This is a genomic window from Bacillus sp. EB106-04-02-XG92, assembly GCF_058791995.1.
Map to the genome: position 1 here is coordinate 1 of NZ_JBYTEA010000003.1, position 55481 is coordinate 55481.

Consider the following 55481-nt stretch of genomic DNA (forward strand, 5'->3'; position numbering starts at 1 on the left):
CCCGGTACAATACCGGACTCACTTTTATCAAGCTGCCTAATGAAATAACCGTGTCTAACTTTTAGGGGTCACTTCAGATATATGCTCTTCTTTTTATTTATAAATAACATGGATGTGAATCTTAAATGATGACCTCCACCCTGTCAAGGTAAAAGTCTAATTTTATCTATATTGGTATTAATCAATTTCTTCTATACATTCCCCTTGCACCTCACCCAACGTCACCCCCTAACCTAAAGAAGACAAATCAAAAAAGGGGGACCAAACCACTCATGAAAACCACCACAAAAGAAAAAAGAAACAACATCATCATGCTACTACTCTCAGCCGCAATAGGAATTTTTTCACCACTACTCATGTACATCACACTGGCACGTAAAAATGAAGTGTACAAATATCATTGCCGAAAGGCGTTCAACTTTCATTTGTTAATTTTTCTTCTATTTAATATTAGTTCACGTATTAGTGATGTTTTGTTTTGGATTATGTTTGCCTTTGAGGTCGTTCAAGTGATCATTGTTGCGTGGAAAGTAATACGCGACGAGCCCTATCGTTATTTCATTCGAATTCCGTTATTTAAAGAAGATAAGTACGCAGTGGAAGGAGAATAGGTGATGAAACAAGAAGTGGAGATAAGGGGAAAGCGAATTTTTATTATGCTCGCAGTGTTGTTTATTACGATTTATATCGTTTTACGAAAACGAAAGTATGAGTGCTTTTATGATGGTATTAGTGAGTATGAACATCGTTATAGAGGGAATGTTCCTTTTATATTGCTTGTTGTAGGTTTGTTTCAATATTGTAGGCGGAATGAGATGAGTTTTTCTCATATGCTTCAGTATGTGAAAGATAAGCTATCGGAGTAGGTGATGATATGGCGTGGATGATTAGTGAGTTTGCAAGTGTTGGGGATGTTACGGTGCGGACGCTTCGTTATTATGACAAGATTAATTTATTAAAGCCGAGCGATTATACTGAGGGCGGGCATCGGTTATATACGAAAGATGATTTGTATGTGCTGCAGCAAATTCAATCGTTTAAGCATCTTGGTTTTTCGCTTGGGGAAATTCAAAATATTATATTGCAGCGTGATATTGAGACGGAAGAATTTTTAAGACAAATGAATTTTCAAAGAGAGATGCTTTTGGCGGAGCAAGAAAGAATTACGAAGGTACTTTCGCATATGGATGAGATGACGAAGAAGTTTCAAAAGGAAGAACGAGTAGATATCGCTTTATTTTCTTCTTTTCTGCAAACTTTCATATGGGAGAAAGAAAATAAGGAATGGTTAGAGGAACATTTTTCAAAAGAGAGTGTTCAAGGTTTTTATAATAATAAGGAATTAAAAGAAGAGTTTGATCGGCGATTTATGGATGTGATAGGGAAGTTGAAAAAGTATAAAGTAGAAGAGAAGGATCCGAGTCATCAAGATGTTCAAGTTACCTTGAAGGAATTTTTCAATGTAATAGAAGAGATAACGAGTTATCTTGATACACCTCAAAGTGATATAGAGGATATAATCAATCAATCGAAACTTCCACTATCCGAATTCCCAACGCTCTTCACAACCGAAGAAGAAAATTATATAAAAGAAGCAATGCAGCAGTTTAACCACTAGTTAAACTGCTTTTCCATTATAATAGAAGAAAAACCAAACGGAGGGAACCCCACATGCCAACCTACAACAAACTAATCCGAAACAATATCCCACAAATAATAAAATCCAACGGAAAAACACCCACAACAAGAATCCTAAACGAAGATGAATACATAGAGGAACTCTGCAAAAAAACACAAGAAGAACTAACCGAATATCTAGAAGCAGACACAAAAGCACATAAACTAGAAGAACTATCCGACCTACTAGAACTAATAAACGCCCTAGCCGAACACGAAGGCACAACACTAGAAGAAATCAACAACATCCGTAAAAAGAAAGAAAAAGAACGAGGTGGCTTCTCAGATCGAGTCTTCCTAATCCAAGTAACCGATAACTAGCCCCTCCTAAGCCCCTTACAAGCCCCTTACAAGCCCCTACCAAGTAATAAATCACTAAGAAAAAACATAACAAAACAAAAACACCAACAAACACCGTAGTAGGAGTCGAAAAAAATTTTGAAATAACACGCCAAAAACCCGGCCCTCCTTCCTATATATAGTACAAAGAGGAAATTTTCATTTTTGAATTAGGACGGGAGGAATTGGGATGGCGGTGTATCGTACTGTGCAGGTGAATTTTTGGCAGGATGATTTTGTTTTGGATTTGACGCCGGAGGAGCGGTATTTTTATGTGTATTTGTTGACTTGTTCGAAGACGACGCAGTGTGGGATTTTTCCTTTTCCGAAGCGGTTAGCTGAGATGGAGACTGGTTATAATCGGGAGACTGTTGATAAGCTTGTGCAGCGCTTCATTGATTATGGGAAGATTCTTTATGAAGCGGAGACGCGGGAGTTATTCGTTTTAAATTGGCTTCGTTATAATCCTGTGACGAATACGAATGTGGAGAAGTGTGTGCTTCGTGAGCTGAAGGGTGTGAAGAATAAGGAGTTTGTACATATGTTTCTTCAGAGGTGCGTAGAGGAGGAGCTGAATGTTCCGATGCTTTTAGCGCATTTCGGTATGCCGAGTGATTTGGCTTTGGATGATGTTGAGCCAGTTTGTGAGGAGACAGAGGAAGAAGAGGTTATAGAGGAAGAAACGGGGAGTCGCGTGTTTTCTTTTTATGAGCAGCATTTCGGAAGCTTGTCCCCTCATACGGTGGAGGAACTGAGTGCGTGGATGGAAGATTTGTCAGAGGAGCTTGTGCTGAAGGCTCTTCAAATTGCGTTTGAGAATAATAAGCGGACGGTTGCTTATGTGAAGGGGATTTTGAGAGGGTGGCACGGGAAAGGATTTACGAAAGTATGTGAGGTTGAGGCGGATACGACGAGCTTTCGGAAGAAGGAGTCGTCTGTTAGTACGGGGGAGACGGAGGAGTTTTTGGCGAGGTGTGAGGAGTGGGAGAAGAATGCGCCGTCTGAGGAAGAGTTGCAGCGCTTTTTAGCGGAGCGCGGGTGGCGTCCATGAGTATTCAAAATGTGGAGGCGGAAAAGACGGTGTTAGGTTCTCTATTACTTGATGGAGAGCTTATTAAGGAGTGCCGTTTGACGGAGCAGTATTTTTCTCTGTCAGTGCACAAGTCTATATTTCAGTTAATGCGAAAAATGGAAGAAGAGGGGCAACCGATTGATCTTGTGACGTTCATTTCTAGGGTGGATCCGAAGTTTTTAGAGGGGATCGGGGGAATGGAGTATTTTATAGGGTTAATGGATGGGGTCCCTACAACTGCCAACTTCTCTTATTATGAGGGGCTTGTTCGAGGTGCCTGGAAAATGTATCAGGCAGGTGTTCTCGGGCACAAGATGGGAGAGCGTCTTATTGCGGAGAAGAATGAGAAAATTATTGGTGAGACGATTACGGCACTTTGTGAGTTAGAGGAAAAGGACTGTGTATGTGAGTTTGATTTGAAGGATGCGCTAGTTGATTTATATGAAGAGCTTCATCAAGATGCGAAAGAGATTACTGGTATTGAGACTGGTTATACATCGCTAAATAAAATGACGTGTGGATTGCAGGAAGGTGATTTTGTCGTCCTTGGTGCGCGTCCTTCTATGGGGAAGACTGCGTTTGCGTTAAATGTTGGACTGCATGCGGCGAAGTCTGGAGCGGCGGTTGGATTATTTTCGTTAGAGATGAGTAGTAAGCAATTGTTGAAAAGAATGGCGTCTTGCGTAGGTGAAGTGTCAGGAGGTAGGCTGAAAAATCCGAAGCATCGTTTTGCGATAGAGGACTGGGAAAAGGTGAGTAAGGCGTTTGCGGAGATTGGGGAATTACCATTTGAGATTTACGATAACGCAGGCATTTCGGTGCAAGATATTTGGATGCAAACTCGTAAGTTAAAGAGGAAGTATGGGGATAAAAAGCTTTTAGTTATTGTAGATTACTTGCAGCTTATTACGGGCGATCCGAAGCATAAGGGTAATCGATTTCAAGAGATTAGTGAAATTTCGCGTAAACTTAAGGTATTAGCACGTGAGTTAAATGTTTGTGTAGTAGCGTTGTCACAGTTGTCTCGTTCTGTAGAAGCACGTCAAGATAAGCGACCTCTTTTATCTGATTTAAGAGAGACAGGACAAATTGAGCAAGATGCGGATGTCATTATGCTTATGTATCGCGAGGATTATTATGATAAGGAAACGGCGCAGAAAGAGATGACGGAAATTCATGTGGCGAAGCATCGGAATGGACCTGTTGGTAGTTTTAAGCTTAGGTTTTTGAAGGAGTTTGGGCGATTTGTGGAGGTTGGATTATAAAATAGAAGAAGGCATATAAAAAGGTAAAGGAGTGGTTACGGATGACAAAAGTGGGTCGTTTATCCCGCTTTAATGGGCAGTAAGACCCCCACCTCAAAATTCAGCGAAAGCAAAGAAGTAAGGTGGGGGATCAACTGCCCATAAAAGTCCGATTGGTTCAACTAATAATCAGTGGGGGATGAAGAAAACCCCCACTGATTAAAGTTTCACTTTATATGAGCAAGAGAAGCAAGAAGAAATTGATAAAGCACTTTCGGCAGCTGGAATGCTCTTTAAAGGAATGAGTATAGAAGAAATAGCTAAAAAATTAGATGTAACAATTGAAAAGGTGAAAGAGTGGGAGAAGCGTTTATCCGATTAAAAGGGGCGATATTCAGTGTTGCTCTTTTTTTTATTATCTATGACATAATATGACAAATTTTGGGTGGGTTATTTGCTAAGATAGGCTTGGAAATCTTACATTATAGTTAATAGGGGGATTTGAAATGTTAAAAAAACTAGGGGCATTGGTTTTAGGAAGTGCTGTAGCATTAAGTTTAGTGGCATGTGATGATGCTACTAAGGAAGCTTCTAATGAGAAAAAAGAAGAGCCAAAGCAAGAAACGAAGAAAGAAAATACAGAAAGTAAAAAGAAAATTACAGCAGCTGACGTAGAAGCTATTAAAGTAGGTGATTCTTTAACTGGTGCGGGTGGGGAGAAATACGAAGATGTGGTCGCAAAGTTTGGAGAGCCGGATAATAAAGCGGAGTCTCAAGCTGGGGATATTAAAATGATTATTGCTAGCTGGACAAAAAATGTTAATGGTGACCTTGGAGCGAATTTTAATGTTACATTTACTGAAAAAGATGGGCAAAAACTTGCTACGAGTAAAGCACAAATGGGAATGAAATAAAGGAAGGATAGGGGATTCAAAATGAAACGTACAACAGAATTTGTATTAGGACTTATTGGTGGTATTTTCGGTATTTTATGTGCATTTATCGCTTTATTTATAGGTGGAGTCGCTTCTGCTATGGAGGCAGAAGGAGCGAGTAATGTAATTGGTTTAGGTTGGGTAGCGGTCGCATTATCAATTCTAGGTATCGTTGGATCAGTTATGGTAAAAAGCAAAGCAAAAGTGGGCGGAGCTATGATGACAATCGCTGCAATTGGAGGATTTATTTGTATTTCTTTCATTTATATTTTACCTGCAGTTTTACTATTAATCGGTGGGCTAATGGGAATCCTTCGTAAAGAGAAAGTGGCAGTGTCTGCATAAATCAACATGTTAAAAATAGCCGACTATTATATAATAGTCGGCTATTTTTATAAGGAGAAGTTGTTAGGTTTAATACGCAAATTTTTTGATTTGCTCTTGAATATCCTTCTTATTTCCCCATAAAGAAAGATCGTCTCTCTGCAGTAATCCATTGCTCCAAGTCGTCTTGGCTACGTCGGACAAGTCGATTCACTAAAACGTCATGCCATACATAATCCTCAAGTAAGTATATATGAACGGGGTCATCTGTATAAAAAGCAATATTACGCTCTTCAAGTGATGGTCCATAAATCATCTCTTTAGAATCTATGGATAAAATAAACCAATGTTCTGTAGACAGAGTTTCTGTATAAGGTGTGATACGATGAGCTTCTAGATTTTTAATTGGATTTTCAACATGTAAGGTAATACCTTGTACTGAAACTGTATCAGCTACCTCAGATAGTTCCTCTTTTAATGCTTCATACATCTCATCCCACATTGAAATGACAATACGGTGTTCTGCTTTTTTTATTAATGCCTGACAATAGCTAATGATTGTTTTGTTGTCTTTTAAAGTAATCACTCGATTATCCGTCTTTTCCTCGGATGTTTCGAGTTTTTTTAATGAATCACTGATTCCTTCATAAGTAGACTGCCATTCTGATTGAGCTTTCTGTAAAAAGATTTCAACAGGTAGAGGTGAATAGCGAGTGGTGTCATTTATTTCTTCCTTCATGACAATTCCTTTTTCTACAAGGTTACCTAAAATCTCGTAAATTCGCGCCCTTGGGACCCCTGAATCCTTACTCACTTGATAGGCTGTGACAGGCCCCTGTTTCACAAGAGATACATAAGATTTAGCTTCATATTCATTAAAACCAATTTTTTTAAGCTGTTGTACTATGTAGTCCACTTTTTTCGTCCTCCGATGTTTGCTTTTATATTTCAACGTTACAATAACTCTTTACATTTAGCAAATTGATAGTTACTATTACAATAGTGACTAAAGGGGAGGCTACTAGTATGGATTTGTATTTAGACCCATCTATATTAATTATTTTGATTGCTTTTGGATTTTTAGCTGCATTTATTGATTCAGTTGTAGGCGGTGGTGGATTGATTGCCTTACCAGCTTTATTATTTACAGGATTGAATCCAGCAAGTGCAGTAGCCACAAATAAGCTAGCATCAACAATGGGGAGTGCAACTAGTAATATTGTGTTTTATCGTTCTGGTAATCTTGATTTGAAATCGGCGTTTAAATTATTTCCAATCACTTTCATAGGTTCCATAATAGGGGCATGGACCGTTCATTTAATGAATCCAGAAGTATTGAAGCCATTAATGCTGATCATGCTTGGTGTGGTCGCTATTTATACGATATTTAAGAAGGATTGGGGAAGTATTTCCACTCATAAAAAATTGTCTGGTCGACACGTCATTATTTTTACCTTTTTTATTTTTGCTATTGGTTTTTATGATGGATTTCTAGGGCCTGGCACAGGTTCATTTTTAATGTTTTCTCTTTTATTTATTGGGTATGATTTTTTAAAAGCAGCAGGTAATGCGAAGTTTCTTAATTTAGGAAGTAACGTTGGTGCATTGTTAATGTTTATGTATGTAGGGCAAGTAAACTATGCGTATGGTTTTATAATGGGGATTGCTCAAATTGCTGGAGGAGTCGTTGGCTCGAAATTTGCTATAAAAAAAGGAAGTGGGTATGTTCGTGCCCTTTTCATTACAGTGACTTGTTTATTGTTAGCGAAAAATCTGTATGACTATGTGCAGTAAGTAATCAAAGGACGTAGAAAAGGTCAAGATTACATAAAATATAAGAAGACACTAGGGAAAATTCCTTTTACCTTTTTTAGATGCTACCTTATTTGAAGATAGCATCTAAAAAAGTCTCATTAAAAAAGAAAATTTACGTGAAGAGATGTTAGCGCATCTCTTCTTTTTGTTATATGCCATTTATTTGCTGTCACATTTATATCGTATTCTACCGAAAACATATCATGTTCTTATCTGTAGTTCTACTCTTTTCCAAACTGAAAAATATCCCGGTTAATAAGTTGGTGGAGATACTTATCCATTTCAGCAGCAGAAACTTTTCTTTCATTTTTAAACCACCATGCGCTTAATGAGTTGATTGCCCCAGAATAAAATTCAATGATTAAATCATTTGGCATTGTATGGTTTTTGCAAAGTTGATTTAATGCTTCTATTTCTTGTTTTCTCGTTTCGTGACTTAAATACTGTGTTCGGTTAATAAATTGTTCATCAGACATTTGCGTTTCTAATATTTTACCGATCTCTTCATGATGTAGAAATTGTTCCATTACTTGAAATGGTTTACTTAATCGATCTGAAACTGGTATTTCAACAATCATCTTGCTGTATCGTTTAAATCCAAATGCTAATAAAGCATCTTTATCTTCGAAGTGTTTATAAAAGGTTGTTCGGTGTACCATCGCGCGGTCACATATTTGGTTAATCGTGATCGTACTATATTTCTGTTTTGATTGCGTCATTAATTCAAATAAGGAATCCCATAGTAATCTATGTGTACGTCTAATACGTAAATCGAGTTGTTTTTCATTATCATTCATCTACAATTCTCCTTTTTTGTAGATTAAGTATACAGTGGCTGACAATTGATTCTCCCTTTTTAATCTACATATGTATATTATATTACATGTGTTCCGGTGTATTTAAAGTTTTTTAAGTAAGAAATAGGAGGAGAATTTGTAAATGAATATGACAACTAAGAGCCCAGCAAGTGGCAAAGTTGATACTTCTAATTTGAAACATACCCCCATTTTAATTGCATTACTTTTAGGGGCAATGGTTGCATTATTAAACGAAACATTACTTGGTAATGCGTTAACAGTATTAATGAAAGAGTTTGGTGTAACAGCTTCAACGATTCAATGGCTTTCTACAGCTTACATGTTAGTGGTTGGGGTTTTAGTTCCGATTACAGCGTTACTTCAGCAATGGCTCACAACGAGACAAATGTTTTTAATCGCTATGGTAACGTTTTTAGCCGGTACATTAATTGCGGGATTTGCGCCGACATTTTCCGTTTTATTAGTCGGCCGTATCGTCCAAGCTGTAGCGACGGGATTAATTACACCGTTATTAATGAATACAATATTAATCATTTGTCCGCCTGAAAAACGGGGTGCGACAATGGGATTAATCGCACTTGTGATGATGGCAGCTCCAGCAATTGGACCTACATTATCTGGAGTAATTGTGGATTCATTAAATTGGCGCTGGTTATTCTACATTGTTATTCCAATCGTGATCATTTCAATTATGATTGGGATGAAGTACATTCAAAATGTTTCAGAGTTAACAAGACCAAAAGTAGATTATCCATCTATCGTTTTATCGACATTAGGATTTGGCGGACTTGTGTATAGCTTTAGTGCATCGGGTGATTTAGGATGGTCTGATGCGAAAGTGTATGGCACTTTACTTGTTGGGCTTATCTCATTATGTATTTTTGCTGTTCGACAATTGAAAATTGAGAATCCAATTTTAGAATTACGCGCATTTAAAGTTCCGATGTTTACATTATCAGTTGGATTAATCGTCATTGTGATGATGTCATTATTTTCAACGATGACGTTATTACCGATGTTCCTGCAAACAGTTTTACTCGTTACAGCTTTTAAATCAGGAATTATCATGCTTCCAGGAAGTGTTATTAGCGCCATAATGGGACCAATCGCGGGTAAACTATTTGATAAATTTAGTCCGAAAGTTATTATCGTTCCTGGTATTGTGTTAGTGGGGATTGCAATGTTCTTATTTAAAGGCATTACTCCTGACACATCAATGGTACAAATTATTGTCATGCATAGCGTATTAATGGTTGGACTCATGTTTGTCATGACAGCACAAACATACGGTTTAAATCAATTAACACCAGATTTATATCCACACGGAACAGCACTGTTTAGTACACTGCAACAAGTAGCTGGCGCAATTGGTACGGCTATCTTTATTTCGAAAATGTCTTCAGGAACAGCTAGCTATATGGAAAGCTCCGCAAATCCACTGGATCCAGTAGAGAAGTTAAACGGTTTAACATCAGGATTCCAAGGTGCTTTTACACTAGGGTTAGTCTTTATCATTGTTGCTTTTATCGTATCGTTGTTTTTAAAAGAAGAGAAAGAGGGAGTAGCGGCAGCGAGGGTTTTACAGAACGAGAATTAAGGTTCAAATAAAAAAGACATCTTTAAGAGGTAAAGATGTCTTTTTACATTTCTTTCGTAACATCATACCGAAGCAACTCTCCCTGATCATAAAACCTCTCAAAAACAATCCCCATTACATAAAAGAACACTAAACCGAAACCAATATGAATAAGTGTAAAAGTAGCTCCAAATGAAGAAAATTCATACACGAGAATTGGCAATTTCGCAGTTGTCCAAACGCCTAAGAAAAAGACGATGTACCGAATGCTTGCGCCTTTTTGTAAGAGTAGTGCTGCAATTGGAAAGGCAACGTAGAGAGGACCAGCTGCAATGCCGCCTAATAAGAGAGAGAATAGGATTCCGTATATACCGGATTTTTCGCCCATATATTTCATGAGCGTTTCTTTCTTCACCCATTGATCAAGCAATCCTACAAATATGAGGACAGGGGGAAGGAGAAACAACATATCTAAAATGCTATTCCCTGTTAATTGTAATGCGCTCCATCCTAAAGATTGATTTATAAAAGTTAACACAAAGAGCCCCAGTAGTAAGATGAAAAAGAAGCGATATCTTTTTAGTTCTTTCATACCATCACCACCCAAATGATATAGGAGAATAGGAGGGACATAAGCAATGCAGATGCATTACGTGCGTAAGCAAAGCTTCGTCCGAATATCTTTTGTTCCATCGGTAAGGTTGTAAGCCCTACTGACATGAGTGTAGACATAAGTGCCGCAACTTGAGGAAGGCCTGCGCCGTGTTGTACTAATGTATTACCAAGTGGGAACACGACGAAGCTTGGAATAAGTGCAACGGATCCGAGTATCGCTGAATAAACAATGCCGAGAAATCCAGATTGCTCTCCAATAATAGAAGAGATGAAAGACGGTGTTAATATAGAAAGCGATAAGCCAACGAAAAGCATGATGGAAAGCATGGCAGGTAGAAGATTGCGAAACATTTTCCACGACTTCATTAGAGCTCTTTTCGTTTTATTGCGGTCCTTCATAAAAGAAATCCCCGTAAGAATAATGGCTAAAGTGTAAAGAATCACGCCATTAATCATGGTCGGAATCCTTTAAGTCCTTATATTTGTCTATGAAAAAGGATAAGTTCTTCATTTTTTCTTCAATATCCATTTGGAAATCTGCTAATTGTTCCTTTCCAGCAGGTGTAATTTTGTACATCTTTCTCGGTTTGTCTTGATGATCTGTACTTACGTAAGATTCAATTGCACCTTCGTTTTCTAATTTTTTTAGCGTACGATATAAAATGGCGCTATCGATTGGATTAACTGGAAGTTCTTCCTCACACTTTTGCAATAATTGCCCGCCATAGTTATCTCCTTCAGCTAGAAATAACAAAAGAAATGCACCTGTATGTCTTCCTGTATGTTTCATGGATATACCTCCTATAATGAATTAAGATTTATACTGTTAATGACAGTATACTGTTGTTAACAGTATATGGTGCATGAAGTGTTATGTCAATTTTAATGTTACATGTACTGAAGAAGGTGTAAGAAAACTTGTTATGAGGAAAGCGTAAATGAGAACAGAATTGGTATGGGGGGTATTGGATGTGCATCTATGGAGGCATCTCATGTAACTGGGGAAATAGAACTTATAATAAAAATGTTAGGTAAACAAGAAATAGAAATACTTCCTTATCTGGTGAAATTTTATCTAATTTTTTATGCTCAATGACTAGGATTTCCAAGTACATAAGAAGGTTATGGATTAATTCAATTCAAATAAATAAAAAGGCACCTTTGTATGCCTTTTTATTACCACACTATGATATGTAGTTAATAATAAATTAATAAATTTCTTCATTTCTCTCTTTGTTGGCAAACATAGTTTTTCTAACATTGAATGTTATGATTGCAAGTATAGAAATAATAACAATATTAGTAAGCTCACTGAAAAACTTATCATTTAATAACTGCGGTAAATTTCCTATCAAGATAATACAGATTGTAGCATATACTAAAAATGTTCCAATCCAAGCAATAATGTAATTAATTAATGCGGCTAGTCTAGGAAAATTAATAACTAAATAATTTAAAATAATGTAATATAGAACACAGGAAACGATAAAGAATAGAATATCCCAAAAATAAACGGCGTACCCACTTGCTATTTTTACCGATACAGCTTTATGTAATGAATATGCAGCGAATCCTCCTAAAAATAAAAAGTCAACTAAAACCGCTACGGTTCTACTAAGCATTTTAGAAATTTTAACAAGGATTATGAATAACAATAATAACAGTATAGGTAATAATAGTATCATTATTTTTTCACCTCCAATTTATTTATACAAAATAATTATAACAAATATAGGAAAATTAACCATATTAATAGGTCTAATTTTTGTAATTATCAATTATATTGAAGTTCCGTATTTAGGCGGAAAAATACAAAAGATTCATATCTATCTGTTCCACATGCTACAGAAGATATGAGTTGTACATCCAAAAACATACAAAAAAAGACACTCTCAAGAGTGCCTTCCTTTAGCAGCCGAATCCGCCGCCCCAACAGCTAGCTCCAACGATGATTAATAAAATAAAGAGTACAACTAGTAAAGCGAATCCGCCGCCGAAACCGCAGCCACCGCCACAAGTACCGCCATAGCCCATATTAACTCCTCCTTCCCTAAAGACCATTAATTAATGGATTTAATTCACTTTATGTTTTTACGGATAGACTTGAGCAGGTCCTTTTGAAAAATAAAAGGAGCTTAGATTTTAAAAGAGTTGACGACCTTATTTTTGTCACCGGTACTGGGGCGTTTACATATTGTATTTTATTCTGTGTATTGGGGGAAGGAGGATCTGCATGGCTAATTCTGAAATGATTTTACGATTACTTACGGATTTAAAAATTGAGCAGCAAGCTTTAAAAGAGCAGTTGGAAAAAATACAAACAGCTGTGACTACTCTTGAAGAAAAATCAGCGATTGTGGAAGAGAAACCAAAGACTATTGAAGAAAAACCAGCTGTTGCTGCTACAAAGCAAAGAGCTCATTCTGGACACCCAACATCTTTTCGTGCTTGGAGAGCATCTGCTCAAAGGAATTCATAAAAATATAAGAAAAGAAGACATCAATTAAGATGTCTTCTTTTGCTAGTACAATCCAAATGCGATAAGAAGGTATATATCCATATTGCTTTAAAACTAAGAAGAAAATAACGATTGTCGACTCCTTTTTTAGTATAGCATGTAATAGTAAATATTTTTATGTAATGTTGCATATATATAGATTATATAATTAAAATCGTATATATTTTAGTTGTCTGTTATTTGTTTTAATTCATTTACTTATATTATTTTTTGAGTGCCCCAGTAATGGGGCCTTTTTTTATAATTGTGTGAAAGCAGAAACCCCTCAAGCTCAAGGAGGGGTTACATAACTAGGAAAAGATTATTAATGTTTCATGAGAGGAAGGTCAGGATATTGCTTCTGAATTTCTTCTAAATGATTTTCGTTTCTCCCTTTTAAATTTTGATCGAAAAAGCTAGTTACTAGTTTATTAATGAGTGTATAATTTGCGGCTACATCTTCGTCTGGTTCGTTAATAATAGGTGAAAATGCTGCTAAATCTGTAAAACTAGTATGATTTGTTTTTGGAATTACTACTGTGTATACGCCAGGTTTTTCAATCGTTTTATTTCTTAAATAGGATATTTCCAATAATTCATTTTGTATTCCGGTTGTCTTTTGATTCTCCGATTCTTTCATGAAATGAATCGTAGCCTCAGCATTCATCAACATAAATGGTTTCTGAGGACCGTCTGTAGGCATTGGATCCCCATACAATCCACCGTCCATATCAATTGCAGCCTTAATACGCGTATCCTTTACTAACATTTGTGCGGAAGTTGCTCCGCCAAAAGAGTGACCGAACATTCCAATTTTGTCATATTCGATTAAGTCTGCAATCGTTTTAAAACTTTTATCGAAATTCCCCTCTATTACTTTATTTAAAACAAAAGTAGTATCCTGTTCCCATTTTTCAACTATGGTATTTAAGGCAGTAGGAGTATAGTCAATTGGTATAGAGTCTATACGGTTTCCGTTAGGGAAAATCGTTGTTGCTGCGTACCCTGTGAAATTAAGAGCGATTACGACATAGCCTTGACTAGCTAATTCCTCTAACTGGAATGTATTTTGTTGACCATATAATCCCATTCCATGGCCGAATAAGAGGAGGGGGAATTTTTCTTTAGCTTGAAGTGGCTTAGCATCTTGATAAGAATGTGTTTTTGTCAGCCCTAAATGTGTCGTTACGATATATGGAACACCGTTTGTTACTGCCAATTGTTCAGCCAGCTCGTTTATGTTCTTAAAATAGGCAGAAGGGTTCCCAGATCCTTTTTCGGCGGGATAGTATACTTGTATCATTAACTCACGATTTCCATGACTATTTGGTACAGTGGTTTCTTTTCGATTTGTATCAATTAAATGAAAATCTTTCGTTCCTACTGTATATTTTCCAGTAGGCTCAGGAAGTGTTATGATCGGAAAAAGTAAAGGTAATGTAAACATTGCGATAGCAGTTACGATAATTCCTAAACCTTTTAAAACTTTCATCACTAACTTTTTAGAAACGGATGTAGTTTTTGGTTTCAAAAAAACTTGTAATGTTAAAACGAACAATAAGAAATAGGCGGGGATCATACGCCAGTTTGCGCCAATTACAATGATGGTGGCAAATAAGAATGCATAATTGATCAGTAAAATGACTATATTTTTTTTCGTCAAACCTCGTTCGATAAAGATGGGAGTGATGCTAGACAAAAGTAATACAGCAATAAAAATGATTTCTAACATTTTTAGCTTTTAGCTCCTTTCCAAATCATATAAATATAGATTGATAATTTATAATCTTCTCAATTATATAACCAACAGTGATAATTGTATGCATGTAAGTAAGTTTCGAATGTTTTTACATGACATCTTAAGAAAAAGTACTCATACGAGTACTTTTTCTTAAATAAATTACTATTTATTTTTAAACCGTTCCCCATAAATGATAAACCATACCGAAAACAAAAAATGCTAGTCCCACAAACAAAACAATTAAGGCAAGCATTCCGTTTTTATTATGTTCCATACAGTTAGCTCCTTTTTAAGTTATATACAAAAAGCCTTTCGTCATAATTATGGCTAAAGGCTTTGGTCTTCATACTTTGTAGTTTATAAAAAAGTTGCACTTCTGTATGAATTTGGAATATGATTGTTTAAAGAGTAGGTGATGAGTACATGCAGGAAAGAAAACAATTCCCGCTTATATCTGGAAATCTCTCATTAGATTTAGTGAATACAGAGTTAGTTAGGCGTGGACAACGTTATGATTTATTAATAACAGATGAAGATGTATTAGAATGGCTACATGTAATAAAGGTTAATCTTCCTTTTTGGAATGAAAAAACACTTATAGGAATTCAAGAGCGACTCAATCGAGTTACATCTAGCATATTAGATCTAAGAGGAGTACTGAGAAAACAGTTTGAGGCAATTGCCGATCAGCATGAAATTTCTGATGATTTTATTACGTATTTAGAAAAACAAATTGAGAAGGCACCATTTACATATAAAGTAATTGAACAGAGTCTAGTACCTATCCCAGTTGGAGAAATTGAGGATGTACTTGTATCGTTAATTGCATTTGATGCTTTAACGTTAATAGCAGAAAATAAGCTTATTTCTCTTAAAAGGTGCTCAAACCCTGACTGTGTTTTATTATTTATAGATAAAAGCGGAAAACGAAAATGGTGTTCTATGAAAATATGTGGAAACCGAAAAAAGGTAGCAAAATTTCAAGTTCGAAAATCTGAAGAAGTGTAGGGAATCAACTTATAACAGTTGATTCTTTTTTTGCACTTTTAAACTAACCCCTAAAATTAATATTGACCGGTTAGTTATTTCGGAATATAATTATTGGTAAATAAAGGAGGATAATGATGGATAATATAACAACAGCTAAGCAGAAAGAGGCTCAACCAATAAGTGCACGATATTTTGCAAAAATGAAAGGGAAAGGAAGAAGTCCGTTACAAGTAAATATAAAGGACTCTTTAACGGGATTATTAGGGGGATTTTTAACGATTCTTACCTTAACATATTTAACGAGCATAACTTCTACAGAACTACTAATGGCCCCATTTGGAGCGAGTTGTGTATTAGCGTTTGGAGTTTGGAATGCACCGCTATCTCAGCCGCGTAATATTATTGGAGGACACTTGATTTCAACTTTCATTGGTCTATCAATATATCATTTATTTGGGAATGAGTATTGGACAATCGCTTTAGCAGTGGGTATGTCGATTGCTATTATGATGTTAACAAGAACAACGCATCCTCCGGCAGGGGCTGATCCAATTGTCGTTATTTTAGGGGCATACAGTTGGAGTTATTTAGTAACGCCGGTTTTAGTTGGTTCCCTTGTTATTGTAGTTATTGCTTTATTTATTAATAATATGAGTAGTAAAAGGAACTATCCGACTTTTTGGATATAATTTGTAAAGCGAAAAACAATTTGAGTAAGTATCCCGTTTTTACTATATTTTCATTTCACATACTCTTTAGTTTACAAAGAAAAGACACCCATATAAGAGTGTCTTTTCCAATAGTTTTTTAGCAGAAGCAAGAAGCTCCAACGATGATTAATAAAATAAACAATACAACTAATAATGCAAATCCTCCAGCAAAACCGCAGCTTCCGCCGCAACTACCACCAAATCCCATAATAGTTCCTCCTTTAATAAGAGGGGAAAACAAAGGGTCACTCGTGTTTTTTAACGAATTCCATTTACTTTATGTTTTGAAGCATAAACGTGAGCAGGTCCTTTTGAAAATAAAAAAGACACTGTAAAAAGTGTCTTTTTTATCTAATTTATGCGCATTGCTTAATAAGACGCTAGTTCCTCATTATGAATATGAGTAACTATGTAGGGTAGTTCTATTATAACATTTTAACCATTAATGGGTCTATATGGAATTTTATTAATAATTGTGTTTGATTATTCGGAATGATATACGTAGTGAAATGTATATGTTACCTACAGTAATTGTAAAATATAATGATGTATATAACTAGTCTTGTAATGAATTTAAGCAACAGCTCATTAACAGTTAGTATTTTTCTTTGTAAAAAAACATTCAAAATTTTATCATTGCAACCGCTTACTCTTTGTGTATAATAAAGGTAAGTTAATAAGTAAAAGGATTGTTACTGTTCGGCAGGCAAAACCTAAATTGATCTAGAGGCTATGGGTGTAGTGTGGCTTTTGGAATCAGTTTAGGTTTTTTTTATTACCTTTTGTGAATTCAAGAAGAAGAAGGCGGAACAATATGAGGATCCATAAAATCTTAAATAACAATGTTGTTTGTACGATGAAGGATAATGAGACAGAAGTTGTACTGATGGGCAGAGGTTTGGGATTTCAGAAAAAAGTCGGCGATGCGATTGATGAATCTAAGATAGAAAAGACCTTTGTGCTAGAAACAAAAGAATTATCAGAGAAACTTGCTAGGTTGCTAACTGAAATTCCTGTAGAAAATTTAGAGATTACCGAGCGAATTATTCAGTTTGCTAAGACAATTTTGCCAGGGACTTTAAGTGATTATATTTATCTTACATTAACGGATCACTTAAGTTTCGCCTTGACTCGGCATAAAGAAGGAATGGATCTCAAAAATACTTTGCTTTGGGAGATTAAGAGGTTCTATCAGAAAGAGTTTGAAATTGGTCTACAAGCTTTGAACATAATTGAAGAAGAGACTGGGCTTAGACTTTCTGAAGATGAAGCAGGGTCAATAGCACTACATTTCGTTAATGCGCAGCAAGGAGAGCCGGCAATGCAACAAACGGTAGCGATGACGAAAATCGTTCAAGATATTTTAAATGTTGTAAAGTACCACTATAAGATGAACTTAGATGAAAGTTCATTTAATTATAGCCGGTTTGTAACGCATTTACGATATTTTGCGCAGCGTTTAATGCAGAAGGAACTGAATTCGGCTGAGGATGAGTTTTTATACGAGCAAGTGAAAAGTAAGTATGAAGAGGCATATTGTTGTACAGAAAAAATTGAAGCATACTTGCAAAAAGCACATAATAGTCATCTTTCAAAAGATGAAAAAGTGTACTTAACGTTGCACATTCATCGTGTAACGAAACGCAATGAATTATGTAATTGAATAAACGGGATTGTTACTGTTTGGCAGGCAAAACCTAAATTGACTTGTAATGGAGTGATTTGTATGTATCGCGCCGTTACGGTTAGTTTAGGTTTTTTCTTTTATAAAAATAATAAATGGGATGATTGTAGGGAGGGGAAAGTTACGATGAAATATGAAAAATTAGCAAAGGACATACTGAAGAATGTTGGCGGGAGAGAAAATATACATAGCGTTGTACATTGTATCACTCGTTTACGATTTCAGTTAAAAGATGAGGGGAAAGCGAATACGGAAGTACTGAAAAGTATGGAAGATGTTGTGACTGTTATGAAAAGCGGCGGACAATATCAAGTTGTAATTGGTAACCATGTATCCGACGTGTATAAAGCAGTTATTGCGGCTGGAGGGTTTCAAGAAGCTGAGGAAGAAACTACGAGTGAGAAGAAAAAGAGTAGTCTTATAGATATTCTTTCTAGCATTTTCACTCCTATTTTAGGAGTGTTAGCTGCAACAGGGATGATTAAAGGATTTAATGCACTATTTGTAGCGTTGGGCTTGTTAAGTACACAGTCAGGAACGTATCAAATATTAAATGCAGTCGGCGATTCGTTATTTTATTTCTTCCCGATCTTCCTTGGATATACAGCAAGTAAGAAATTCGGGGGATCCCCATTCATCGGTATGGCGATTGGAGGAGCTTTAGTTTATCCGGCTTTATCCGGTTTAAAAGCAAGTGAGCCATTATATACGTTATTTGCAGGAACGATGTTTGAATCACCAATTCATATTACGTTTTTAGGAATACCAGTTATTTTAATGAACTATGCATCATCTGTTATTCCAATTATTCTTGCTGCTTATTTTGGAGCGAAAGTAGAACAGTCTTTAAAGAAAGTGATTCCAGATGTTGTGAAAACATTTTTATTACCATTCTTCACATTATTAATCGTTGTACCAGTTACATTTCTCGTTATTGGCCCCATTGCGACGTGGGCAGGGCAGTTTTTAGGACAGGCGACGCTTTGGGTTTATCATGCAAGCCCATTAGTAGCGGGTGCTTTACTCGGTGCGTTCTGGCAAGTACTTGTCATATTTGGCCTTCATTGGGGCGTCGTTCCGATTGGTTATAACAATTTAGCAGTAAACGGCGTTGATCCGATATTAGCACTTATATTTGCTGCTTCATTTGCTCAAATTGGTGCCGTGCTTGGCGTTTGGATGAAAACGAAAGACAAGAAGTTAAAAACGCTTAGCATTCCAGCTTTTATTTCAGGTATTTTCGGTGTTACAGAGCCGGCGATTTATGGGATTACACTTCCTCTTAAAAAGCCGTTTATTATGAGCTGTATCGCTGGAGGAGTTGGCGGCGCAATACTTGGCGTATTTGGTACACAAGCTTATATGACAGGTGGACTTGGTATATTTACGCTTCCGACATTTATTAGTCCGAAAGATGGGATTACAGCTGGATTTTGGGGATCAATTATTTCGATGGTTGTTTCTTTAATAGTAGGTTTTGTTCTAACTTATTTATTTGGTTTTACGAAAAAGCAAACATCTACAGAAACAGCTGAAACAATTGATAAAATCGCTGCATCAAACGATGATGAAGTAATCTTTAGTCCTTTCCATGGCGCCGTTATGCCGCTTCAAAATATTGATGATGCTGCATTTGCATCAGGTGCGCTAGGTGAAGGAGTTGCGATTGAGCCTTCAGAAGGAAAGTTGTTTTCACCAGTTTCAGGTACGATTTCTGCGCTGTTCCCGACGAATCATGCGGTAGGAATTACGGCAGATTCAGGTGCTGAAATTTTAATCCATATTGGGATGGATACTGTGAAATTAAATGGCGAATTTTTCTCTTCTCATATTGAACAAGGAGCGAGAGTAGAAAAAGGGCAATTACTTATTGAGTTTCATATAGCCGAAATTCAAAAGGCGGGTTATATTGTGACAACACCAGTTGTTGTTACAAATTATGATAAATATAGCATCAAAAAAACAGAAATAGAAAAGATTCAAGCAGGAGATTCCTTACTAACGTTAGGAGTTAAATAGTAGTTACATTTCATACTGGTTCAAACGAAGAAAGGTATTCTTTAAAACTTACAATAGCTTTCCTCGTTCATTCTAATATAAAGGAGTTTTTCTATATGTCTAAAGTTAATTTTCCAAAAGGATTTTTATGGGGTGGAGCAACTGCAGCCAATCAAGTTGAAGGCGCATATGTAGAAGACGGAAAAGGATTAACGACGGTTGATCTATTACCAACTGGTGAAAATCGTTGGGATATTATGAAAGGAAATATTCATTCTTTTACACCGGTAGAAGGGGAGTTTTATCCATCACATGAAGCAATTGATTTTTACCATCGTTATAAAGAAGATATCGCTCTATTTGCAGAAATAGGATTTAAAGCATTACGTGTATCGATTGCGTGGACACGTATTTTCCCAAATGGTGAAGATGAAAAGCCAAATGAGGCAGGATTACAGTTTTATGATAATTTGTTTGATGAACTGTTAAAGCACGGTATTGAACCAGTCGTTACGATGGCTCACTTCGATGTACCTGTTCATTTAGTAGAAAAGTATGGAAGCTGGAGAAGTAGAAAGCTTGTAAACTTCTTCGAGACGTACGCAAAAACGATTTTTAATAGATATAAAGATAAAGTGAAATATTGGATGACGTTTAATGAAATTAATATGCTTTTACATTTACCTTTCATGGGAGCAGGTTTAGCGTTTAAAGAAGGGGATAATAAAAAACAAATTCAGTATCAAGCAGCGCATCACCAACTTGTTGCAAGTGCGTTAGCTGTAAAAGCGTGTCATGAAATCATTCCAGATGCGAAAATCGGTTGTATGCTCGCTGCGGGTGCAACGTATCCGTACACATGTAATCCAGATGACGTACTTCGTGCAATGGAACAAGACCGTGAATCATTCTTCTTCATTGATGTACAAGCAAGAGGAGCATATCCTGGATACGCAAAACGCTTCTTTAAAGATAATAATGTAACAATTGAAATGGAAAAAGAAGATGAGGAAATTTTAAAAGAGCATACAGTTGATTATATTGGCTTTAGCTACTATTCAAGCCGAGCAACAAGTACAGATCCAGAAGTATTAAAAAGCATAACGAGCGGGAATGTATTCGGTTCTGTTGAAAATCCATATCTTGAAAAATCAGAGTGGGGATGGACGATTGACCCGAAAGGCTTCCGTATTACAGCGAACCAACTGTACGATCGTTACCAAAAACCTTTATTTGTTGTTGAAAACGGTCTCGGTGCAGTCGATCAATTCAGTGGTGAAGACGAAGTGAATGATGAATACCGTATTGATTACCTAGAGAAGCATATGATTGAAATGTCCGAAGCGATCCAAGATGGAGTAGATATTATCGGATATACAAGCTGGGGTCCAATTGACCTTGTAAGTGCTTCTACTGGAGAAATGAAGAAACGTTACGGATATATATACGTTGATAAAGATAATGAAGGAAAAGGTTCCTTAAAAAGATCGAAGAAGAAAAGCTTCGATTGGTATAAAGAAGTAATTAAGACGAATGGTAAGAGTTTAGAGTCTTAAGTATGAAAAGGAGACATCTTGATTGATGTCTTCTTTTTTCATTGTGAATAAAGTACGGAGCTATATTTCCCTTTACACGAACATAAAGGTATAATATAGTTTAGTTAAGTTAACTAAACTATATAAAAGCGTGACTGGAGGAAGAACGCTATGACTAGATCGTATAAAGAAGTAATTAATGAAATGAATCGAGCCTACACGGAACTCTACATTTTACTATTTCAAGATTTAAAGGATGAGTTCGGTCTTACTGGGCAGCAAGAGAGCATGCTATTTCATATTCATTTAAATGAAAACACGACAGCAAATAACATTGCGAGTACGTTTAATATAACGAAAAGTGCTGTAAGCCAAGTTTTATCGAAACTGGAAAAGCAACAGATGATTTCAAAACAAGTTAATCCGAATAATAAAAGGGAGTATTTCCTTACGCTTGGTCCAAACGGTAGTAAGTATATGGAGCAATTGTCGAAGTTAGATGATGTATTAATTGAGAAGTATTTCTCGAAAATTGATATTGAAGCGTTGCAGCAAATGACTGATACGTTAACGAAAATAAATAAAGTGATATTGGAAGAAAAACAGAAGGATCTTGAATCTAATGAGTAAGAAGCAATTAGTAGAAAGGAGGAGAAGCGTGTGATGAGTTACATACCCAATATGCTTACGATAGCAAACTTTGTATGTGGACTTTTGGCTATTCACGCTGTTTTCGTTCACGATATGCATGGTGCAGTTATGTTCATTATTACAGGGATGGTATTTGATCTGTTTGATGGCATGGTTGCTCGGAAACTAGATGCTGTTTCGGAAATAGGCGGAGAGTTAGACTCATTTGCGGATTTAGTTACCTTCGGTGTAGCGCCGTCTATTCTTGCCTATAGTGCCTCGTTAAAAGATTTACAGTCTACCGGGATGGTATGTGCGCTCGCGTATAGTATTTGCGGAATGCTACGGCTTGCGAGATTTAATACGAAGCAAAGCAAACTCCCAACATTCATCGGAATGCCCATTCCATTTGCAGCAATGTGTCTCCTCATTTTATGCCTCCTAAATAACCCGGTTTCCGTGGCATTTGGCACATGCGTAATCGCTTATTTAATGGTGAGCAAAATCAAATTCCCCCATTTTAAAAAAGATATATCGGAAAGCTTGAAGTCCGAAAGATGGGATTAATAGGAAAGATAAGGAGCATAACATGATTCGTATGGCATTAAGATCATTTAACATACAAATATATTGTTTGCTAGGCGTGATGTTACTTGGATGGTTGCTGACACCTTTTCGAGCACAGTTTGTAGGGATAAGCATCGGCCTTTTAGTTAGTATGTACTGCGCCTGGATTTTAGGAAGGCGTATTGAAAAGTTTGGAAATAGCATCGTAAAAAAAGAAAAAGCACCGATGCTTGGCATGATGAATCGGTTTGCAGCCGCAATACTAGGCGCGATTATTATGTATGAAATTGAACACCGTGAGTACATGTGGACATTTGCTGCTGGAATTATGGGTGGGTATTTCTTGGTTATTATTAATTTGGGGTATTACAGTATGAGGGATGCGAAGGGACAGATTAATAGGTTTTGAATTAGAAATAAAAAGCCCTTCAAGTATGGAATGATATACTTGAAGGGCTTTATGTATGAAGAAGGGCTTTTTATAATATATTTCTTTATTGTTAATTGTTACCATTTTATGTAGTGTAATTTGTATTAGTGGTAAGGGGTATACAAATGTTAGTTGATAACTTGGGAAAATCGATATTAAAATTTCTCTGGTATGTTCAGAAAAATATAGAAAAGATTTTTAAGAATGTGACATTTTAAAGTGATTTTCAATCGGCATAACAAATCGCTACGCAAATGAGAGCAGCTTTTAATACCATCCAAATTGCAACAATACACTTAGAAAGAGGTTTTATATGTGGAAAAATCTAGTTTTAGAAATTGGAGATATACTGAAAAGTGTTAACTTTAATTTGAATAAACCAGCAAAAGATACTGAAGTTCATAGATTAAGAGAACACGTGAAAGAGAAATTTAATGTTGATTTACCGATTGAATTTGAGGAGTTTCTTAAAAACGTAAACGGTTTAGATTTTGGTGGACTAGTTATTTATGGAGTTGATTTTTTTTACTAGAAACAGAAAAAAATGAACAAATTTGCGGCTTTATAGAAACGAATGAAATTTGGTATGAAAATGAATTTCAAAAAGAGTATCTTTTCTTTGGAGATTCAAGTATTGCTTGGTTTTGTAAAAACTTATCTAACGGTACTTACTTAGAACTTGATAAACCATCTGGCACAGTGATGAAAATATATAATGATTTCAATACAATGCTTGAGGAAGCATTGAAAACAGCCCTTCTTTAATAGGAATATTAAATACAATCTTACACCCAATAGATAGTCTTGAGAGTGCTGTGTATGCTCTTTCTCATATCGATGAAACATTTACTGTTGTAGAACACGCTATTTCTGATTCGTGGAATCACGATGTTGTAAATGGAGATTGGAATAGCAGAGCTAAATGGGTTGGAAATGTAGAGATGCAAGTTAAATTAGCAATTACCGATTTATTTATAGAAACAAAAGGTGTAGGTGAAATTCCAAAAATCGGTAAATTTTCAAGGGTAGGTAAAACTTTAACACTTAGTGAGAGTGTAAACTTTATACAAGGTATTAAAAACGCAATAAATTTCGATAAGTATAAGCAAAGCGTTGACATGTTGAATGATATTCTAATGCCCAAAAATCAATTAGCTCTTGCTGATACCAATGGATTTAATCTAAAGCCCTGGGATTACAATACTTTTAATGAAGCAAAAGATACTTTTTTATTCTTCGATAAATTTAAGTCTCATCCTAATTCTATTTATAAAAACAATGGTTCTGTTGAACATATATTTCATGGAAACGTGAATCAAAGAGGAGCAGCTGGTGGATTTTATCATGAAAGTATGCCATCTAAGGGAAAAATACGCTCGATTACAGAAGAACCAGACGAACATGGTATGGAAATTATGATGTTCATTGATTCAAGGAATCGTAGTATTTCAGCCTTTTCATTATGTTAGCTATTGAGAGGATGATTTTTAATGTATGAAATACACATATGAATTTTTTCAAGGACCTTTTAATCTTTTGATGATTAAACTTCCTGAGAATATATCGTTAGTAGGAGAGTTTTTAGAAAATGATATTCAAAATAGTGATGGTGTTTTTTGGTTATCTCGTATAAATAAAGTATTGAGCGATGAAATTGATTCTCTAAAATTATGTGGAAATAGTTGTGATTTAGAAATACGTAATGACTTCACAAACATTACCCATCGTTATATAGAAGATGAAAACATCTCTTGCAACATCGAAACCGATGAACTAAAAAATTTAATTTTAGTATGGGTTAAAGAAATAGAAAAACATAAAAAATAACCTAGTTCATTACTTGAAATGGAATTAAGATGTGTAATTCCATTTGGATATTTCTGTCTGATAGCGGATTATTAAGAGGGGTAGTAATAATTAAACCCAACATAAGATTTAAGAAAAATTTTATATTTACCCCACTTTTTATTTTAAAAGTTTTTCCTATCCTATAAACAAGTTACATCAAGGAGGAGACTGAAAATGAAGGAGTGGGGATTTTTTATTTTTAATATACTCCCGATATCCGAAGACAAAGTAGAAGATTAAATATATGAACAAAGTACCGGTTCTTAAACTATGTTCTAAAATAATAGATGAAAATGTAAAGTTAGGGGATTCCACATGCATACAGAAGTTTTAATGAGTTATTTGTATACTTATTTTTTTACAATTATGTTTTGTATTGTATTTCAAATTGGATTTTATTTTAAAGCGAAAAACAATATATCTATTCGGCATTTTTTATGGGTGTATGTTTTTCTGTTCTATCTTTCGTTAGTGTATAAAGTGACGCAAATCGCGACTGTATGGGATATAAGTAGATATGAAACGTGGATTCGTGTAAATCAAATTAATTTGACTCTATTTGATACGGCAGGTAGTACGACGTATCTTTTGAATATTGTACTGTTTATGCCATTAGGTTTTTTATTACCGACTATTTGGCCGCAGTTTAGAAAAATGAAAAACACCGTATGCGCCGGATTCTTTTTTTCATTGGCAATTGAGTTAAATCAATTATTAAATAATAGAATTACAGATATTGATGATTTATTTACGAATACCCTCGGGGCGATTATTGGGTATGTCTTATATAAAGTATTATATACAGCGTTATTTAAATTGATATTGAAAAGAGCGGAAAAAAAGCTTGATACCAACTCTTCTTTAGTTATAAAATACGAAGCTGTTTTTTGTTTATTATGTTCATTTGTAGGTGCGATGTTAATTTATTATCCAGCTTTATTGGTTGTAAATCAAAAATCCACTAATTTTATTGAATAAATAGAAAATACTTTCTTTTTTCGTCTGTTTAATTTAATATCAATAAGGGCACCAAAAAAATAGATAGAGGTGCTAGAATGTACGGTATTATTAATTATGAAGTGTTTTTACTAACAGGAATTTTATTGAATTTAATTCCTGGTGCAGACACCATGTATATTGTGGGGAGAAGTATTTCACAAGGTAGAAAAGCAGGTGTGTATTCTGTTTTTGGTATTATTACTGGTTCTTTAGTTCATACGTTATTGGTTGCTTTTGGTTTATCTATTATACTTACAAAATCCATTGTGCTATTTAACACTATTAAGGTTATAGGTGTTATCTATCTTGTATATTTAGGGATTAAAATGATACTTGATAAGACAAATGTAGCTTTCCAGGCCTCATCCAATAAATTGAACATTAGAAAGATATATGTACAAGGCCTTTTAACAAGTCTGACGAATCCAAAAGTCTCTTTATTCTTTATTGCGTTTCTTCCGCAATTTATAGATACAAAGGCTTCAGGTCCTATGCCTTTTATCATTTTAGGACTTACTTTTACAGTAACTGGACTATTATGGTGTTTATTTGTTGCTTATTTCTCTTCATATGTTACAAAAAAATTAAGAGGAAACCAAAAGGTAGGAATGGTTCTAAATAAGATAACAGGACTGATTTTTATTGGTATGGGGTTAAAGTTGCTTCAAACAAAAGCTCCTCAATAAACCTGAATAACATAAAAATGCCCCCTTTCAAGAGATGTAATCTTAGGTTTAGGCTAATTTCTATATACTAAAAAGTCCCTTTAACTTTGAAGGGACTTTTTGCTTGTTATTTTGAGTTATTTAAAAATTTATTTCAAGAAACAACCTATACTTTAATTGTATTACCAACTAGCAGTTTCCGTATTTTCCTTCAACCACTTCACCCAATCCAAATCCTCTACTTTAAGCAAACTAAGCGAAACACCTTTCATATCTAAAGAAGTTAGTAGCGTACCAACTTTTACGAATGTAACTTGTAAGCCTTCCAGCTCACATAAACGGCGAATGTCATTTGCAAAAATGTATTGTTCCATTAATGGTGTCGCACCTAATCCATTAATGAGGATCGCAAAGTTGTCTCCTTTTCTCCAGCGGTAAATGCTTTTTAGTTTGTTCATTAATTCAATCGCTAATATTTCAGAGGAGGATAGTGCTTCTTTACGGTAACCTTTTTCTCCGTGAATGCCAACGCCATAAAAGACTTCATCTTCGTTTAATGTGAATGAAGCTTTTCCTTTCACTGGATCGTTTGCAGGTGAAAGGGCGACTCCTAATGTGTGTAAGTTTTTAATGACAGCTTGCCCAAGTACTGTTAGTTCTTCTAAAGAGTGACCTTCAAGAGCGGCCGCACCAATTATTTTTTGAACGAAAACAGTACCAGCGACGCCGCGTCTTCTTTTATTAAACGAAGCATCATCTTCAATTGAAACGTCGTCATTTACGATGATGTGGTCAATTTTTCTTCCTTCTTCTTTTGCTATTTGTTCTGCCTCTAAGAAGTTTGCTACATCATCTTTAAAGTTTTTAATGATGAATAAAATACTTTTATCCTTTGGCATGAGGCGAGTTACTGCAATAATTTGTTCCACTGTTGGAGGAGTGAAGATGCTTCCGTTTACTGCCGCCGCAAGCATACCTTTTCCTACATAACCGATATCAGCAGGTTCGTGTCCGCTACCACCGCCGCTTATGATGACAACGTTTTGCTTCAGTTTTTCGATATCTTTTACATAAATGATGTTATTTGTTTCGTCGTAATTTATTTTGTCGTTATGTTCAAAATAAAAGCCATGCATCATATCTTGAACGATATGTTGTACATCATTCATAATCTTTTTCATTGCTTTTTCCACCCTTTAATTACTTTGCAGATTGCTCCAGTAATAGTAGTAATTGATTGTTTATCATATTTTTCATGAGAGAAGACATAATGGACGGATCTACTTCGCATTTGCTTTCAATCCAATCTTTTATCGTTCCAACGAAGCCGTGACTATAAAAGGAGGCAATCGTATTTTTTGTCTCATCAGAAAGGCTGAATCCGCAGCTCACAGATAGTTCATCAATAATTTTCATATATAAGTTTTTCGTATGCTCAAATAAATAGTGATTAAACGAGTTTTGCTCAATGACTTTGAAAGCATTTCGGTAAAATTTTTGATTTTCATAAAAGTAATCAAATAATAAATCAAAAATGTTTTCCCACGTTTCATAGTCGAGAAAGTCGATAATATTCTCTTTTGTTTCTTCTCTATAAATCCAGCTTAATAGTTCAAATTTATCTTTAAAATGATAATAAAAAGTTTGCCTACGCATTTGACAGTGTAACATAATATCGCTCACTGATATTTTATGAAACGACTCTGTTTCCATTAAATACTTCAATGAATTCGCGATTATCTTTTTAGAAATTATAGAAGAGGTCATGTGAATCATCCCTAGAATGTTAGTAATATGAAAATCCTACCCATAAATGAGAGCGGTGTCTTTAGACAGATTGTCCATTTTGTCCGTTTACTATAAAACGCTTTCATTTTAACATGGATAGTAAGAAGAAGATTTCAAATATATCACAATATATTAAAGGAATTGAGGGAGAAGCACAATGAAAAAGATTATAAACAAACCAGAAACATTAGTAATGGAAATGTGCAACGGAATGGTGATGGCGCACCCAGAGCTTGAGCTTTTGAAAAAATATAAAGTCATTAAGAAGAAAGAAATGAACGAAAATAAAGTAACATTAATTAGTGGCGGCGGTAGTGGTCATGAGCCAGCGCATGCAGGACTAGTCGGAAAAGGAATGTTAGATGCGGCAGTGTGCGGAGATGTGTTTGCTTCGCCTTCACAAATTCAGGTGTATCAAGCAATTAAAGAGACAGCTAGTAAAAAAGGTACGTTATTAATTATTAAAAATTACAGCGGCGATATTATGAATTTCAAAAACGGTGCTCATTTAGCGACGGAAGATGGAATTGAAGTTGACTACGTAAAAGTGGACGATGATATTGCGGTAGAAGATAGCTTGTATACGGTAGGACGCCGCGGCGTTGCGGGCGTTATTTTAGTTCATAAAATTGCTGGTGCAGCAGCGGAAGCAGGTATGGATTTGGGAGCGGTGAAAGCCGCCTCTGAAAAAGCAGCGGCTAACGTGCGTACAATCGGTTTAGCGTTAACGTCTTGTACAGTTCCAGCGAGCGGATCACCTACTTTCACACTTGCGGAAGATGAAATGGAATACGGCGTAGGTATTCACGGTGAACCAGGAATTAAACGTGAAAAAATGTTGTCAGCAGATGAACTAGCGAACCGTATGACAAACGATCTTGTAAAAGATTTAGGAGTAAAAGACGGCGAAGAAATTGCGCTTCTAGTTAACGGTTTTGGCGGAACACCACTGCAAGAACTTTACTTATTTAACAACGCAGTGACGCGAGAATTAGCTGCTAGAAACATTAAAATTAATAGAGTATTCGTTGGTAACTATATGACGAGTATCGATATGGCTGGTATGTCTTTAACAGTAATGAAATTAGATGATGAGCTAAAAACATTACTATCGAAAGAATGTAACACACCAGCGTTTAAAGTAGATGGACCAGTTGAAAGTGTAGAGTACGTAAATGTTCTTGAAGAGACAGAAGAGAAGGAAGTTTCATTTGAACTAGAAACAGCAGAAGAGCACGCTGTTATTAAAAATAATGTCATCACATTAAACAACATGATCTATCTCGTTGATAAAATGAGCGATATTATTATTAAAAACGAAGTACCGTTCTGTGAGTTAGACACGCACGCTGGTGACGGCGACTTCGGAATGAGTGTGGCAAAAGGATTTAAGCAATTAAAACGTGAGTGGCATTCTATTGTAGATCAAGAGAACGTAACGATCGGATCATTCCTTGACGGTTGCTCGATGATTATTATGGAACATTGCGGCGGTGCATCTGGTCCAATTTGGGGCGGTGCATTCCGCGCAGCTAGTAAAGCAGCAGGCGAGAAGCGTGAGTTAACAGTGAAAGAATTCGCTGAAATGTTGCAAGCGGCTCTGCAAGGTATACAATCTATCGGTGAAAGATCATTCGGTAGAGGAGCAGTAGTTGGTGATAAAACACTTGTTGACGCACTTGCTCCATGTGTAGACTCTTGGTTAGCTAGCGCTTCAAGCGAAGAAGATATGAAAACTGCCTTTGACAAAGGAGCGGAAGCAGCGGTTAAAGGAGCAGAGTATACGAAAGAAATCGTAGCTCGCATGGGCCGCGCCGGTACAGTTGGCGAAAGAAGCTTAGGCTATCCAGATGCAGGTGCATATGCGCTTGGAGTTATCTTTACGGAGATTTCGGGTAGTTTGAAATAGGAATGAGAAAGTCCCTTTGCCTTAAGGTGGAGGGGCTTTTATATAGTTGGTAGAAGACTACTTTCGGGCTCTCTGTAAAATATGAGTTTGTTAATATTTTTGATAAAATTTTATTTCAAAAATACAACTAATATTTCTCAACATTAATATATTGAAAATATTTAGAATATTTAAGATAATCATTTGTGAAGAAATAAATTATAAAAAAAGGGGGAATTTATTTTGTTACGTCGCTTATCTATTTTTACTTTATTAACAGCTTTTATCTTTACTTTGTTTACATTTAACGGCTCTGCTTTCGCGGCTACGAATACTACTGAAAATGAAACAGTAGTAGCAGCTTGTGCAAAGGGAGGTACGGTAGGTACATATGGTGCAAAGATGCGCAGTGGTTACACTGTGGGATCACCTGTCTTGCATACATTTACTAGTGGTCAGAAAATTACTGGCACATGGGTAACAGGTGAGTATGTTCAAGGGCATTATAGTAATTCTAAACAGTGGTTAAAAGTTACTTATAAAGGGATGACAGGTTATGTGTCCCACACAACATTATATAACGTTTGCTCATAAAAATATGTACTATAATAATAACTCTGGATATATTGAACTAATCTCTTTTAGGGATTAGTTTTTTTGTCTCCTAGTTTTTAATGGAGCATTTTTTGAAAAAAACCAACGATTCATTAAATCGATGGTTTTATGTTTATATATTATTCATTTGTATCTATATCAAATTTTTTCATTGCTTTTTGCTTATTTGAGACTTAGTTTTTTTGTGATTGCAGCTTATCGATTTTCCAGTGTGCTCCTAGAGGATCTAAAGAGCTTTCAATATAAAACATATATTCATCTGCGGTACTTGGTACTTCAAAAGCTATTTTTAATTCTACCGTTTCATTTGGTTTAACTTGTATATCAGAAGGGGTTTGGTCAAGCACCTTTCCTTCATAAGTTTTTCCGTCTTTTTCATCTTTTAAGTTATATTTTAATTCTGATAGTCCAATCGTTTGACCTCGTACATTTTTTACAGAGACATTAACAACGACGGAATCGTTGCTATCATTTAAATAGGCACTTTTAACGGCGCTCAAGTAATAGCCTCCCTTAACACTCTCACCAACTAATAAAATACCTTGTTCCAAGCGGCTCATATCTTCTTTTTCTTCAAAATTTATTAATTCTTCATTTTCATTTTTTGCGGTTGGTTCTTCTAATGGAACATTTTCAACGGCACTATCTTTTTTATCTTGTGTGCAAGCAGCCGTAATACTGACTAATACTAGAATGAAAGTAAGTAATATGAATAATTTTCTCATAAAATTGATCTGTCTCCTTAAGTTTCTCAATTTTGTGCAACTATACATATAAGATTAACATAATGTCTCATTATTGGCTCGAAATAGGTGATCTTTTAGACACCTTATTCTTTTTACTTTTCATATACATTCGATTGGTTCTCGCGATATTTGTTAATCTTTTAAAATATTGGCTTAGTAATACCAAGGGTTATTATAGATATATTAATCATGTAATTTGTCCCTATCAAAATGAACGTTTCTTGCATCTAATATATTGTAAATATATGTTATTTTGAAAGGATGTGATTATATGGCTCATAAATCTACTGGGGTGTTTCGAGTTCCAGTTTCTGAAAATGGGATTATTCCAACTGCTCTCAACATTATGTTAAACAATGATTCACGCTGCCATACTAGTAATGTAACGGTAACTGTTAAGAGAAGTCCAAACACTTCTTTCCCAACTCAAAATGAATTAGTTGAAATCTCTCGTACTTTTGTTTCTTTAGAACCAAACAGAACAACTAAGATTGTGTTGTTTACGCCAGAATTCCAAATAGAAGATTTTCTTGATGTCATCATTAGTGGAAATAAAGATGATGTTAAGGATGTGCTTGTATATTCTTTCTTAGCAGATTCAGCAGGTCACAATCTGCCATCTACTGTTTTCAGAAATGCAGAATACACTTTTACTTGCTGACAACGTGATGATGTATTCTTTACTGTCATATATCTGAAGGGGGATGTTAAATAGGAGTTGATTTAACTTTTATTTGGCTTCTCCAAATAAGTCTGCTTTAGCCAAATAAACAAGGAACCGACTAATAGGTTCCTTGTTTATTTGCATGTAACATGAAATTTCGTGTCTATTATTCTGAAAGCAACTTGGTTATAAATGATGTTTTCGAAATGATACAACATCCCCTTTATATATCTGCAAGTAAAACAACATAATCCCCTTATAAATCTCTATAAAAATATGATTTTTCATATATCATTTAATGTATATCGGAAAAATAAGTATTAAAAGATTGATTTTTATTATTCTGATGATTATAATAAATGGAAATCAAACAATTCTTATGTTGAGAAGTGGAGGGACGGGCCCTATGAAACTTCGGCAACCTCGTTTTAGACGAAAGGTGCCAAATCCTGCAGGTGAAAAAACACCTGAAAGATAAGAGCGGTTCACTTAGTCAAGAAAGCTACTCTTATTTCGATAAGAGTAGCTTTTTTTATGGCTAAAAGTTAAAGGGGGAATAGGTAGTGGAGTATGGTTTTTGGTTGCCGATTTTTGGGGGATGGCTTCGAAATGTAGATGATGAATCTATGCAACCTACGTTTGAGTATGCAAAAGAAACAGCGCAAGCGGCAGAAAAACTAGGTTTTTCAACAACTCTTATTGCGGAATTAAATTTAAATGATATAAAAGGCGTTTCAGCACCAAGTTTAGAGGCGTGGACAACTGCAGCAGCACTTGCAGCAGTGACGGATAAATTAGAGATTATGACAGCTGTCAGACCTGGCTTTCATAATCCAGCAGTTACAGCGAAAATGGCGGCTAATATCGATCAATTAAGTAATGGTCGTTTTACATTAAATGTAGTTTCAGCATGGTGGGAAGAAGAAGCGAGACAGTACGGCGGAGTATTTACCGCACATGATGAAAGGTATGATCGCACAGAGGAATTTGTAACAATTTTGAAAGAGCTTTGGAAAAAAGACGAGTTTTCTTATAAAGGGAACTTTTATGAGCTTCAGCATACACATTTAAGTCCGAAACCTGTGCAGAAACAAGGCATTAAGCTTTATGCAGGTGGTGAGAGTGAGCGAGGAAAAGAGGTCATTGTAAATCACGCGGATGCATATGTAATGCACGGGGGAACAGTGGAAGAAGTAGCTGTGAAAATAGAAGATATGAAGAATCGTAGAAAGAAAGTGACAGAGGAGCCATTGCAGTCATTCGGGCTGGCGGCTTACGTCATTTGTCGTGATACAGAAGAAGAGGCGTTAGAAGAATGGAGACGTATAACGGATGTGAAAGATGATGCGTTAGGTTACGCGGGTTACCAAGATTTTGTGAGTAAATCCCAGTTGGAACAGCAAGTGAAGCTCAATGATTATTCCGTATCGAATCGCGGGTTACGTCCTAATTTAATCGGAACACCAGAACAAATTGCAGAAAGGATACTTGCTTTTGAAAAAGTAGGTGTTACGTTATTACTTTTGCAATTTTCGCCACAGCTTGAAGAGATGAAACGATTTTCTGAAAAAGTGATGCCATTAGTTGAAGCAAAAAGAAAGGAATTGATTACAAATGAGTAAAATTTACATATTACATGAGAATAAGGAATGGACGAATCATTTAGTGAAAAGGCTGGAGGAACTGGATTTACCGTGTGAGGAATGGCTTTTAAATGAAGGAACACTTTCATTAGAACAAGAACCTCCAAAAGGTGTTTTTTATAGCCGCATGAGTGCTTCTTCACATACGAGAGGGCATCGATATGCACCTGAATTGACTGAAGGGGTTCTTTCTTGGCTAGAAGGATATGGAAGAACAGTATTTAACGGGTCTCGTGCATTACGCCTGGAAGTAAGTAAATTGAATCAATATGCAGCATTAAGAAAATTTGGGATACAAGTGCCGAAAACAATTGGTGCTGTTGGCCGTGATCATATAGTAAAAGCAGCGAGGGAGTTAGGGGAAGTACCGTTCATTACAAAGCATAACCGTGCAGGGAAAGGCCTTGGTGTTCAACTCTTTCATTCTATTGATGCTTTAGAACATTATTTGGATGGTCCGGCGTTTGAAGAACCCATTGATGGAATTACTTTAATCCAGCAATATATTGAAGCGCCAGAACCATATATTACACGTTGTGAGTTTGTAGGCGGTCAGTTTGTATATGCAGTTAAAGTAGATACATCAGAAGGGTTTGAACTTTGTCCAGCAGATGCATGCTCGATTCAAGACGCTTTCTGCCCAGTAGGAGAAGAGAGTAAGACAGAAGCGCCAACAAAATTTGAAATTATATCAGACTTCCGAGAGCCAATTATTGAACAATACAAAGAGTTTTTGAAAGAAAATGAAATTACCGTTGCGGGTATTGAATTTATTCGCAGTGCGGATGGAACAATTTATACGTATGATATTAATACAAACACAAACTATAATTCTGACGCAGAGTCTGTAGCGAATCAATTTGGTATGCTTGAACTTGCTACATTCCTTGGAAGAGAATTAGAGAAACAAGTAGAGTCAGTTAAATAATAGATAAGGTTCTAGTGAAAACTTTTGTTAAAGTAATCTTTGCGGATATTTTGAGTAGTTTGAAATAGGAGTAAGAAGATCCCCTCTAGCTTAAGCGGAAGGGGATCTTCTTACTTCTATATATTCCGATAATTGCTTCTATTGTATTGAGAATAATGGCATCTACATCAAAAAAATGGCTTGAAAAATATTTACCAAACTTAAGGTATAAATATATCGTAAAAGTGAATAAAGTCTATATTTTGTTTTTAGATAGATATAATTTGAGGGGATTCCGATGATATTTCCTCTAATAGAATTGTGTGATAAGCTATATATAACTGTATATTGTGAGGGTGGGAGATTGCTATCCTTTCCCTGATTTTATATAAGAAAAAATTATTTGAGCTTTAATGGAAGTGGAGAATATATTATATGATTTTAGGAATTTCATATTTTGATATTTTTTGTATTGTAGTGATTGTCTCGTTTTTCTTAATTTTTTGGAGATTGAATGTATGGTATAACAAGAAATATAATGTTCCTAAGGTTTTTCAATGGTTTCCTAGAAAATGGGGGAAAAGAAAAGTCTCAGAGCATTTATCACAATTAAATGAAAAGCTAGCGGCTGAAGGTAAAGGGATTTGGGTTACAATCTATGCTATAGATTTATACATTGTAACTATTCCTTGTACAGTCAAAAAATATAAATCTTAATAAATATATTTAAAGAAAGACCTTTTAATTAAAATAAAAGGTCTTTCTTTGCGGGACAAAATGCTCCCGAATTCTTTTCGTTAAAAGTTTATGTCTTAAATCGATTCATAATTGGGGAATGGCAAATGCGAAAAATATTCGATTGTTATAAAAGTTTGGAACCCAATAATGAATAGGGAACATAAAGAAAAGGTACCTAATATATAGGTACCTTTTCTAATAGTTTTTTAGCAGAAACAACTGCATCCGATAATGATTAATAGAATAAATAGTACAACTAATAGAGCAAATCCTCCAGCGAAACCGCAGCCTTCGCCGCAACTACCACCATATCCCATAACAATAGTGCCTCCTTTAGATAAGAGGGTAAAACTAGGGTTCATTCCATTGATTTTAACGGGTTCACTTTACTTTATGTTTTAAAGAGTAAATAAAGCAGGTCCTTTTGAAAATAAAGAAAAGACGCCATTAGGCGCCTTCCTTTTAGGTAGATAAGACTTTAGTTTTCCAATCTAAAGAAATTTTGTATCAGTTCTTTGTGAGTATAGCATAATATCTGATTGATTTATTATGCATTTTTACATACTTTTTGACTTACCCTTTATTTTCCATTTGATAAAATAAAATTCCAATATTACCAAAAGTTAAATAAATATTTCTACATATTCAAGATATTTACATAAAATACAAAAGTGATACATTTAAGTTGTAAGCTATAAAAACTATTAAAGGGGGATTTATTATGTTCAAGAAATTAGTAGTAGGGCTATTGGCAACTGGTATTGCATTAACAGGAGGAATTGGGGCAGCTTCAGCTGATACGCAAAAAGCTGTGAGCTCTCCGAAGCAAGCAACATGCTCAATTCCTTATGAGTATTCTAATGGTAAATTCAAAAGAACTCTTTATTACTCAAATGGAGTATATGCTAATAGTTTTAATGAAAAGGTTTGTGGCGGGACGATTACATGGTATTTAAAACATGTTCAAAATGGAGTTGCTTTTTATGAAGGCAATTTAAAATAGTAGATTTTTTGAACCTCATTTATTGAGGTTCTTTTATTTTTAGTTTTTAAACTGAACTGATTCTCGATAAAAAAGGGTTCTTACTATTACGTAAGAACCCATAAACAAAGAAAAAATCATATGTGCCTCTATATTATTGTAATGAAATTAAATTAAATAAAATAAAAACGCTATTTTAATATAAGGTGAAATTGAAAGTTAGCAAGCAATACTTAAAAAAGTAAAAGCGGCAAATCCGTAAACTAACAAGCTACTAGTAGCAAGGAATTTTATAATTTCATTTGTAGAAAGAATAGTTAAACATAGTGCTATAGATGCACCTATAAAGAATTGGTACTTCGTATGTATATTTGTAAGATTAATAATTACAAGTACAGTTAAGAAAAGTGAAATGAAGTTAAAATATCTTTTCATTGTCATATTTCCTTTCAATGTTTGATCTGTATTTATTATACCAGTGTGTACCAGTAATAACATACTTTGTAATGAGACTTAATAAAAATCTTATTTTGCCATAAATAAAAAGGCGGTTGTTTCCACAATTACTTTTCAGTGAAACAAAGCAATTTTTTAGAAATAGAATATGGATGATTCCTGAAAATGTTATTGGATATAATCCAAGTGACGAGTTTAATTTATCCCGCTGTTTGCGGGTAGTAAGACCCCCACCTCAACATTCAGCGGAAGCAAAGAAGTTAGGTGGGGGATGAATCCCCCACCACTGATTAAAGTTTCACTTAATAAGAAAGGAATGACTACATTATATGAAAACTTTTCTAACAAGGTTACATGTAAAAGAGCAGCTAGCTATAGCTAGCTGCTCAATACAAGGAGATACAGAGAAAACTAAATGAATGTTGGCATACAGCCTATCAACATTATGGACAAAATGTTGAGTTTTATTCGAAGGAATTCATTTTTTATAAATTAGATTATGATAGTCGGTATTCTTTTATTGAATAGCCAACAGCACTGATTACCATAAGGGGAGTTATAAAGAGTTACTACCTATACATATTTATAAATACAACATAATATTAATACGGAAAAATATAATAATATGAGTTTTTGCATATTTCAAAACTTAATATATCCTTCAAAAAAAATTAATAGTATAATATGTTTTGTCATATTCTTTTAGATTTTTCGACAAAAAATAACATAAATAGAGAACGAATTGGGAGAAGGAATTATGTACACAAAACTATTAAAATCAATTACATCATTATCACTTATTGGTGGTGCTTTACTGTATACAAATGGTAGTGATGTGAAGGCTGCTGAGACGGGTATTTTTTCTGATGTGCCTACATCACATTGGTCGTATCCGGCAATTAAAGATTTAGCGAGTAAAAATATTATTTCAGGTTATGGAAATGGGATATTTGGTTTTGGAGATGTTGCGACGAGGGAGCAAGTTGCAGCTTTAGTGTATCGTGTAATGTTGCCGAATAGACAAGGTGGAGCATTTAGTAATAATAATACCCTTTACATATTAAAAGATGGATCTAAGTTTAATAATCCTTATGGTGATATTAATCAGAACTCTACGATGTTCCCTGAGGAAATTTTAATGTTAACGAATGCAGGGGTATTTACAGGTGATGAGAAAGGGAATTTTAGACCGAAAGCTCCTGTGAGTCGTGCAGAAATGGCGCAAATTTTAACAAACGCTTTCCATCTTTCGGCGAAACAAAAGCATACATTTAACGATGTTCCAAATGGTTTTTGGGGTGAAAATGCAATTAGTGCGGTGCAATCAACTGGAATTGCTTCTGGTACAGGCGAAGGAAAATTTGAGCCATCTAAAACGGTAACACGTGAACAGTATGCACAGTTTTTATATAATACTTTGAAGTATAAAAAGCCAGAAGTTGCGGTGCGGGATACAGGGGATGCGGCATTATTAGCAGCATTTAAAGATGAAGTGCAAAAGCGTATTAATGCGTACGAAACGAATATTACACTTCCGTACAAAACGACAAATAGTAATACAAAAGAAGTGATGGATACTCTTTTTAACGCCTATAAAGAAGTTGCAAGTAAAAATGAGTATACGAATTTTAATAGATCGAATGTTTCATATGGACTTTCTGGATCGCCTGGAAATTATACATTTACGTTAAAGATTACATATCGTGAAACGAAAGAACAAACGGAATATGTAATGAAGCAAGCGAAGGCAATCGTTTCTTCTATTACGCAAGTTGGAATGGATGATCACGAAAAAGTGAAGGCGATTCATGATTATGTCGTAAAACACGTTTCTTATGATACGTCTTATAAAGCTTACACAGCATATGAAGCACTCGTAAATCGTTCTGCAGTTTGCCAAGGTTATGCACTATTAACCTATCAATTATTAAAAGAAGCGGGAGTTGAGAATCATTTTGTAGTAGGAACTGGAGACGGTCAGCCTCACGCTTGGAACTTAGTGAAAATCGAAAACAAATGGTATCACCTTGATACAACATTTGATGATCCGGTGCCAGATGAACAGGGCCGCGTAACGTATTCTTATTTCAACTTATCTGATGAGCAAATCGCAAGAAATCATGAGTGGAACCGCGGGGACTATCCGCAAGCTACAACAAATTATTATAGTACATTAACAAATAAAATTGCGGCAGGTGGTACGAAAACTCCTGCATATCAGCAAATTCTAAAAGATACAAAGTTAAATTATTTAGGAAATGAATACATCGCAAATAACTATAATGAATTCAAAAATAAAATGCAGCAACGTTATAAAGAAAAGTTACCAAAGATTGAAATCCTTTATAAACAATCAATGGATGGTGCATTGCAAGATGTGAAAAAAGTAATTGGAGAAATCGGTTATCCGCAAGGGGCAAACCGTGTTTCTTATAAAGCTGAGCCGTATAATGCGAAAGAAGGATATTCTTTAGTGACGATTACGTTTATGTAAAAAGCAACCTAGATCCCATGTTGGATCTAGGTTGCTTTTTTTTAACTTAATTTGACATATACAGTCTAACTGTATAAAATCAAACTATACAGTTTAACTATATAGTTTAGCTATACAATTATCGTTACATTGGAGGTCTTTATGAATAGAGATAAAAATTTACCATTAACGGAAACAACGTATTACGTTCTTTTAGCGTTATTAGAGCCAGCTCATGGATATTTAATTATGCAAAAGGTGGAGGAACTGAGTAATCATCAAGTGAAAATTGCAGCGGGTACATTGTATGGTGCGGTTGAAAATTTATTAAAACAAGGGTTAATTGAATCGGTAAAAAGTGAAGATAAACGAAGAAAAGTGTATGTCATTACGGAACGCGGGAAAGAAGTATTGCACTTAGACTTTATGAGAATGCAGCACATTATTGAGGTTACAAAGAGTTTATTACACGTATAGTTAGGGGGAAACGATGATGTGGAGATTGAAATTCTTTTTAGACTTTGAGAAAGAGGAAAAATGGTTAGAAGAGATGGCTTGGAAGGGCTATCAACTGGAAAGCACTACATTTGGTTATACATTTAGATATACAGAGCCGGAAGATGCGACGATTAGGATAGACCATAGAGTATTTAGTAGAAAAAGTGAATTTATTAATTACTGCACGTTATTTGAAGATAGTGGTTGGGAGCATATAGCCGGTAATCGTTGGTCAGGTACGTACTATTTTAAAAAGGTAAATGAGGAAAGTGAAGATGACATTTTTTCAGATCCAATGTCACGAGCGGGGAAGTATAAGCGTCTATCTAAAACATTTTTAGAATTAGCAATCTGTTATTTGCCGATATTATTCCTATTTATGTTTAATGACACGATTCATTTAGGGGCACTTGTAAATCCGAAAGAACTATATTTGACGCCAGGACTATGGGATAAGCAAGGTGCAGCATTTCTATGGTCATTCTTATTTGAAACACCATTCGCATTAATGAGAGGATTGTTTTGGACGTTTATCCCCGTTGCGACATGTATGTTTTTCATTTGCTCGTATAAAGCAAATCGGTTGTATGAAGAGAGAAGATGATAGGAGAAATCCCCTTAGAGCGAACGCTTTGAGGGGATTTTTTGAGTTCGTAAATGGTATCTTTTTAAAATGGGTAAAGGAAAAGGATGCGTATGGATTTTAATTTTGTAAACAGTATTAAATGGAATAATATTCTTAAAATATCCAATATTAACCTATTTATATGTTAATATTGGAAATGATGTATGCAATATATTTTAAGGATAAGGGGATTCAATTATGAAGTTTAAACAACTAATCTTGGCAGGGACAGTTATTGCATCAACAACACTAGCTCCGCTAACAAATGTGCAAGCAGAAAACACAATAGAATTTAAAGATGTTCCTGAACATCACTGGTCGTATAAAGCGATTATGGATTTACAAGAGAAAAATATTGTATCGGGTTATGGAGATGGAAGATTTGGTTTTGGTGATAATATTACACGTGGACAAGTAGCTAGAATGTTATATGCCTACTTAAAGCCAGCGGATGAACCTAACTTACCAAACCCTTACAAAGATGTGAAAAATCATATGTTTGAAAAAGAAATTTTAACGCTTAGTAAAGCTGGTATTATAAGTGGATTTGGCGATGGAAGATTTGGTCCAGATAGTATTTTAACGCGTGAACAATTGGCAGCTGTATTAACAAATGCCTTTCATTTAAAAGCGACATCTACTACTACTTTTAAAGATGTAAATAAAAATTACTGGGCAACAAATGCTATTAGCGCATTACAAGAAAATAAAATTGCTGCTGGCATGGGCGATAATATGTTTGAACCTTACAAAATTGTAACTCGTGAGCAGTATGCACAATTTTTATACAATGCAATTATTAAATTCGAAAAACCAGAAATAGAGCCTGATTCAAAGCCTACTGTTATCCCACAAGAGTTAGCAGACGATGATATTTATTATTATGAAGGTTGGATGGAGAGCTCATCTGTACTGAAAAAATCTGTATCTAAGGATGCACAAAATCATGTTACTCAAATTAACACGAAATATAATGCGGAATTAAAATATGCAACAATAGGCGGTCCAGGTTCAGAGGTCGTGTTATTCTCTCCGGTATTAGAGGGGATTCCAGAATTTTATGGGAATTTCACTGTCAGGGGCGATGATGAAAATAACTTTACTGTTAATTTTGTAATTGATAGAGGTCAAGATAAAAAGGCGTTAATGGATTTAGGGAAAAAGTGGATCACTATGATAAATCCAAACTTAGATTTGAGTACAGAGATTGATAATATAGTGGCTTCTAATACACGCACAGGTAATTTTGATATAAATAAAAACAATCTTAAAATAGAGATAAGCATAGAGAAGCAAAATTCTAGTAGTGATCTAATGAGCGTAAAAATCCAAAAATAAAAGTAAAAGAGGAGTGAAGTTTCACTCCTCTTTTACTTTTATTTTCTCTACTTTAATCCTGCTACTGAGTAACCGTAAAGCCCAATAATCAGTGGAGAAGGGAAGAACACTGATGAATAGCTTGTTCTCTTGTTAATCGCTGTATGGACTACAAAAAGATCTAATACAGAAGATCAGCATACATAAACTATTGTATTTCTCAATAAACAAAACAATTTAATGTGGTAAAATAATAGTTGGATGGGAGTCCAATACATATTATTAAAATTAAGATGGTTCAAGTCGGAAAAAGGCACCTTAAGGTGTCTTTTTCTTTTTTCTAAATGAGGGTTTTGACTTCAAGAAGATAAATGTTCAATGGATGATTCCCGTGAATATATAAATAAAGTTCATCCATATATTTGTAGAAAGGAGGAATTTAAATGAAGAGAGATAATAATAAGATTGGTCACTTTATATCTGAAAAAGGAAAAGAAGACTTTCAAATTGCCTACCATGAATCAATGGCACTTCTTCCAGCACCTAACGATATGAAAGATATAAAAACTACATATGGCACAATTCGTACGTATTACTTTACTAAAGAGGAAAATAAACATAAGGAACCAATACTCTTACTCCCTGGACGTGGTGCATCTACTCCAATGTGGGTACCGAATTTAGAAGGGCTAAGGGAGAAAAGGCCTGTTTACACAATAGATTTACTTGGCGAACCTGGAATGAGTGTGCAAACGAAGGTGATTGAAAACCAAAAACAACAAGCAGAATGGTTGAATGAAGTAATTGAAGGATTAGGTTTAAAAAAAGTGCATATCGCGGGTGTCTCTATTGGAGGTTGGACAGCAATGAACTTGGCTAGATATAATCCTGAGCATATTGCTACGACTAGTTTATTGGACCCAGTCTTTGTATTTGCGCAAATATCCATAAAGATGATTCTAGCATCTATTCCAGCTTCCGTTCCTATTGTGCCTAAGTTTATAAGAGAAAAGATGTTAAGTTATGTTTCTGGAGGAGCAAAAATAAATGACGATGAACCTATCGCTAAATTAATCGAATCGGGTATGCGTAACTATAAACTGAAAACACCAGCACCTAATCTATTTAGTAAAGAAGACCTAAAAAATATCAATGTTCCAGTGCTTGCCTTAATGGCTGAAAAAAGTACAATGCACAATTCAGTAAAAGCAGTTGAAACTGGGAAAAAGTACGTTAAAGATATAGATATAGTGAACTGGAAAAATGCATCTCACGCAATTAATGGTGAGTTCTCTAACGAGGTTAATGCTAGAATCCTTGATTTTGTAGAGAAACATTCTACTGATAACTAAGTTGAAGGTGGGAAATATGTTGTAATGACAATTTTACTTCTTCTATTTTCATGAATATGTATAATTACATAAAATTTCAGTGAAAAAGAGAGTATACTTTCTTATTGTGTAATAAAGATAAGGCCCGCCTACGGAAATAGGTGGGCCCTTTTTCATATATAAAGAAAAGATATTTTCTAAAATGTCTTCTTAAAGAAATCTTTCATCATTTTCACACCTTTCATGTTCAATGTCACACCTTCAGCCTTATCTTTCTTCTCATCTTTCGCAATCGTAATTTGCTCTTTATTATCAACAACCCACACAAGAAACTCCTCTTTTGCTCCATCTTTATATGTAACGGTAATAGTAGAATGTGCAGATTCTCGCTTTTTTTGATCAAGTGTAATTGTTTTAGGAGTGCCTTTTTGGACTGCTGAAACAATTGATTTTATCATTTCTTCGTTGTCTGTTTGAGATTTTGAAATATTGTTATTTATTGTGCTAAGTATTTCAATGTCTGTAATGTTTGCGGAGTTTAATTGAAAGGTAGTCTGTGTATGTTCTTGCTTAGCTTGTGGAGATTTGTCTGTAGCTGAGGTACTGGCACAGCCTATTAAAGTGAAAGATAGAGCGGTTAGAGCGCATATAGATATGATTTTTTTCATAGTATCCCTCCTCACCTTTAATTATAATAATTTTCTGTTAATTCAGGTAGTTATTGTAAGTAGATTTATTCTACTAGTTTTAGGATAGAAAAAATTCACATAACTTTTTTCATATTTTATGTTTAACATTTCGAAAATGGGTGTACTACATATAATATAACAAATAATTCATTTTAAAGGAGGAAGTTAAAGATGGAAACGAAGTATAGTAAACCTTTTGTATATGAATTTATTACGGAGAAAGAGGTCATGAATGCGGCGAATGATCTAGTGAAGAAAGGAATAGACCAAAAAGATATTTACGTATTAACACATGAGAAAGACAGGACAGATAGAATCGCAGACAATGCAGACGTGAATACAATTGGGATAAAAGAGGAAGGGCTTGGGACAAGCATTATTAACATCTTTCAAAACACAGGAGATCAGTTAAGAAATAAGATGCAAGAGTTAGGACTTAATGAGGAAGAAGCGAACTTCTACGAAGAAAAGCTGGATGAAGGGAAGATCTTGTTATTCGTTAAAGATTTAGAAAGAGTCGGTGAATGGTTACACGAAAGAAGATGCATGTATTCTATTTAAATTTGTATCCTGTAAATCTATAAATCTATTACGAAAAGGAGATTGTAAATATGAGTGAGAACGGACTAAAAGAACAAGTTAAAGGTAAAGTTGAAAAGAAAAAAGGGCAAGTAAAAGAAGGAATTGGTGAAGTTACAGAAGATAGAGAGTTGAAAAATGAAGGGAAGTGGGAGAAGACGAAGGGAACGATAAAAGAAAAAGTCGGAAAAGTGAAACAAAAGATAAGTGATGGGTTGGATAATAAAGAGTAATACATGTTTATCAAGCTTTGGTTACATACCAAAGCTTGATAAATACAATATAAAACGAATATAGGAGGGTTAATTGTGGGACTTATTATTACGTGTATTGTAGGTGGACTTATTGGTGCGTTAGCTGGAATGATTACGGGAAAAGACTTTCCTTTAGGTATAGTTGGTAATGTAATTGCCGGATTAATCGGATCTTGGGTAGGTAGTGCATTATTTGGTCATTGGGGTCCTGAATGGGGAGGCATTTTTATTCTTCCAGCGTTATTAGGTGCAATCGTCTTTATTTTAATCGTTACATTCTTTTCTAGAATGCTACGGAAAGCATAAGTATGATAATGAATAGTAAGCTTAAGTTTGTTATATATGACTATAAGGTTAATAAGCTCATAAAAATACATAAAAAAAGCATCCAATTAAACTAATTTGGATGCTTTTTTTATGTATTTTACATAGGAATGAGTGGAGGATGAAGAACCCCCACTCATTAAAATTACACTTTCTATTATGTATTAAGCCATCGTTACCTTTTTACAATTATTTATTCTTACGACCTGCCTTGGTTCTATATGAGATAAGTCTTCGCTATTACCTATATCCACTACAATTGTATTCGTTAGTATATTAATAATGGAACCAACTAATTTTGTAGCATGATCGTGTCGATAAGAAAATTGAACGAAATCTCCTTTTTTAAAGTTGTGCTCTTCCATAGATAGATCCCCCTAAAAATAATGTTTATACATTATACATACACAAATTTATAAGGTTTAAACATTTATTAGTACTTTTTAAGTGTTAAGCTGGGAAAGATATAGAAAATTTATTTATAATGAAAATGAAAAAAATATGTTTAAAATTAATTTTTATGGGTAATTAACATAGTAGTAGTTTGAGATAAGGGGGCGGAAATGATGAATTTGGCAGTAAATATTTTGCAAAATGATGTAGGTTATACGGTACAACTGGATGGTGAGATTGATGCGTATACGGCATCAGATTTAAAAAATAAGATTATGCCTATTGCAAGCGAAAAAGAGGTTCATATTGTAGTAGATTTTACTGAGGTAGAGTATATGGATAGTACAGGTTTAGGCGTGTTTATAGCTCTATTAAAAGCGGTTAAGAAAAATGATGGAAAGCTAGAATTTATTGGTATATCTAAAAGGTTAAAAAGATTGTTTGATATTACAGGGCTAACAGAAATATTAAATTTGAATTCGGATTTTGAAAAAGTAGAAAGAAGGTGACTAGGGATGATGGAGAGATTTGAAAAGATAGAAATGAAAATTCCTGCAAAGGCAGAATATGTGGCTATTATTCGTTTAACAATGGCTGGTGTTGCGAATCGAATGGGCTTTGCTTATGACGATATAGAAGACATGAAAATTGCTATTAGTGAAGCTTGTACAAATATTGTACAACATGCATACAAAGAAGATGTTGGAGAAATTGCAATTGTCTTTGGGCTATATGAAGATCGATTAGAAATTATGGTTGCTGATAATGGGGTTAGCTTTGATTTTAGTACCTTAAAAGAGAAAGTTGGTCCGTATGATATTAGTAAACCAGTAGAACATTTGCCGGAAAATGGTTTAGGTTTATATTTAATTAATACGTTAATGGATAATATACAAATTATGCATGATGAGGGCATGACAGTTTTAATGACAAAATATATACAAAGAGAGCAGGTGGAGAATGATGGAAATCCAATCTCAACCTACAAATCTTGCTAAAGAAGACGTTATTAAACTAATTGCAGACTTCCAACAAAACCAATGTGATGAAGCACAGGAAAGATTGGTTCATCACTATAAAAATCTCGTACATTCCATTGCATATCGCTATTCAAAAGGTGGACCGATGCATGAGGATATTATACAAGTAGGAATGTTAGGGCTCTTAGGCGCAATAAGAAGGTATGATTATTCGATAGGGAATGCTTTTGAGCCGTTTGCAATACCTACGATAGTAGGGGAAATAAAGAAGTATTTACGTGATAAAACTTGGGGTATTCATGTTCCAAGGCGAATTAAAGATTTAGGCGGGAAGATTAAACTTGCGATAGAGGAGTTAACAGATCAACTGCAACGTTCACCGAAGATTATAGAGATTGCAGATCATTTAGAACTATCCGAAGAGGAAGTGCTAGAAATTATGGATGCGAAAAATAATTATCGAGTATCTTCCTTAGACGATGTAGTTGAAAATTCATCTGATGGCAGTTCGGTAGCGAGAATTGAATCTGTAGGTGAAGTAGAGCAAGGATATGAAGAGACAGAAAGGCGTCTCGTTTTAAAGGATATTTTTAACGTATTAAATGATACGGAAAAGAGTGTTATTCATTATATATTTGAAGAGAATTTAAATCAAAAGGATACAGGGGAACGGTTAGGTATTTCACAAATGCACGTTTCTCGTATTAAAAGACAAGCGATAAGTAAATTGAAGCAAGCGGCGTTTTTAGATACATAAAAAATTTAAAGAGTTATGTTTAAAACATGAGAAAAGGGGTAGTTATTAAGTATAGGAGGAGATATAAAAATGTCACACGATGTGAAAGAACTAATCGAAGGATTGAATGAAGATTTAGCAGGAGAATACTCAGCAATTATTATGTATAACCATAATGCTGCTACAGTTTCTGGTATATATAGACAAGTGTTAAAACCTTTCTTTGAATCTGAAATTAGTGATGAACAAGGACATGCCCTATATTTAGCGGAGAAAATTAAGACGTTAGGTGGTACACCTACTACGATCCCTTTACCAGTGAAACAAGTAGAAGATGTTAGAGAAATGTTAGAAGAAGCTAGGAAGTCAGAATATGAAACAATTAAGCGCTATGAAACGAGAAAAGAACAGGCCGCGAAATTAAATATGACAGAGTTAGTTGTAAAGTTAGAAGATATGATCGCGGATGAAACAAATCATATGGAAGAGTTAGATCGTCTTTTAAGTGATAAAGCAATGGTGTTAAATTAATTTATAGAGTGAAAGAACAAACTCTCATTTCTAGGGGGTTTGTTCTTTTGCTGTATAAAAAATATGTTTGAGTAGGAAATTTTCATTTTATAACTGAGTATGCAATACTAGAAAAATAGAAAATGATAATCGATTTACATTTTATATAAGAAAAGGGGAAATAACTTGTGTCCATTTTAATTGTCGATGATAATCCGGTTAACATCTTTGTAATTGAAAAAATTTTAAAACAAGCCGGATATCAGAATCTTGTATCGCTTAATTCTGCACAAGAGCTTTTCGAATACATTCAATTTGGAGAAGATTCTTCCAGGCTTAATGAAATTGATTTAATACTATTAGATATTATGATGCCTGAAATTGACGGACTTGAAGTTTGTAGGCGATTACAAAACGAGGAGAAGTTTAAAGATATTCCTATTATTTTTGTAACAGCTTTAGAAGATGCGAATAAATTAGCTGAAGCGCTTGATATAGGCGCAATGGATTATATTACGAAACCGATAAATAAAGTTGAATTGTTAGCGCGTATGCGTGTAGCATTACGCTTGAAATCGGAATTAAATTGGCATAAAGAACAAGAAGAAAACCTTCGCAATGAACTAGATTTAGCTACACAAGTACAAAGAAACTTATTAAGTAGCCCATTAAGAGAAGATCATATAAAAATTGAAGCAAGCTATTTACCTTCATTCAAACTAGCTGGAGATATGTATTATTGGTATAAAATCGATGAAAACCGCTACGGTATTATATTATTGGATGTGATGGGACATGGTATATCTGCTTCATTAGTTTGTATGTTTATTTCGTCTGTATTACGTGAAACGATTAAATCTTTAATCGATCCAGAACTTGTCATTAAAGACTTAAATAAATATATGACTCTTTTACATAATGAGAATGACGATATTCCCTATTATTTTACAGCGATATATTTAGTAGTAGATACAGAAAATAGAACGATTGAATATGTAAATGCAGGGCATCCTTCTGGATACGTTTTAGTTGATGAAACAAATATGGTTGAACTGAATCGCGGGAGTTGTGCGGTAGGATTTTTTGATGAAATAAAAGTTAAAAAGACAGTTATACCTTTTGAGAAGAACGCTCAAATCGTATTGTTTACAGATGGTGTTCTTGAAACAATTGCACATGATGAATTTGAGTCTGAAGAGAAATTACGTGCTTTTACAGAAAGAAGATGGGGAGATTTAGAAGAAGAGATAGAAGGGTTTTATAAGGATGAACAGAAGAAAGAACAATCAGATGATATGTGCCTCATTATGATACAAACGAATGCGAAATAAAAAGCGTATGAAATCCAGACAGAGGATTTCATACGCTTTTTATTGTATTTTTTGATAGATTTGTTCGCTCGGATTAAATTGGATATAATGCGGCATTATATCGGAAAAACGTAGAGTTTCTTTATTTCCTAAACATAGGAATCCGTTGTGACCTAAACTTTCATAAAATAGTTGTTGTACTTGGTTTTGAAGTTTACTCGTAAAGTAAATTAAAACGTTACGGCAAAGTATAATATGAAATTCGTTAAAAGATTGATCAGTTACTAAATTGTGCTGCGCAAAAATAATGTTTTGCAAAAGAGATGGATTAAAATAAGCAAAACGATTATCTGTTGAATAATAGTTAGAAAATGCTTGTGTACCGCCAGCTTGTAAATAATTTTTCGTATAAGTTTGCATTTTATTTAACGGAAGGATGCCTTGTTTTGCTTTCTCTAACACATTTGTATTCATATCTGTTGCGTAAATAACAGCTTTTTCACTTAATCCTTCTTCATGAAGTAAGATGGACATGGATAATACTTCTTCACCAGTTGCGCATCCAGCATGCCAAATTCTAATTTCAGGATACTTTTTTAATTCAGGAATGACATGCTCTCTTAGCGCTTTAAAAAAGTTAGGGTTACGAAACATTTCAGTTACGTTAATGGAGAAATCATTTAATAACTGTTCTAAAAACCCTTCCTCATGAATTACTTTTTCAATTAACTTTGAAATGGTTGGGATATTAGAGATCTGCATTCGATTACAAATTCTTCTATAAATAGATGTACGAGCATATTGGCGGAAATCGAAGCCAGATAGTTTAAATACCGCTTCTAATAGTAATTCAATTTCTAAGTTCGTACGCTTATCCATATCTACAGATGGATCAAAATTATAATACTTATTTTCCACTTAAACTAAACCTCACTTATTTTATTAACCATACACTCATTACCGAATAGAGTTGATGTAAATTTAATGGTTTACTTATATAATCTGAAGCACCAGCAGATAAACATTTCTCTTTATCATTTGGCATTGCTTTCGCAGTTAATGCGATAATAGGTATTTCATGTAACCCTAAGTTCATTCGAATATGTTCCATCGTTTCATAACCGTCCATATTCGGCATCATAATATCCATTAAAATAAGGTCAATATTTGTATTGTTTTTTAGTATGTCTAAACACTCTATGCCGTTCTGTGCAGTAATAATGTTGGCATGTTGTTTTTTTAATGCATTTTGTAATGCAAATATATTTCGGTGATCATCATCGACAATTAAAATGGTTTTCTCTTGGAAGACGTTATTTGTTTTTGGCGTCACGATAGTCTCCTCCACAACTTCAGCAGGAATAACATCTTCTATCGTTGCTGCAACTTCTAAATTGGATACTTGTATATCAGTTAATCCATTTGGAAGGTTAGGAATATATACAGTGAAAGTACTGCCTTCTCCTACATGACTCTCTAACGTAATCCAACCACCTAACAATCTAGCAAACTCTTTACAAATAGATAAACCTAAGCCTGTACCACCATATTTTCGAATCGTTGCACCATCTGCCTGTTGAAAGGCTTCAAAAATAAGTTGATGCTGTTCTTTAGCAATACCAATACCAGTATCTTTTACCGAAATTTTCATCCAATCATTACTGATAGACTGCATATCAGGACTTAAATTAGTTGTTGCTATTGAATCGAAATGTAAAGAAACGGATCCTGTTTCCGTGAATTTAAATGCATTGGATAATAAGTTTTTAATAATTTGTTCAATCCGTTTTGCATCTGTATAAAATAGATCAGGAATCGTATCACTGTCTTCAACAGTAAATTCGACATTTTTTTGTGCAGCGATATGTAAAAAGTTTTGATGCATACTTGCTGCCATGTCACTTATATTTGTTGCTTCAAAAATCACATCTAGTTTCCCAGCTTCTACTTTTGATAAATCAAGTATGTCATTAATTAAAGTAAGTAAATCTTTCCCTGATGAATGAATGACAGTTGCTAATTCAATTTCATCGTCGGATAAATGATTATCATGATTTTCTTTTAACATTTCAGATAATAGTAAAATACTATTTAACGGTGTGCGTAATTCATGTGACATATTTGCTAGAAATTCTGATTTGTATTTTGAGCTACGTAATAACTCACTTGCTTTTTCTTCTAATTCTGATTTAGTAATTTGTAAGTCAGCTGTCTTTTGCTCCGCCTCTTCCGTTCTAGACTCTAGTTGTTCATTCGTTGTTCGTAATTCTTCAGCTTGCATTTGTAGTTCTTCAGCTTGCGTTTGCAATTCTTCTGATTGAACTTGCAGCTCTTCTGTCATTGCTTGTGATTCATGTAAAAGGGTTTGAATTCGCATACGTCCCATAATGCTATGGATTGTTAAACCTAGATTATCAACAGTTTGTTGAATTAAATCTTGATGCAAGTCTGAAATCTCAGTTACACTTACTAACTCCATGACTGCGATTACTTCATCTTCAAATAAGATAGGGATGACTAGTAGGTTTTTAGGGCGTATTTCTAATAATCCAGTAGTAACGTAACGGAATTCTTCAGGTATGTCCCTGAGAATAAAACTTTTCTTTTCTAAAGCAGACTGTCCAATGAAACCTTCACCCATTTTAATGGATTGTTTCCCAATATCAGCACCTTGCTCAGCGAAAGAAGCTTTCTTCACATAGTAGACAGTGTCTTCAATTTCTTCACGAACATAAAATGCACCGCAAGAAGTTTGCGTTTTTTGTATAACCCCACTAAGAATTTTGTTACCTAACATCTCAATAGAAGATACACCTTGATACATTAAAATTAATTCTGCAAGCTCGGTTTGCAACCACTCTCTTTTCGATATTTCGTCTAGTAAGTGGTTCGTTGTGTGAGCTAGATCTTTTATTTCATCATGGCTGTTTACATGAATTCTTTCTGTAATTTTTTCTTTAGAAGAAATGGATTTAATAGCTTGAATTACATTTTTAATCGTTTTTGTAATGGAATTCGAAATATAGAGTGAAATGATAATGGAAATACAAGAAAGTAAGAACAATAAGCTGTATAACCAAATCTCCAATTTATTATTTTCAGTATCTAATTGTGCAGCTCTTTTTTTCGTTAGTTGTTCCTCTACACTACGGAAGTTAGTTAGTTGCGATTGTAGTGATTGAATTTGAGTAGTGTCGATTGCTTGTACGTTATTACTATTGTGATTTGTAATGAATGGGTGAATCTCTTTATTAATCCAACTAGTAATGTTTTCATTAATCTGTTTTAATTTTTCTTGCTGAGAAGGGTTATCCTCTAATAGAGCTAAAAGATCTTGATAATGTTTTTCGTAATCCTTTTCGGCAGCGTTAAGGGATTGAACGTAATTTGCATCATTAGAAGTGATAAATCCTTTCACTTTATTTTCAATTGTGAGTAAATCTTTCTCCACTTGATTCGTTAAATTAAGAACTTTAAAATCGTGCTCAATAATAAAATTACGAGATTTTTGTAAACTGGAAATCTCATTGTTTAGCATAATGAAAGAAATAAGTAAGAACAAAATGATAACTAAATAACCAGCCATAATTTTGTAACGAATACTAAATTTTGCTTTCGATTTCATCAAAAATTCCTACCTTCAAGATTATTAAAAGTTTTCAATCGTAAAGAATGAAAACGTAATATATATTATATCAGTTTTCGTAAGGCCAAACTAGAAATCCCCCTATTGTATTAGGGGGTTCGTTTTTCATAGAGGGAATCATTTTGAAATATAAAACTATATATGAAAAGTAACAATCGAGGGAATAGGGGATCATAAAACTTTTAAGCAGGAAAAAGTGTTCTTAAAGCTTTTTTTGCATCTATTCCTTCAAAGATAAATAATACAAGTTCTTTCTTTTTGACAGTAAGGAAAAATGATACTAATGTGCTTAAGTTTTTAATAGAAGTAAGTGCTCCATGTTTACCTATAAATACATTCGTTTGAAATGTTGTCAATAAAGCATAAAAATGATGAATCTGCGTTATTGTAGGTGTTTCATTATAAAGAATAGTAGTAGATTGAATGGCATTCATCGTAATATTCCTTTCTGTATAGTAAGCATAACAATATAAACGTACCCGTTTTAAAAGATGTTAAACATATAAAATTAAAAAAATATAATTATAGTTTTTTACGTTTAGAAAGGGTTGGGAAGGGTATACATATACCATAAAGAGATTGACCGAAGATGAATTGTAAGGTTCTATACTTTTACTTTAAATAAAAAGGAGACTGTTACATATGGATAAAATGATAACGGATATTACATTTGATTTCATTTACTTGTTAAGTAGTTCTCTTGTAGTCCTTTTATTATTAGCATTTTTCGTAAATGGTTATGTGAATAAAAAAATTAGTGTATATAAAAACGAAGAGTAATAAAGATAAATGATATAAAACTTTAGGAGGTTACTAGTTATGAATGTAGATAGAAAAATAGTAGGTATTTTTAGAACAATTGATGATGCAGCACTCGTTATTAATGAATTAAAAGATAAAGGGTATGCGGCTAATAACATTTCAGCTATTGCAAAGGATCAAGAGGAAATTGAACACCTGGAAGAAAAATCGGGTGAAAAAGTGAATCATGAAACTGCACATAAAGCGGATATCTTTTCAGCAACAGGGCTTGTAGCTGGAGGAGTAGCAGGCGGACTCGGTGGTTTATTAACAGGTCTTGGTGTACTTGCCGTATCTGGACTGGGCCCAATTGTAGCAGCGGGACCTATCGCAGCAGCTATTGGAGGAGCCGGTATTGGCGGAGGAGCTGGAAGTTTAATAGGAGCATTTATCGGCTTAGGCATTCCAGAAGAACATGCTAAGAAATATGAAGAATACATTCACGATGGAAATATATTAATTTTAGTAGATGCAAAATTAGATGATAAGTTAGAAATCTATGAAATATTTGATAAGCACAATGCGTATAACTCTGATTTCTTTAAATAATATGTACGTCACATATTTAAACATAATGAATATCGTTTTTTGATCTTACAACTTTGGCGCGACCGAGGAGTCGTATGACTATAAGAGAGGAAGGGCTTATAGTAAAAGATCAAGTCCTATTATGATATTGAGAAAGGAAGAGGTGTCTTTTCGTGATTGTAAAAATATTAAAGGATAGTAGTAATAGCTTCCTTTGTACAGTGCAAAATAAAAATGGAGAGAAGTATGTAAAGAAATGGTTTCATAAACAGGGAAACAAGGAAGAATTAGGACGACCAACTTTCAAAGAAGTAGAAAAGGACTGGAGAGAAAATAGAGAATCGTTTATGTATCCAAATTTGAAAGCGTTTTATTAAACATAATAGGCGCTTTATTCTTACAAAATTGTCACACTCCTGTAAGGTAATTCAATAGATTCGTTGCGTGTTCCATGTCATAATAAAGACATAAGAAAGCTTATTCAAACTACAACTTATTAGGAGAGTGTCAGTCATGATTGTAACAACAACGTCTGGAATTCAAGGTAAAGAAATTATTGAGTATATTGATATTGTAAATGGTGAAGCTATTATGGGTGCAAACATTGTCCGCGATTTATTCGCTTCTGTTCGTGATGTTGTCGGTGGTCGTGCTGGTTCTTACGAAAGCAAATTAAAAGAAGCTCGTGATATTGCAATGGATGAAATGAAAGAACTTGCAAGACAAAAAGGTGCGAACGCTATCGTTGGTGTTGACGTAGATTATGAGGTTGTTCGTGATGGAATGTTAATGGTTGCTGTAAGTGGTACAGCTGTACGTATATAAGTAAATAAAAAACAGGCTCACCCCTTGAAGTTTATGCTTTGAGGGGATTTTTTTTCATAACTAAAGGTAAGAGGGAGAAGAGCCAATATACTAGCCTGCTTATTTCAAATGTAGTATATTATTCTCAAAGATAAAAGTAATAATATGGAAAAAAATTAACTTTATGACAAATAATAAAATTGTTATTTGAGGTAATGAGAGAAATAATGGTATGAATAACTTTAGAAGGTGTATAGTTATAGAAATAGACGATTGAGCATGTAAAGAGTTATATTACATAAAAATCATTATGAATGGAGGCGGCTACATTATGTTTTGGTTAGGATGTTTTTTAGGATACATTGTAGGCTCTGTTATTACATGCGCTCTACTTTACTATGGATATAGATCAAATGAAAACAAAAAAGCGAATATACAACAGAGGGAGGAGAGGAAGATCAATCAAAAAGGTGTATAGGATGTGGAAGGTAGGGTGATAACGTTGATGCAAAAATAAAGGGCAGTACATATTTTGATAACTACTATG

66 protein-coding genes, 2 pseudogenes and 1 riboswitch are annotated in these 55481 nt (G+C 34.6%); of the genes and pseudogenes, 49 read left to right on the top strand and 19 right to left on the bottom strand.

Features of this window, described 5'->3' with window-relative positions; translation table 11 throughout:
• Positions 1-272 precede the first annotated feature (272 nt).
• From AC3WVA_RS08825 to AC3WVA_RS08865, 9 genes are all read left to right on the top strand, one after another.
• Positions 273-611, top strand: coding sequence for a magnetosome magnetite crystal formation protein family (locus AC3WVA_RS08825; RefSeq protein ID WP_098881344.1), 339 nt, complete (start codon positions 273-275; stop codon positions 609-611).
• Between the two features lie 3 nt (positions 612-614).
• On the top strand, positions 615-866 hold the full coding sequence (locus tag AC3WVA_RS08830) for a hypothetical protein (protein ID WP_142342042.1): 252 nt from the start codon (positions 615-617) through the stop codon (positions 864-866).
• 8 nt (positions 867-874) lie between these two features.
• Positions 875-1618, top strand: coding sequence for a MerR family transcriptional regulator (locus AC3WVA_RS08835; protein ID WP_098881342.1), 744 nt, complete (start codon positions 875-877; stop codon positions 1616-1618).
• A 53-nt stretch (positions 1619-1671) separates the two neighbouring features.
• Positions 1672-1998: a nucleoside triphosphate pyrophosphohydrolase gene (locus AC3WVA_RS08840; protein WP_195756574.1), complete on the top strand. Its 327-nt coding sequence runs from the start codon at positions 1672-1674 to the stop codon at positions 1996-1998.
• A 208-nt stretch (positions 1999-2206) separates the two neighbouring features.
• Positions 2207-3067 (top strand): DnaD domain-containing protein, encoded by an 861-nt coding sequence (locus tag AC3WVA_RS08845; RefSeq protein ID WP_492321868.1) that lies wholly within the window; start codon positions 2207-2209, stop codon positions 3065-3067.
• Positions 3064-4353: a replicative DNA helicase gene (gene dnaB, locus AC3WVA_RS08850; RefSeq protein WP_195756572.1), complete on the top strand. Its 1290-nt coding sequence runs from the start codon at positions 3064-3066 to the stop codon at positions 4351-4353. The genes AC3WVA_RS08845 and dnaB overlap by 4 nt, the downstream gene beginning before the upstream one ends.
• A 238-nt stretch (positions 4354-4591) precedes the next feature.
• Positions 4592-4714: an RNA polymerase sigma factor sigma-70 region 4 domain-containing protein gene (locus tag AC3WVA_RS08855; RefSeq protein ID WP_483458422.1), complete on the top strand. Its 123-nt coding sequence runs from the start codon at positions 4592-4594 to the stop codon at positions 4712-4714.
• 124 nt (positions 4715-4838) lie between these two features.
• Complete coding sequence (locus AC3WVA_RS08860) at positions 4839-5246, top strand: DUF3862 domain-containing protein (RefSeq protein ID WP_195756570.1); 408 nt, start codon at positions 4839-4841, stop codon at positions 5244-5246.
• Between the two features lie 21 nt (positions 5247-5267).
• Entirely contained in the window at positions 5268-5612 is a 345-nt protein-coding gene (locus AC3WVA_RS08865; protein WP_429604402.1) for a DUF4064 domain-containing protein, read from the top strand.
• A gap of 109 nt (positions 5613-5721) precedes the next feature.
• Here the strand turns inward: AC3WVA_RS08865 and AC3WVA_RS08870 are convergent, their stop codons facing one another.
• Entirely contained in the window at positions 5722-6507 is a 786-nt protein-coding gene (locus AC3WVA_RS08870; protein WP_429604403.1) for a TrmB family transcriptional regulator, read from the bottom strand.
• A gap of 110 nt (positions 6508-6617) precedes the next feature.
• Here AC3WVA_RS08870 and AC3WVA_RS08875 point away from each other — a divergent pair, with 110 nt between their 5' ends.
• The gene (locus AC3WVA_RS08875) at positions 6618-7385 is read left to right on the top strand and encodes a TSUP family transporter (protein ID WP_429604404.1); all 768 of its coding nucleotides are present in this window, start codon (positions 6618-6620) and stop codon (positions 7383-7385) included.
• Positions 7386-7627: 242 nt separating this feature from the next.
• Here the strand turns inward: AC3WVA_RS08875 and AC3WVA_RS08880 are convergent, their stop codons facing one another.
• Positions 7628-8203, bottom strand: coding sequence for a TetR/AcrR family transcriptional regulator (locus tag AC3WVA_RS08880; protein ID WP_429604405.1), 576 nt, complete (start codon positions 8201-8203; stop codon positions 7628-7630).
• Between the two features lie 142 nt (positions 8204-8345).
• Between AC3WVA_RS08880 and AC3WVA_RS08885 the strand changes: the two genes are divergently transcribed.
• Positions 8346-9821, top strand: coding sequence for an MDR family MFS transporter (locus AC3WVA_RS08885; RefSeq protein WP_429604406.1), 1476 nt, complete (start codon positions 8346-8348; stop codon positions 9819-9821).
• A gap of 43 nt (positions 9822-9864) precedes the next feature.
• On the opposite strand, the gene AC3WVA_RS08890 is transcribed toward AC3WVA_RS08885, so the two are convergent.
• The 5 genes from AC3WVA_RS08890 to AC3WVA_RS08910 all read right to left on the bottom strand — a co-directional run bounded on the left by AC3WVA_RS08890 (position 9865) and on the right by AC3WVA_RS08910 (position 12449).
• On the bottom strand, positions 9865-10392 hold the full coding sequence (locus tag AC3WVA_RS08890; RefSeq protein ID WP_429604407.1) for a permease: 528 nt from the start codon (positions 10390-10392) through the stop codon (positions 9865-9867).
• Positions 10389-10871 (bottom strand): hypothetical protein, encoded by a 483-nt coding sequence (locus AC3WVA_RS08895; protein WP_097843714.1) that lies wholly within the window; start codon positions 10869-10871, stop codon positions 10389-10391. Before AC3WVA_RS08895 ends, AC3WVA_RS08890 begins: the two co-directional genes overlap by 4 nt.
• Positions 10864-11205 (bottom strand): PadR family transcriptional regulator, encoded by a 342-nt coding sequence (locus AC3WVA_RS08900; RefSeq protein ID WP_000683186.1) that lies wholly within the window; start codon positions 11203-11205, stop codon positions 10864-10866. The genes AC3WVA_RS08895 and AC3WVA_RS08900 overlap by 8 nt, the downstream gene beginning before the upstream one ends.
• A 418-nt stretch (positions 11206-11623) precedes the next feature.
• Positions 11624-12100 carry a hypothetical protein gene (locus AC3WVA_RS08905; RefSeq protein WP_098521547.1) on the bottom strand — a complete coding sequence of 159 codons (477 nt, stop codon included), beginning with the start codon at positions 12098-12100 and terminating at the stop codon, positions 11624-11626.
• A gap of 223 nt (positions 12101-12323) precedes the next feature.
• Positions 12324-12449, bottom strand: a complete 126-nt coding sequence (locus AC3WVA_RS08910; protein WP_000540385.1) for a YjcZ family sporulation protein — start codon at positions 12447-12449, stop codon at positions 12324-12326.
• A gap of 199 nt (positions 12450-12648) precedes the next feature.
• On the opposite strand from AC3WVA_RS08910, the gene AC3WVA_RS08915 reads away from it, so the two are divergent.
• Positions 12649-12894 carry a hypothetical protein gene (locus AC3WVA_RS08915; protein ID WP_141539698.1) on the top strand — a complete coding sequence of 82 codons (246 nt, stop codon included), beginning with the start codon at positions 12649-12651 and terminating at the stop codon, positions 12892-12894.
• A 343-nt stretch (positions 12895-13237) separates the two neighbouring features.
• Here the strand turns inward: AC3WVA_RS08915 and AC3WVA_RS08920 are convergent, their stop codons facing one another.
• On the bottom strand, positions 13238-14644 hold the full coding sequence (locus tag AC3WVA_RS08920) for an alpha/beta hydrolase family protein (protein ID WP_098346328.1): 1407 nt from the start codon (positions 14642-14644) through the stop codon (positions 13238-13240).
• A gap of 432 nt (positions 14645-15076) precedes the next feature.
• Between AC3WVA_RS08920 and AC3WVA_RS08925 the strand changes: the two genes are divergently transcribed.
• Both AC3WVA_RS08925 and AC3WVA_RS08930 read left to right on the top strand, forming a co-directional pair.
• Positions 15077-15661 (top strand): CGNR zinc finger domain-containing protein, encoded by a 585-nt coding sequence (locus tag AC3WVA_RS08925; RefSeq protein ID WP_098881329.1) that lies wholly within the window; start codon positions 15077-15079, stop codon positions 15659-15661.
• 116 nt (positions 15662-15777) lie between these two features.
• Positions 15778-16332 carry an HPP family protein gene (locus tag AC3WVA_RS08930; RefSeq protein ID WP_098346326.1) on the top strand — a complete coding sequence of 185 codons (555 nt, stop codon included), beginning with the start codon at positions 15778-15780 and terminating at the stop codon, positions 16330-16332.
• Positions 16333-16450: 118 nt separating this feature from the next.
• On the opposite strand, the gene AC3WVA_RS08935 is transcribed toward AC3WVA_RS08930, so the two are convergent.
• Complete coding sequence (locus AC3WVA_RS08935) at positions 16451-16561, bottom strand: YjcZ family sporulation protein (RefSeq protein ID WP_098346325.1); 111 nt, start codon at positions 16559-16561, stop codon at positions 16451-16453.
• A gap of 606 nt (positions 16562-17167) precedes the next feature.
• Between AC3WVA_RS08935 and licT the strand changes: the two genes are divergently transcribed.
• From licT to AC3WVA_RS08990, 11 genes and pseudogenes are all read left to right on the top strand, one after another.
• Positions 17168-18016, top strand: coding sequence for a BglG family transcription antiterminator LicT (licT, locus tag AC3WVA_RS08940; protein ID WP_098881328.1), 849 nt, complete (start codon positions 17168-17170; stop codon positions 18014-18016).
• Positions 18017-18163: 147 nt separating this feature from the next.
• A complete protein-coding gene (locus AC3WVA_RS08945; protein ID WP_098881354.1) occupies positions 18164-20056 on the top strand; it encodes a beta-glucoside-specific PTS transporter subunit IIABC in 1893 nt (630 codons plus the stop codon).
• A 95-nt stretch (positions 20057-20151) separates the two neighbouring features.
• Positions 20152-21591 (top strand): 6-phospho-beta-glucosidase, encoded by a 1440-nt coding sequence (locus tag AC3WVA_RS08950; RefSeq protein ID WP_098881327.1) that lies wholly within the window; start codon positions 20152-20154, stop codon positions 21589-21591.
• Positions 21592-21741: 150 nt separating this feature from the next.
• Positions 21742-22200 (top strand): MarR family winged helix-turn-helix transcriptional regulator, encoded by a 459-nt coding sequence (locus tag AC3WVA_RS08955; protein ID WP_098346322.1) that lies wholly within the window; start codon positions 21742-21744, stop codon positions 22198-22200.
• Between the two features lie 33 nt (positions 22201-22233).
• Positions 22234-22767 carry a CDP-diacylglycerol--serine O-phosphatidyltransferase gene (gene pssA, locus AC3WVA_RS08960; RefSeq protein ID WP_098881353.1) on the top strand — a complete coding sequence of 178 codons (534 nt, stop codon included), beginning with the start codon at positions 22234-22236 and terminating at the stop codon, positions 22765-22767.
• A gap of 22 nt (positions 22768-22789) precedes the next feature.
• Positions 22790-23176, top strand: a complete 387-nt coding sequence (locus AC3WVA_RS08965; RefSeq protein ID WP_098346321.1) for an ATP synthase subunit I — start codon at positions 22790-22792, stop codon at positions 23174-23176.
• Positions 23177-23510: 334 nt separating this feature from the next.
• Positions 23511-23962: pseudogene (locus AC3WVA_RS08970) on the top strand (YrhA family protein).
• A pseudogene (locus AC3WVA_RS08975) lies at positions 23959-24426 on the top strand (hypothetical protein); the annotation flags it as partial. The pseudogenes AC3WVA_RS08970 and AC3WVA_RS08975, both read left to right, overlap by 4 nt.
• A 265-nt stretch (positions 24427-24691) precedes the next feature.
• Complete coding sequence (locus AC3WVA_RS08980; RefSeq protein ID WP_098881326.1) at positions 24692-25024, top strand: hypothetical protein; 333 nt, start codon at positions 24692-24694, stop codon at positions 25022-25024.
• A gap of 336 nt (positions 25025-25360) precedes the next feature.
• Positions 25361-26023, top strand: coding sequence for a VanZ family protein (locus AC3WVA_RS08985; RefSeq protein WP_098881325.1), 663 nt, complete (start codon positions 25361-25363; stop codon positions 26021-26023).
• 77 nt (positions 26024-26100) lie between these two features.
• Positions 26101-26730 carry a LysE family translocator gene (locus AC3WVA_RS08990; RefSeq protein WP_098881324.1) on the top strand — a complete coding sequence of 210 codons (630 nt, stop codon included), beginning with the start codon at positions 26101-26103 and terminating at the stop codon, positions 26728-26730.
• A 161-nt stretch (positions 26731-26891) separates the two neighbouring features.
• On the opposite strand, the gene dhaQ is transcribed toward AC3WVA_RS08990, so the two are convergent.
• Positions 26892-27890 (bottom strand): DhaKLM operon coactivator DhaQ, encoded by a 999-nt coding sequence (dhaQ, locus tag AC3WVA_RS08995; protein ID WP_098881323.1) that lies wholly within the window; start codon positions 27888-27890, stop codon positions 26892-26894.
• Between the two features lie 19 nt (positions 27891-27909).
• A complete protein-coding gene (gene dhaS, locus AC3WVA_RS09000) occupies positions 27910-28476 on the bottom strand; it encodes a dihydroxyacetone kinase transcriptional activator DhaS (protein ID WP_000204220.1) in 567 nt (188 codons plus the stop codon).
• Positions 28477-28654: 178 nt separating this feature from the next.
• Here dhaS and dhaK point away from each other — a divergent pair, with 178 nt between their 5' ends.
• Both dhaK and AC3WVA_RS09010 read left to right on the top strand, forming a co-directional pair.
• Positions 28655-30406, top strand: a complete 1752-nt coding sequence (dhaK, locus tag AC3WVA_RS09005) for a dihydroxyacetone kinase subunit DhaK (protein WP_098881322.1) — start codon at positions 28655-28657, stop codon at positions 30404-30406.
• A gap of 222 nt (positions 30407-30628) precedes the next feature.
• Positions 30629-30979 carry an SH3 domain-containing protein gene (locus AC3WVA_RS09010; protein WP_048526497.1) on the top strand — a complete coding sequence of 117 codons (351 nt, stop codon included), beginning with the start codon at positions 30629-30631 and terminating at the stop codon, positions 30977-30979.
• 194 nt (positions 30980-31173) lie between these two features.
• On the opposite strand, the gene AC3WVA_RS09015 is transcribed toward AC3WVA_RS09010, so the two are convergent.
• The gene (locus AC3WVA_RS09015; protein WP_098881321.1) at positions 31174-31725 is read right to left on the bottom strand and encodes a DUF4352 domain-containing protein; all 552 of its coding nucleotides are present in this window, start codon (positions 31723-31725) and stop codon (positions 31174-31176) included.
• Between the two features lie 292 nt (positions 31726-32017).
• Here AC3WVA_RS09015 and AC3WVA_RS09020 point away from each other — a divergent pair, with 292 nt between their 5' ends.
• The 4 genes from AC3WVA_RS09020 (at position 32018) to AC3WVA_RS09035 (ending at position 35677) form a co-directional block, all read left to right on the top strand.
• The gene (locus tag AC3WVA_RS09020) at positions 32018-32407 is read left to right on the top strand and encodes a hypothetical protein (RefSeq protein WP_098346314.1); all 390 of its coding nucleotides are present in this window, start codon (positions 32018-32020) and stop codon (positions 32405-32407) included.
• A gap of 377 nt (positions 32408-32784) precedes the next feature.
• A riboswitch (SAM riboswitch) is annotated at positions 32785-32891 on the top strand.
• 82 nt (positions 32892-32973) lie between these two features.
• On the top strand, positions 32974-34032 hold the full coding sequence (locus AC3WVA_RS09025; RefSeq protein ID WP_098881320.1) for an LLM class flavin-dependent oxidoreductase: 1059 nt from the start codon (positions 32974-32976) through the stop codon (positions 34030-34032).
• The gene (locus AC3WVA_RS09030) at positions 34025-34981 is read left to right on the top strand and encodes an ATP-grasp domain-containing protein (RefSeq protein ID WP_098881319.1); all 957 of its coding nucleotides are present in this window, start codon (positions 34025-34027) and stop codon (positions 34979-34981) included. Before AC3WVA_RS09025 ends, AC3WVA_RS09030 begins: the two co-directional genes overlap by 8 nt.
• A gap of 414 nt (positions 34982-35395) precedes the next feature.
• Complete coding sequence (locus tag AC3WVA_RS09035) at positions 35396-35677, top strand: hypothetical protein (protein WP_098346312.1); 282 nt, start codon at positions 35396-35398, stop codon at positions 35675-35677.
• 227 nt (positions 35678-35904) lie between these two features.
• Here AC3WVA_RS09035 and AC3WVA_RS09040 read toward each other — a convergent pair whose 3' ends face one another.
• Positions 35905-36015 (bottom strand): YjcZ family sporulation protein, encoded by a 111-nt coding sequence (locus AC3WVA_RS09040; protein ID WP_000540371.1) that lies wholly within the window; start codon positions 36013-36015, stop codon positions 35905-35907.
• Positions 36016-36419: 404 nt separating this feature from the next.
• Between AC3WVA_RS09040 and AC3WVA_RS09045 the strand changes: the two genes are divergently transcribed.
• Positions 36420-36701: an LCI fold-containing protein gene (locus AC3WVA_RS09045; RefSeq protein ID WP_098346311.1), complete on the top strand. Its 282-nt coding sequence runs from the start codon at positions 36420-36422 to the stop codon at positions 36699-36701.
• Between the two features lie 198 nt (positions 36702-36899).
• Here AC3WVA_RS09045 and AC3WVA_RS09050 read toward each other — a convergent pair whose 3' ends face one another.
• On the bottom strand, positions 36900-37115 hold the full coding sequence (locus tag AC3WVA_RS09050) for a hypothetical protein (RefSeq protein ID WP_240678717.1): 216 nt from the start codon (positions 37113-37115) through the stop codon (positions 36900-36902).
• A 778-nt stretch (positions 37116-37893) separates the two neighbouring features.
• Between AC3WVA_RS09050 and AC3WVA_RS09055 the strand changes: the two genes are divergently transcribed.
• From AC3WVA_RS09055 to AC3WVA_RS09075, 5 genes are all read left to right on the top strand, one after another.
• The gene (locus AC3WVA_RS09055) at positions 37894-39630 is read left to right on the top strand and encodes an S-layer homology domain-containing protein (protein ID WP_098346309.1); all 1737 of its coding nucleotides are present in this window, start codon (positions 37894-37896) and stop codon (positions 39628-39630) included.
• A gap of 141 nt (positions 39631-39771) precedes the next feature.
• Positions 39772-40086: a PadR family transcriptional regulator gene (locus AC3WVA_RS09060; RefSeq protein WP_001078066.1), complete on the top strand. Its 315-nt coding sequence runs from the start codon at positions 39772-39774 to the stop codon at positions 40084-40086.
• 13 nt (positions 40087-40099) lie between these two features.
• On the top strand, positions 40100-40711 hold the full coding sequence (locus tag AC3WVA_RS09065) for a DUF2812 domain-containing protein (protein WP_048526506.1): 612 nt from the start codon (positions 40100-40102) through the stop codon (positions 40709-40711).
• Between the two features lie 219 nt (positions 40712-40930).
• Positions 40931-42070, top strand: a complete 1140-nt coding sequence (locus tag AC3WVA_RS09070) for an S-layer homology domain-containing protein (RefSeq protein WP_098881317.1) — start codon at positions 40931-40933, stop codon at positions 42068-42070.
• 422 nt (positions 42071-42492) lie between these two features.
• Complete coding sequence (locus tag AC3WVA_RS09075; protein WP_098346306.1) at positions 42493-43401, top strand: alpha/beta fold hydrolase; 909 nt, start codon at positions 42493-42495, stop codon at positions 43399-43401.
• A 176-nt stretch (positions 43402-43577) separates the two neighbouring features.
• Here the strand turns inward: AC3WVA_RS09075 and AC3WVA_RS09080 are convergent, their stop codons facing one another.
• Entirely contained in the window at positions 43578-44048 is a 471-nt protein-coding gene (locus AC3WVA_RS09080) for a hypothetical protein (protein ID WP_098881316.1), read from the bottom strand.
• Between the two features lie 192 nt (positions 44049-44240).
• On the opposite strand from AC3WVA_RS09080, the gene AC3WVA_RS09085 reads away from it, so the two are divergent.
• The 3 genes from AC3WVA_RS09085 (at position 44241) to AC3WVA_RS09095 (ending at position 45208) form a co-directional block, all read left to right on the top strand.
• On the top strand, positions 44241-44630 hold the full coding sequence (locus AC3WVA_RS09085; protein ID WP_098881315.1) for a YflT domain-containing protein: 390 nt from the start codon (positions 44241-44243) through the stop codon (positions 44628-44630).
• Between the two features lie 50 nt (positions 44631-44680).
• Entirely contained in the window at positions 44681-44881 is a 201-nt protein-coding gene (locus tag AC3WVA_RS09090; protein ID WP_001293469.1) for a CsbD family protein, read from the top strand.
• 75 nt (positions 44882-44956) lie between these two features.
• Entirely contained in the window at positions 44957-45208 is a 252-nt protein-coding gene (locus AC3WVA_RS09095; protein WP_000522902.1) for a GlsB/YeaQ/YmgE family stress response membrane protein, read from the top strand.
• Positions 45209-45390: 182 nt separating this feature from the next.
• On the opposite strand, the gene AC3WVA_RS09100 is transcribed toward AC3WVA_RS09095, so the two are convergent.
• Positions 45391-45591 (bottom strand): hypothetical protein, encoded by a 201-nt coding sequence (locus AC3WVA_RS09100; RefSeq protein ID WP_048526512.1) that lies wholly within the window; start codon positions 45589-45591, stop codon positions 45391-45393.
• Positions 45592-45789: 198 nt separating this feature from the next.
• Between AC3WVA_RS09100 and AC3WVA_RS09105 the strand changes: the two genes are divergently transcribed.
• The 5 genes from AC3WVA_RS09105 to AC3WVA_RS09125 all read left to right on the top strand — a co-directional run bounded on the left by AC3WVA_RS09105 (position 45790) and on the right by AC3WVA_RS09125 (position 49176).
• Positions 45790-46128, top strand: a complete 339-nt coding sequence (locus AC3WVA_RS09105; protein WP_142342039.1) for an anti-sigma factor antagonist — start codon at positions 45790-45792, stop codon at positions 46126-46128.
• Positions 46129-46134: 6 nt separating this feature from the next.
• Complete coding sequence (gene rsbW, locus AC3WVA_RS09110; RefSeq protein ID WP_071758385.1) at positions 46135-46617, top strand: anti-sigma B factor RsbW; 483 nt, start codon at positions 46135-46137, stop codon at positions 46615-46617.
• On the top strand, positions 46580-47356 hold the full coding sequence (sigB, locus tag AC3WVA_RS09115; RefSeq protein ID WP_087985676.1) for an RNA polymerase sigma factor SigB: 777 nt from the start codon (positions 46580-46582) through the stop codon (positions 47354-47356). Before rsbW ends, sigB begins: the two co-directional genes overlap by 38 nt.
• 69 nt (positions 47357-47425) lie before the next feature.
• The gene (locus AC3WVA_RS09120; protein ID WP_046953946.1) at positions 47426-47866 is read left to right on the top strand and encodes a ferritin-like domain-containing protein; all 441 of its coding nucleotides are present in this window, start codon (positions 47426-47428) and stop codon (positions 47864-47866) included.
• Positions 47867-48033: 167 nt separating this feature from the next.
• On the top strand, positions 48034-49176 hold the full coding sequence (locus AC3WVA_RS09125; RefSeq protein ID WP_098881313.1) for a SpoIIE family protein phosphatase: 1143 nt from the start codon (positions 48034-48036) through the stop codon (positions 49174-49176).
• 39 nt (positions 49177-49215) lie between these two features.
• Here AC3WVA_RS09125 and AC3WVA_RS09130 read toward each other — a convergent pair whose 3' ends face one another.
• The 3 genes from AC3WVA_RS09130 to AC3WVA_RS09140 form a co-directional block, all read right to left on the bottom strand.
• On the bottom strand, positions 49216-50073 hold the full coding sequence (locus tag AC3WVA_RS09130) for a CheR family methyltransferase (protein WP_098881312.1): 858 nt from the start codon (positions 50071-50073) through the stop codon (positions 49216-49218).
• Between the two features lie 16 nt (positions 50074-50089).
• Positions 50090-52780: an ATP-binding protein gene (locus AC3WVA_RS09135; protein WP_098881311.1), complete on the bottom strand. Its 2691-nt coding sequence runs from the start codon at positions 52778-52780 to the stop codon at positions 50090-50092.
• Between the two features lie 203 nt (positions 52781-52983).
• Positions 52984-53235: a hypothetical protein gene (locus AC3WVA_RS09140; protein WP_098346299.1), complete on the bottom strand. Its 252-nt coding sequence runs from the start codon at positions 53233-53235 to the stop codon at positions 52984-52986.
• Positions 53236-53443: 208 nt separating this feature from the next.
• On the opposite strand from AC3WVA_RS09140, the gene AC3WVA_RS09145 reads away from it, so the two are divergent.
• The 4 genes from AC3WVA_RS09145 to AC3WVA_RS09160 all read left to right on the top strand — a co-directional run bounded on the left by AC3WVA_RS09145 (position 53444) and on the right by AC3WVA_RS09160 (position 54955).
• On the top strand, positions 53444-53581 hold the full coding sequence (locus tag AC3WVA_RS09145) for a hypothetical protein (RefSeq protein WP_000359816.1): 138 nt from the start codon (positions 53444-53446) through the stop codon (positions 53579-53581).
• 39 nt (positions 53582-53620) lie between these two features.
• Entirely contained in the window at positions 53621-54151 is a 531-nt protein-coding gene (locus AC3WVA_RS09150; protein WP_098346298.1) for a general stress protein, read from the top strand.
• A 152-nt stretch (positions 54152-54303) separates the two neighbouring features.
• On the top strand, positions 54304-54507 hold the full coding sequence (locus AC3WVA_RS09155) for a DUF4028 family protein (protein ID WP_098881310.1): 204 nt from the start codon (positions 54304-54306) through the stop codon (positions 54505-54507).
• A gap of 136 nt (positions 54508-54643) precedes the next feature.
• Positions 54644-54955: a YbjQ family protein gene (locus tag AC3WVA_RS09160; protein ID WP_087957597.1), complete on the top strand. Its 312-nt coding sequence runs from the start codon at positions 54644-54646 to the stop codon at positions 54953-54955.
• Positions 54956-55481: the final 526 nt, after the last annotated feature.

Bases quoted from the DNA above. Each gene is read 5' to 3' on its own strand.
- AC3WVA_RS08825 (WP_098881344.1), top strand. From the start codon at position 273: ATGAAAACCACCACAAAAGAAAAAAGAAACAACATCATCATGCTACTA.
- AC3WVA_RS08830 (WP_142342042.1), top strand. From the start codon at position 615: ATGAAACAAGAAGTGGAGATAAGGGGAAAGCGAATTTTTATTATGCTC.
- AC3WVA_RS08835 (WP_098881342.1), top strand. From the start codon at position 875: ATGGCGTGGATGATTAGTGAGTTTGCAAGTGTTGGGGATGTTACGGTG.
- AC3WVA_RS08840 (WP_195756574.1), top strand. From the start codon at position 1,672: ATGCCAACCTACAACAAACTAATCCGAAACAATATCCCACAAATAATA.
- AC3WVA_RS08845 (WP_492321868.1), top strand. From the start codon at position 2,207: ATGGCGGTGTATCGTACTGTGCAGGTGAATTTTTGGCAGGATGATTTT.
- dnaB (WP_195756572.1), top strand. From the start codon at position 3,064: ATGAGTATTCAAAATGTGGAGGCGGAAAAGACGGTGTTAGGTTCTCTA.
- AC3WVA_RS08860 (WP_195756570.1), top strand. From the start codon at position 4,839: ATGTTAAAAAAACTAGGGGCATTGGTTTTAGGAAGTGCTGTAGCATTA.
- AC3WVA_RS08865 (WP_429604402.1), top strand. From the start codon at position 5,268: ATGAAACGTACAACAGAATTTGTATTAGGACTTATTGGTGGTATTTTC.
- AC3WVA_RS08875 (WP_429604404.1), top strand. From the start codon at position 6,618: ATGGATTTGTATTTAGACCCATCTATATTAATTATTTTGATTGCTTTT.
- AC3WVA_RS08880 (WP_429604405.1), bottom strand. From the start codon at position 8,203: ATGAATGATAATGAAAAACAACTCGATTTACGTATTAGACGTACACAT.
- AC3WVA_RS08885 (WP_429604406.1), top strand. From the start codon at position 8,346: ATGAATATGACAACTAAGAGCCCAGCAAGTGGCAAAGTTGATACTTCT.
- AC3WVA_RS08890 (WP_429604407.1), bottom strand. From the start codon at position 10,392: ATGAAAGAACTAAAAAGATATCGCTTCTTTTTCATCTTACTACTGGGG.
- AC3WVA_RS08895 (WP_097843714.1), bottom strand. From the start codon at position 10,871: ATGATTAATGGCGTGATTCTTTACACTTTAGCCATTATTCTTACGGGG.
- AC3WVA_RS08900 (WP_000683186.1), bottom strand. From the start codon at position 11,205: ATGAAACATACAGGAAGACATACAGGTGCATTTCTTTTGTTATTTCTA.
- AC3WVA_RS08905 (WP_098521547.1), bottom strand. From the start codon at position 12,100: ATGATACTATTATTACCTATACTGTTATTATTGTTATTCATAATCCTT.
- AC3WVA_RS08910 (WP_000540385.1), bottom strand. From the start codon at position 12,449: ATGGGCTATGGCGGTACTTGTGGCGGTGGCTGCGGTTTCGGCGGCGGA.
- AC3WVA_RS08915 (WP_141539698.1), top strand. From the start codon at position 12,649: ATGGCTAATTCTGAAATGATTTTACGATTACTTACGGATTTAAAAATT.
- AC3WVA_RS08920 (WP_098346328.1), bottom strand. From the start codon at position 14,644: ATGTTAGAAATCATTTTTATTGCTGTATTACTTTTGTCTAGCATCACT.
- AC3WVA_RS08925 (WP_098881329.1), top strand. From the start codon at position 15,077: ATGCAGGAAAGAAAACAATTCCCGCTTATATCTGGAAATCTCTCATTA.
- AC3WVA_RS08930 (WP_098346326.1), top strand. From the start codon at position 15,778: ATGGATAATATAACAACAGCTAAGCAGAAAGAGGCTCAACCAATAAGT.
- AC3WVA_RS08935 (WP_098346325.1), bottom strand. From the start codon at position 16,561: ATGGGATTTGGTGGTAGTTGCGGCGGAAGCTGCGGTTTTGCTGGAGGA.
- licT (WP_098881328.1), top strand. From the start codon at position 17,168: ATGAGGATCCATAAAATCTTAAATAACAATGTTGTTTGTACGATGAAG.
- AC3WVA_RS08945 (WP_098881354.1), top strand. From the start codon at position 18,164: ATGAAATATGAAAAATTAGCAAAGGACATACTGAAGAATGTTGGCGGG.
- AC3WVA_RS08950 (WP_098881327.1), top strand. From the start codon at position 20,152: ATGTCTAAAGTTAATTTTCCAAAAGGATTTTTATGGGGTGGAGCAACT.
- AC3WVA_RS08955 (WP_098346322.1), top strand. From the start codon at position 21,742: ATGACTAGATCGTATAAAGAAGTAATTAATGAAATGAATCGAGCCTAC.
- pssA (WP_098881353.1), top strand. From the start codon at position 22,234: ATGAGTTACATACCCAATATGCTTACGATAGCAAACTTTGTATGTGGA.
- AC3WVA_RS08965 (WP_098346321.1), top strand. From the start codon at position 22,790: ATGATTCGTATGGCATTAAGATCATTTAACATACAAATATATTGTTTG.
- AC3WVA_RS08980 (WP_098881326.1), top strand. From the start codon at position 24,692: ATGAAATACACATATGAATTTTTTCAAGGACCTTTTAATCTTTTGATG.
- AC3WVA_RS08985 (WP_098881325.1), top strand. From the start codon at position 25,361: ATGCATACAGAAGTTTTAATGAGTTATTTGTATACTTATTTTTTTACA.
- AC3WVA_RS08990 (WP_098881324.1), top strand. From the start codon at position 26,101: ATGTACGGTATTATTAATTATGAAGTGTTTTTACTAACAGGAATTTTA.
- dhaQ (WP_098881323.1), bottom strand. From the start codon at position 27,890: ATGAAAAAGATTATGAATGATGTACAACATATCGTTCAAGATATGATG.
- dhaS (WP_000204220.1), bottom strand. From the start codon at position 28,476: ATGACCTCTTCTATAATTTCTAAAAAGATAATCGCGAATTCATTGAAG.
- dhaK (WP_098881322.1), top strand. From the start codon at position 28,655: ATGAAAAAGATTATAAACAAACCAGAAACATTAGTAATGGAAATGTGC.
- AC3WVA_RS09015 (WP_098881321.1), bottom strand. From the start codon at position 31,725: ATGAGAAAATTATTCATATTACTTACTTTCATTCTAGTATTAGTCAGT.
- AC3WVA_RS09020 (WP_098346314.1), top strand. From the start codon at position 32,018: ATGGCTCATAAATCTACTGGGGTGTTTCGAGTTCCAGTTTCTGAAAAT.
- AC3WVA_RS09030 (WP_098881319.1), top strand. From the start codon at position 34,025: ATGAGTAAAATTTACATATTACATGAGAATAAGGAATGGACGAATCAT.
- AC3WVA_RS09035 (WP_098346312.1), top strand. From the start codon at position 35,396: ATGATTTTAGGAATTTCATATTTTGATATTTTTTGTATTGTAGTGATT.
- AC3WVA_RS09040 (WP_000540371.1), bottom strand. From the start codon at position 36,015: ATGGGATATGGTGGTAGTTGCGGCGAAGGCTGCGGTTTCGCTGGAGGA.
- AC3WVA_RS09045 (WP_098346311.1), top strand. From the start codon at position 36,420: ATGTTCAAGAAATTAGTAGTAGGGCTATTGGCAACTGGTATTGCATTA.
- AC3WVA_RS09050 (WP_240678717.1), bottom strand. From the start codon at position 37,115: ATGAAAAGATATTTTAACTTCATTTCACTTTTCTTAACTGTACTTGTA.
- AC3WVA_RS09055 (WP_098346309.1), top strand. From the start codon at position 37,894: ATGTACACAAAACTATTAAAATCAATTACATCATTATCACTTATTGGT.
- AC3WVA_RS09060 (WP_001078066.1), top strand. From the start codon at position 39,772: ATGAATAGAGATAAAAATTTACCATTAACGGAAACAACGTATTACGTT.
- AC3WVA_RS09065 (WP_048526506.1), top strand. From the start codon at position 40,100: ATGATGTGGAGATTGAAATTCTTTTTAGACTTTGAGAAAGAGGAAAAA.
- AC3WVA_RS09070 (WP_098881317.1), top strand. From the start codon at position 40,931: ATGAAGTTTAAACAACTAATCTTGGCAGGGACAGTTATTGCATCAACA.
- AC3WVA_RS09075 (WP_098346306.1), top strand. From the start codon at position 42,493: ATGAAGAGAGATAATAATAAGATTGGTCACTTTATATCTGAAAAAGGA.
- AC3WVA_RS09080 (WP_098881316.1), bottom strand. From the start codon at position 44,048: ATGAAAAAAATCATATCTATATGCGCTCTAACCGCTCTATCTTTCACT.
- AC3WVA_RS09085 (WP_098881315.1), top strand. From the start codon at position 44,241: ATGGAAACGAAGTATAGTAAACCTTTTGTATATGAATTTATTACGGAG.
- AC3WVA_RS09090 (WP_001293469.1), top strand. From the start codon at position 44,681: ATGAGTGAGAACGGACTAAAAGAACAAGTTAAAGGTAAAGTTGAAAAG.
- AC3WVA_RS09100 (WP_048526512.1), bottom strand. From the start codon at position 45,591: ATGGAAGAGCACAACTTTAAAAAAGGAGATTTCGTTCAATTTTCTTAT.
- AC3WVA_RS09105 (WP_142342039.1), top strand. From the start codon at position 45,790: ATGATGAATTTGGCAGTAAATATTTTGCAAAATGATGTAGGTTATACG.
- rsbW (WP_071758385.1), top strand. From the start codon at position 46,135: ATGATGGAGAGATTTGAAAAGATAGAAATGAAAATTCCTGCAAAGGCA.
- sigB (WP_087985676.1), top strand. From the start codon at position 46,580: ATGATGGAAATCCAATCTCAACCTACAAATCTTGCTAAAGAAGACGTT.
- AC3WVA_RS09120 (WP_046953946.1), top strand. From the start codon at position 47,426: ATGTCACACGATGTGAAAGAACTAATCGAAGGATTGAATGAAGATTTA.
- AC3WVA_RS09135 (WP_098881311.1), bottom strand. From the start codon at position 52,780: ATGAAATCGAAAGCAAAATTTAGTATTCGTTACAAAATTATGGCTGGT.
- AC3WVA_RS09140 (WP_098346299.1), bottom strand. From the start codon at position 53,235: ATGAATGCCATTCAATCTACTACTATTCTTTATAATGAAACACCTACA.
- AC3WVA_RS09145 (WP_000359816.1), top strand. From the start codon at position 53,444: ATGGATAAAATGATAACGGATATTACATTTGATTTCATTTACTTGTTA.
- AC3WVA_RS09150 (WP_098346298.1), top strand. From the start codon at position 53,621: ATGAATGTAGATAGAAAAATAGTAGGTATTTTTAGAACAATTGATGAT.
- AC3WVA_RS09160 (WP_087957597.1), top strand. From the start codon at position 54,644: ATGATTGTAACAACAACGTCTGGAATTCAAGGTAAAGAAATTATTGAG.